The organism is Pandoraea fibrosis, assembly GCF_000807775.2.
GTDB lineage: Bacteria > Pseudomonadota > Gammaproteobacteria > Burkholderiales > Burkholderiaceae > Pandoraea > Pandoraea fibrosis.
On sequence record NZ_CP047385.1, the window covers coordinates 3,626,489 to 3,684,159 of the forward strand.

Consider the following 57,671-nt stretch of genomic DNA (forward strand, 5'->3'; position numbering starts at 1 on the left):
GCCCGGGCAAGTCGCTTGCGCGTCCCTTCGTTGGCCGCCGGCCCCGCCATCGGAATGTGACGCGTCGGGTCCAGCCGCGCGCCCGTCACCGCGTCGATCACGACCGGCTCGACAACTTCACCCGTCTCCCGATCGATCAGTTGAGCCGAAATACCCTCCGGTGCAAAGTGCCGGTTCCCCCACGCGAGCAGCGCCCACAGCACTGGCCGGAAATCTCTGCCGGCATCGGTGAGCACATATTCGAAGCGTGGCGGGCGGTCGCAATACTGCCGTCGCGCCAGCAACCCTTCTTCGACCAGCGCGTTCAACCGGCGGGTCAGCATGTTCGGCGCAATGTCGAGGCGTCGCTGAAAATCGTCGAAGCGGGTCGTGCCGTAGCCGGCCTCGCGCAGAATCAGAATGCTCCACCACTCGCCCACGCGCTCAAGGCTGCGGGCGATAGGGCATTGCATGTCGCGGAATGTCTTTCGTTGCATAAGGACTCCTCGCGTTCGGAGACGGCCGACGCTGCCTATTACCATGCAAGTGAGCATAAGCGCGTCGACACCGGCAGGCAAGCCGGCCAGTGTCGCGACAGCACGATTTCCCACACACAGGGCAAGCGCCGAACCATCGACCAAATAAAAATCAATGATTTACCGATCAATCATCACGTAAATTATCTGAAGTGAATTCTGCTGCCGCCGCCTTAATGTGCGTCGGCGCTCGGGGCTTTGGGAGGTGCAACCCGGCGCATCAGGGGCACCATGAGTGTCACGCAAAGAAAGATCAGGCCCAATCCACCGTAAATGTCGCCGAACGTGATCGTTTGCGCCTCACGCAGCGTCAACAACCAAAGCTGACGCAGCGCCGCCGTTTGCGCATCGAGAGCATCGAGGCCCGCAGCACCCATGCGCGCCCCGACGCCCGCCAGCCACGCCCCGACCGCCGGACTCCCCTCGCCCATGCGCTCGGCCAGCCGGAAGAAATGCAGATTCGTCCGGTCGTTCAACACGGTCGTGCACACCGCGATACCGATGGCGCCACCGAGGTTTCGCATCAGATTGAACAGGCCCGACGCCAGACGCAGCCGCGCCGGCGGAAGGCTCCCCAATGTCAGCGTGACGATTGGCGCGACGGCGAACTGCTGCGCCGCACCGCGCAATGCTTGCGGCAACATGAGTTGCCAGGTGCCCCAGTCGTGGGTAATCGGTGCGAACTGCCACATCGACAAGGCGAAGCCCCCCAGCCCGAGCATCATCAGTACGCGCAAATCGATGCGATTGGCCAGTGCCGCGTAGATCGGGATGGACATCAGTTGGAACACGCCCGTCGAAAAGACGGCCATGCCGATCTCGAACGCCGAAAATCCGCGCACTCGTCCAAGAAATAGGGGGGTGAGATAGATCGTCGCGAAGATACCGATACCGGTCGCGAACGAGAAAAAGCAGCCTAACGCGAAGTTGCGCTCTTTCAGCGCCCGGAGATCCACGATGGGCCTTGCGAACGTGAGACTGCGCCAGAGGAACGCGATCATGCAGAGCCCGGCGAGCCATGCCGTCGTGCGAATCGTGCTGTCGCCGAACCAATCCCAGCGCGGCCCTTCTTCCAGTGTGTATTCGAGGCAGCCAAGACTGACTGCCATGAGAACGATGCCCAGATAGTCGGCACCGCGCAGCAGCGACCAGTCGGCACGGTCGATGCGCACCAGCAGCGGCACTGTGACCGTCACGAAAATGCCCGGCACGAGGTTGACGAAGAACAGCCAGTGCCACGAGTAGTTATCGGTAATCCATCCGCCAATGGTCGGCCCCAGAGTCGGCGCGAGCGACGACAGACCGCCGACCACTGCGGCGGCCAGCACACGTTGCGGCCCGGTGAAAAAGGCGAAGGCCGTCGTGAATACCAGCGGAATCATCGAACCGCCGAGGAATCCCTGCAACGCGCGAAACGCGATCATGCTCTGGATGTTCCACGCGGCACCGCACAGCAGGCTCGCCACCGTAAAGCCCGCCGCAGACGCCGCGAAGATCCAGCGGGTCGACATCACCCGCGAGAGCCAACCCGAGAGCGGAATCACGATGATCTCGGCGATCAGGTAGCTCGTCTGGACCCACGCCGTTTCATCGGCACCGGCCGACAGCCCGCCACCGATGTCTCTTAGCGACGCCGACACGATCTGAATATCGAGCAATGCGATGAACATGCCGACCACCATCGTCGCAAAGGCGATGACCTTCGCTTGCGTCGACATGGCGTCGGCAGAGTAGCCACCGCCAGGCGCGGGCGGCGCGATGGGCGCTCGCTCATCGTTAGCGGATTGGGCTGGCCTCGCACCGCCCGCCTCGCCCGCAGGCAGCGGCTGCACCGCCCCCGTTTGCGCGGCGCTCATCGCGCAGCAACCTTTGCCGCCCCGGGCGCCGGAGACGTGTCGCTACCGTCGCCACGCGCATCGACTTCTGCCGTCACCGACAGTCCGGGACGCAACGTGCCCAGGCGGCCATCGGCGGCGTCGAGTTGCACCCGAACCGGCACACGCTGGACGATCTTGGTGAAGTTGCCCGTGGCGTTCTCTGGTGGCAGCACGCTGAACTGTGCCCCGGTAGCCGGCGCGAGGCTCGCCACTCGCCCATGAAATACCCGGCCCGGCAATACGTCAGCTTCAATCTTCACCGGCATGCCGGGGCGCAAATGCGCGACCTGCCCTTCCTTGAAGTTCGCATCGACCCACAGACCATGCGCAGGCACGATGGCGAGCAACTGCGTGCCCGCCTGCGCATAAGCCCCCGTCCGCGCACGTCGGTTGCCGACGGTGCCATCCACCGGCGCCCGCAACACCGTGTCTTCGAGGTTGAGCCTGGCGATATCGCGCTCGGCCACTGCCTGTGCCAACGCGGCTTGCGCCTGCTGCTTCTGCGTGGCGATGACGTCAAGCTGACGCTCTGCCGCGACGGCCCCCGCCTCGGCACGATCACGGTTCGCCGCGATCTGCTTGTAATCCGCGTCCGCCTTCTGCGCGCTTTGCACCGACACGGCCGACTTGGCGACCAGGTCCTGATAACGCACCTGATCGTCGTGCGCACGACGCGCCTCCGCAGCGACCGCCACCACGCTGGCACGCGCTTGCGCGATGACCGCCGTCTGCAACCGGGCAGTGGCGTCCAGATTGGCCAGCAACGCCTGCTGCGCGGCGACCGCCCCCTCGGCCTTCGCCAGCGCTGCGCGGTAATCGCGATCGTCGAGACGCACCAGCACATCGCCCGCGTGCACCGACTGATTGTCGGTCACCAGCACTTGCGCGATGTACCCGGGCACCTTCGGCCCAAGCACCGTGACGTCGCCGCCGACGTATGCATCGTCCGTCGATTCAAGATAGCGCGCTGTCGTCCACCAGTACGTGCCATAACCCAATGCCGCGAGCGCCACGGCGACCAACGCGCCGCGCACGGCAAGGCGTCGCGGAAATGCACGCTTCTCGGAATGGCCGCCCGTCTGGCTGGCGTTCTGGGCGGGAGTGCTCGGGGATGTCATCGGTCGATCCTTCTTCGCTCTAAGGGGAGAAATAAGACGCGCAACGAGGGGTTGCTTTCATAATGGAAGTGAGTATAGAGTTGCGACTATCAACTTGCAAGTCACCAATTCAATTCCATGAACGCCCCTCTGCTGACGATGCCCGGAATCACCTCCCCGATCCTGCGCCATGCCTTGCTGGCGCTATGTGTCAGCGCCATGGCGGGCTGCGCCGTCGGCCCCAACTATGTGACGCCAAAGGCCGATTTGCCCGGGCAGTTCGCGGGCAGCGACCGGTTAGCGCAACGCGACGCCACGCATCACGCCGCAGTCGGCGACGCCGCCCAGGCCGTGCAACTCGATAAATGGTGGACAAGCTTTGATGACCCGGTGCTGACCCGCATCGTCGAGCAGGCGTTGGCGCAGAATCTCGATCTGCAGGCTGCGGTAGCGCGCGTGGCACAAGCCCGGGCACAGGCCCGTGCGGCAGGAGCACAGCGATTGCCGTCGCTGACACTGAACGGCAGCGTCACGCGCGAGCATCAGTCGCTGGAGAGTCCCCTGGGCGCGGTGGCGCGCACAGTACCCGGCTACAACCGCAACTTCACGGACTACGACATCGGGGCAGGCGCGAGTTGGGAGCTGGATCTGTTCGGTGGATTACAACGCTCGGCACAGGCAGCGGGCGCTTTGGCGCAAGCCGCACAGGCGCAACACGATGGGGTTCGTGTGAGCGTCGTCGCGGAAGCGGCCGATGCGTATTTCCGGGGGCGGGCAGCACAGCGGCGGTTGGCGATCGCCCAGGACCAGATCGAGACCGACGCCCGGCTGATGGAGATCGTCCGTCTGCGCTTCAAGGATGGTCTGGCAACGGCCCGCGAAGTGGCGCAGTCCGAGGCCCTGCTCGCACAGGCACGCACCACATTGCCGCCGCTGCGTATCGAACGCGAGACACAACTCAATCGACTTGATGTGCTGATGGGCGTCGCCCCCGGCACCTATGCGCGCCGCATGAGCGCCACCACGCAGGACGACGATCTGAAAGCCCGGCCGCTGACGATCCCCGCCATCGGTGACGCAAGCGCGCCGGCCGATCTGCTGCGTCGCCGACCCGACGTCATCGCGGCCGAACGGCGACTGGCTGCGTCGAACGAACGCATCGGTGCTTCGCTGGCGGAGTATTACCCCAAGCTGTCGTTGTCAGGCGTGTTGGGCTTCGAAACACTGGCCGGCGGACGCGTGCCGAGTGTGGCAACGTTCCAGCCGCTGGCCGCGCTGGGATTGCGCTGGCGATTGTTCGACTTCGGCCGGATCGATGCCGAGGTGGCACAGGCACGCGGCGCGAACGCACAAGCGCTTGCGGAATATCGTCTGTCGATGCTGCGCGCGACGGAGGATGTGGAAAACGCGATCGTCACGCTCGTCGAACTCGAGCAGCAACGCAAGGATCTGGCGAGTGCCGTTGACGCACAGACGCGCGCCCGCGACAGCGCCCAAGAGGCCTACACCGGCGGCGCCGTCAGCCTCTACGAGGTGCTTGACGCGGACCGTCAGCTACTGTCGGTGCGCGACGCCGACGCGCTCGCGCAGGCCGATAACGCCCGCGCCGCCGTCGCCACCTTCCGCGCATTGGGCGGTGGATGGCAATCGGATAGCCCGGCGTTGGCGCTGACGAAGTGAGAGAGAGGCGCGGTCGACGCGATGAATTCGTGCGAGGGTCAATGCCAGCGCGACGGGGAAGTCCGGCAAGCAGGCCGAACCGCTCTCGCTGCGAAATTCCGAACCCTCACGTACGCCGTGCCCGGCGCAACACCGAAGTTGCCGGCATGGCGGCACTGCTCACGCGACGTTTGCGGCCCGGCGACGTGGCTCGTCCGGCGACGCCGCCGGGCGCAGGCGGCGCAGCCAGCATTGCCTGATAAGTCGCCGTCAGTGACGCCTGCGCAGTGACTTGCTCCCGCAGCCGCGCAATCACCGCGTCCTGCAACGACTTGGCCGCACGCATCTCGTGTTGCGCTTCACTCATCGCTGCCAACCCCGCCTCTGCTTCCTGCAACTGACGTTGCGATTGCTTGCGCTCCTGCTGCAACGATTTGATGGACTCGCGAGCAGCGTCAAGCTCAAGCATCAAACGACGCTCGTTCGCCTCCGCTCGCTCTCCAAGTTTTGCGCGCTCTACGTCCCAATTGGCACGGTGTGTGGCGTGCTCGTCCTGAAGCGCTTGCATGGCGTCTCGTGCCGAAGCCACAGCCTGTCGAGACGCGACGGCGTCCGCTTGCGCATCGATCAGCAACGCCTCCGCGCGGCGCGCCTGCGCCTGAGCTTCGTCCCTTGCCTGACGCGCATCGGCAGCCGCCGTTTCCGCCGACGCAATCCGCTCATGGAGTACGGCGCGTGCCTGCTCCAATGCTTCGCGATCCGCTGCCAACTCGGCCTCACGCGCGTCCAGTACTGCGCGACGAGTGGCGGCTTCTTCCGCCAATGCCGCACGCCCTTCCTCTAGCGCCAGCGCCCACAAATCGAGCGCCGCACGCGCCACCGGCGCCGGCATCGTCACGCCCTCAGGCAATCCTGCAACCGCATTGGCACCACCCTGCAAGCGCGCGCCCAATCCGGCGAACCAGCCGTCGAGATACGGGCTGACGGTATTCGGCGACCCTCGGCCCAATTGCTGACGAATGCGCTCGATCGTCGGTCGCTGCCCTGCCATCAACAACGCATCGGCCGCCATCCAGACGTCTTGCTCGGAGATCCCGCGCCCACCTTGCCGAGGCAACGCCGAGGGCATGGCGGATTTCGGTGTTTGTGACGTAGTCATCGCGGGACACTCCTGAAGATTGACGGCATTGCCAAATAACTCACGATAATGGAAGATTATCGAGCCTTATTTATCGCATACGTTATATTTACTACATATTACATATGAAATCATATGTCTGGTAAAAAAATTACCTCTGCCGGCATACCGTCGCCGGATTCGACGTCCCGCGCCATCACCAGAAAACCGCCCGCCGCCGGACTCCCCGCGCCGCTGAATCCGGCGGCGTTGGACACCGATGCCCGAGAAGCCGCACAAGCCCTCGCCCGGGAAGGCGATTCGGCCAATACGCGCCAGAGCTACCAATCCGCCATGCGCTACTGGATGGGTTGGTACCAGCTACGTTATGGCCAGGCGCTCGTTGCGCCGCTCTCGCCCGCCGTCATCGTGCAGTTCGTTGTCGATCACGCGCAGCACCAAGGCAAACGCGGGCTGAGGACCGAGATGCCGGAAGCGATTGAGGCAGTGCTGGTCGCACAAGGTCTCAAAGCGCGTCCCGGGCCACCCGCGCTCGCCACACTGCTCCATCGGCTGAGTGTCATCGCCAAGCTGCATACGACGCAGGACTTGCCGAATCCGTGCGCGGAACCAGCGGTGCGCGAACTGCTCGCGAAAACGCGTCGTGCCTATGCGAAGCGTGGTGTTCGCACCTCGAAAAAAGAGGCCCTGACGCGCGAGCCATTGCGCGCCTTGCTGGCAACCTGCGACGATTCGATGCGAGGCAAGCGCGATAGGGCGTTGCTGCTGTTCGCCTGGGCCAGCGGCGGGCGCCGGCGCTCCGAAGTGGTTCGCGCGACGTGTGAGAACGTGCGCCGCACGGGCCCGGAGCACTACGCGTACACGCTCAGTTGGTCGAAAACCAACCAGCAGGGCGCCGACCTCCCCGAAAATGAAAAGCCCGTCGTCGGCGCGGCGGCGGTGGCGCTGACGGATTGGCTGACGTCGGCGGGCATTACCGACGGGCCGATCTTCCGGCGCGTGCGCCGAGGCGGACATGTGGGTGAGCCGCTTTCGGAGGCGGCCGTGCGCGACATCGTGCGCGAGCGTTGTGCACTCGCCGGTCTGGAGGGCGACTTCTCGGCGCACTCGCTTCGTGCCGGTTTCGTGACCGAGGCAGCGCTACAGCAGGTGCCGCTGGCCGAGACCATGACGATGACAGGACACACCAGCGTGGCGACCGTCATCGGCTACTTCCGGCGCGCGGAGATGCAGCGCTCACGCGCGGCCGACCTGATGGGGAACGACGATACCGTCCAAGCCGACGGAACAGACACCGCCAAAGAACACAACGAGACCACCCGAGCGGGCAACAGCCCCGACGATCGGGCCTGACACCTCACCGCCGACGCGATGTCCCTGTCAGTTTCGGGGGCTGTCGACATAAAGATGCATTTAAGTGGTATCTTTTATCGCGCTAAGCGTATGCCATAGTGAACCTACCGCTTGCTGTGACCGTCGCTGTCCCCCTCACCGAACCCTCCAAGGTGCAGATCGTCATGCCTAGCTCTACCGCTTCTCAATTCCGCAATCGCGCGCTCATCGAACGACTCGGCATGCTCACGCCGATCATTCAGGCGCCGATGGCCGGCACATCCACGCCAGCGCTCGCCGCTGCGGTGTCCAACGCCGGTGGCCTCGGCTCGATCGGCGTTGCCGCGATGCATGTCGAGGCCGCACGCCAGTCGATCCACGACACGCGTGCGCTGACCCGCAAGCCGTTCAACGTCAACGTGTTCTGTCATGCGCCCGCCAGGCTGGACACTGCGCGCGACGCCGCGTGGCTCGCGTATCTCGCACCGGAGTTCGCCCGCTTCGACGCCACGCCGCCCGCCACGTTGAGCGAGATCTATACAAGCTTCGTCGCCAACGACGCCATGCTCGCCATGCTGCTCGATGAGCGCCCTGCGGTCGTCAGCTTCCATTTCGGGTTGCCGTCGCAAGACAAGATCGATGCACTTCACGCGGCCGGGATCACCCTGTTCGCGTCCGCGACGAACCTCGCGGAGGCCCGGGCCATCGAGGCTGCCGGTGTCGACGCCATCGTCGCCCAAGGCTATGAGGCAGGTGGCCATCGCGGCCGCTTCGAAGACCTCGGCGACCGCGTACCGACCGACGACGAACAACTCGGCACGCTGGCGCTCGTGCGGCTGATCGTCACGCACACGTCGGTGCCGGTCATTGCTGCCGGCGGCATCATGGACGGCGCAGGTATCGCTGCCGTACTCGCCCTTGGCGCGCAAGCCGCGCAACTCGGCACGGCCTTCGTTGCCTGTCCGGAGTCGTCGGCCGACGCGGCATACCGCGCACGGCTGACCGGCGAGAATCCGCCGCGCACCGCGCTGATCCGCGCCATCTCGGGACGTCCGGCACGCGGCTTCGTGAACCGGCTGTATGCACTTGAGCAAACGGCCGATCGCCCCGACCTGCCCGCGTACCCTGTGACGTATGACGCCGGCAAGTCCCTCAATGCCGCCGCTAAGGCCAAGGGCAACAGCGATTACGCAGCGCAGTGGGCGGGTCAGGCCGCGCCCCTCGCCCGCGCCATGCCCGCTGCCGAACTCGTGGGTGTGCTCCGCGCGGAACTGCATGAGACGTTCGACGCACTGCGCGATCTCGCAGCAACGTTCTGATCGAGGCGCCGCCCATGACATCGACGGTACGCATCACCCAACGGCTGGGTATGACCACGCCGATCATTCAGGCGCCCATGGCCGTCGCCTCGACACCAGCCCTGGTCGCGGCAGTCTCCAACGCGGGCGGCCTCGGCTCGCTCGCCGTCGGCCACATGAATGCCGACGCGGCGCGCGAGGCCATTCGTCAGACGCGCGCCCTGACGGACCGGCCATTCAACGTGAACGTCTTTACGCACGTGCCGCCGCAGGCCGACGCCGCACGCGAAGCGGCCTGGCTCGCTTACCTCGCCCCGGCGTTCACGCGCTTCGACGCCAAGCCGCCCGAGGCGTTACGCGAGATCTACCTGAGCTTCGTCGAAGACGTGGCGATGTATGAGATGTTTCTCGAAACACGTCCAGCCGTCGTCAGTTTCCATTTCGGCCTGCCGTCGCAGGCATGGATCGATGCGTTGAAGGCGGCCGGCATCCTGCTGTTCGCCTCCGCGACCAACGAAGCGGAGGCCAATGCCATCGAGGCGGCAGGCATCGACGCGATTGTGGCGCAAGGCTGGGAGGCCGGCGGGCATCGCGGACGCTTCAACGACGAAGGCGACCGCCAGCCGAGCGAGGACGAACAACTGGGCACCTTCGCGCTGGTACGGCGACTGGTCGCCCGCACGTCGCTGCCGGTCATCGCGGCGGGTGGAATCATGGACGGCGCGGGCATCGCCGCCGTGCTGGCACTTGGCGCACAGGCGGCGCAAATGGGAACCGCCTTCGTACCTTGCCCGGAGTCTGGCGCCGATGCGGCCTACCGTGAGGCGCTGCTGAGCGAACCGCCTCCGCCCACCGCCCTCATTCGTGCCATTTCCGGCCGCCCGGCACGCGGGCTGGCGAATCGCTTCTGGGCTTTGGAGCAAGCGCCGGAGCGCCCCGCCATCCCCGACTATCCGATGACCTACGATGCCGGCAAGTCGCTCAACGCCGCGGCGAAGGCCCACAACGATAGCGGCTATGCGGCACAATGGGCCGGTCAGGCGGCCCCGCTTGCCCGCGCCCTCCCGGCCGCGCAATTGATCGACGTTCTCACGCAAGAGACGCGTGAGGCCATCGCCGCCGCAGCCGCCTTCCGGCCGTGAAGGCGGCCAGTTCTCAACCGCTCTTTCGCATCGGAGACCTCACCGCATGTTCAACGCCATTCTGCTGACGCAGACCGACGGCACCACGCACGCTGCCGTCACCGCGCTGCAAGACGATGCACTGCCGGCCGACGGCGATGTCGTTGTCGCCATCGACTACTCGACCATCAATTACAAGGATGGTCTGGCGATCACCGGCAAAGCGCCGGTCGTGCGCACCTGGCCGATGGTGGCGGGCATCGACGGTGCGGGCACCGTGCTCGAGTCGTCGCATCCCGCGTGGAAAGAAGGCGACCGAGTCGTGCTCAATGGCTACGGCGTAGGCGAAACACACTGGGGATGTCTCGCGCAAAAGGCGCGCCTGAAAGGCGACTGGCTGGTGCGCCTGCCGGAGCGCTTCACCCCCCGTGACGCCATGGTCATCGGCACCGCCGGTTACACCGCCATGCTCAGCGTCATGGCGCTCGAGCGAAGCGGCGTGACGCCGCGTCATGGGGATGTGCTCGTCACAGGCGCGTCAGGGGGTGTCGGTTCAGTCACCATCGCGCTGCTCAGTTCCCTCGGCTACCGCGTCGTGGCGTCGACGGGCAAGCTGCACGAAGCGGAGTATCTGCAAGCGCTGGGCGCGGCAGAGGTCATCGACCGCAACCTGCTGTCCGAACCGGGCAAGCCGCTACAGAAAGAGCGCTGGGCAGCCGTCGTCGATTCCGTCGGATCGCACACGCTCGTCAATGCCTTGGCGCAACTGCGTTACGGCGGCGTTGCGACGGCATGCGGACTCGCGCAAGGCATGGACTTTCCGGCCAACATGGCGCCCTTCATCTTGCGCGGCGTCACGCTGCACGGCATCGACAGTGTCATGGCCCCGCACGCCTTGCGCGAAACGGCATGGGCACGTCTCGCCCGCGATCTCGAACCGCAGAAGCTGGGGGGAATTTCACATGACGTCGGACTTGGCGATGCCATCGGCATAGGTCAGCGCATCGTGAAAGGCGAGATTCACGGCCGCGTGGTAGTGAACGTGAACCGCTGAATCACTGAAATCGCCGGAAAGCGGCAAGAAAAACACAACGGGCAGCCGCACAGGCTGCCCGTTGTCGTTCAAGCGTCGGATGTGAGGTCAGTGACTGCCACCCAGATAGGCAGCGCGCACCTTGTCGTCGTTGCGCAGACTTTCCGCCGGGCCGTGCACGGAAATGTTGCCGTTCTCCAGTACATAACCGTAGTCGGCAACCGCCAGCGCGGCGGCCGCAAACTGCTCCACCAGCAGCATCGTCACCCCTTCCGACTTCAGATTGCTGATGATGCGAAAGACTTCGTCGACCAGAATCGGCGCGAGTCCCATCGATGGCTCGTCGAGCAGCACGATGTCCGGGCGCAGCATGACTGCGCGCGCCATCGCCAGCATTTGCTGCTCGCCGCCCGAGAGCGTGCCTGCCAACTGGTGGCGTCGCTCCTTGAGACGCGGGAACAGATCCATCGCGCGGTCAAGATCGGCGGCAACATCGCCGCGCGGACGACTCCCCGTCAGACGCGGGAAAGCGCCCAGCCGCAGGTTGTCCGTCACCGACATGGTGGCGAACACACGGCGCCCCTCAGGGGAGTGCGCCAGCCCCAGCTTGGCGATGCGATGCGAGTCGAGCCCGTCGATACGCTTCTCGCCCAGCGTGATTTCACCGGAGGTCGGCTTGATCATGCCGGACACCGCGCGCATGGTCGTCGTCTTGCCTGCGCCGTTCGATCCGATGAGCGTGACGACCTGACCGCTCGGCACATCGATGTCGATGCCGTGCAGCACCTGCACCTTGCCGTAGCCGGCTTGCAGATTACGAATGGAAAGCATAGTGGTTCCGTTTATCCGTCGTGGCCGCGGCGCATGCACCGGGGTCTCCCGGCGACACGCACCGCATGCGCGAATGTCGTCAGTGCGTCGTCGTTGCGCCGCCCAGATACGCCTCGATCACCTTCGGATCCGCCTGAATCTGCGCCGGCAGTCCCTCGGCAATCTTCTGGCCGAAATCGAGCACGGAAACCGTCTGGCACGTGCTCATCACCACGTCCATGTGGTGCTCGATCAGAATGACCGTGATGCCATGGTCGCGAATCTTGCGAATGATCGCGAGCAACTCACGAATGTCGGGCGCCGTCAGCCCCGCGGCCGGCTCGTCGAGCAACAACAGACGCGGATCGAGCGCCAGCGCACGGGCGATCTCCAGCAGACGCTGCTTGCCATACGGCAGGTTGCGCGCCTCTTCGTCGGCGAGCGACGCCAAGCCCACAAAGTCGAGCAGCCGCATCGCGCGCGCACGTGCCCCGCCCTCCTCGCGCTTGTATCGCGGCAGGCGCAGCGACACATCCACCAGCGTCGAATCGAACGTGTGATGCAAACCGACCAGCACGTTTTCGAGCGCGGTCATTTCACCGAACAGTTGCACGTTCTGGAACGTTCGCGCGACCCCCGAGAGTGCAATGTCCGACGACGTCCGCCCGGCCAACGACTGCCCGGCGAACTCGATGCTGCCCGCCGTCGGGACGTAAATGCCCGTCAGCACGTTCATCATCGTGCTCTTGCCCGACCCGTTCGGCCCGATCAACCCGTGAATCGTGCCGCGCTTGACGGTCAGGTCCACCTGATTGAGGGCTTTCAGGCCATCGAACTGCATCAGCAACTGACGCACCTTGAGCAATTCGTCCGGCCCGCTGCCGGCTGCCGCCAACACGGGGTCGGTATCGCTCGAGGCGGCCTCGTCTACCTGCGTGGCCGAGACGGTCAGCGTGCGGCGGCGATGCAAGACACGCGAACGCAGGAAGCCGACGATGCCGTCCGGCAGGTAATACACGACGAACAGAATCATCAGGCCGAAGATCGTCAGACGCCAGTCCGTGATGCTGTCGCGCCACCAGGTCACGCCGGCAAGCGCAATCGTGCCGACGATAGGCACGGCCGCCTTGGCGAGCGACGTGCGTCCGCGTGCGATAGCCGCCACGGCCACCACCGTCGTCACCGCGGCGATGACCGTGGCGACGATGCGAAAGATGCTGATGTCGTCGAGCAACTGCGGCAGCAACACAATGATCGCCGCACCCAGCAAAGAACCGCTGCGCGTCTTGCGCCCGCCCATGATCACGGCGAGCAGGAACAGAATCGTCAGCTCGAAGTTGTAAGTGTTCGGCGAGATGTACTGCTCGGAATATGCGTAGAGACTGCCCGCCAGGCCGGCAAAACCGGCGCTGATGACGAACGCATACACCTTGTAGCGATACACCGACACCCCCATACAGTCGGATGCCACCGGCGAATCGCGCAACGCTTCGAAGGCGCGACCGAGGTGCGACTTCAGAATCCGGTGGGCGACGAGCATGCTCAGCAGCAGCAAGACGGCAACTAGCCAGTAGTACTCCGTTTCGTCGATCGGATGACCGCCAATGACCGGCTTCGTGAGCTTGATGCCGAGCGGGCCTGCCGTGAGGAAGTCCATCTCGTTGATGAGAATCTGGATGATGGTGCCGAAGGCAAGCGTCACCATGGCCAGATACGGTCCGATCACGCGCAGCGCGGGTAGCGCCAGCACGGCGCCGAACGCCGCCGTGACCAGAATTGCGGCAGGCAGCGCGAGCCAGAGCGAGAGCCCTAGCTTGGCGAAGAACACCCCCGCCACATAGGCACCGATGCCGAACAGGCCTGCATGCCCAAGCGACACCTGCCCGGTGTAACCCACGACGATATCCAGCCCGAAGAGCAGGATCGCGTAGATCATGATCGTCTCGATCATGTGGATGTAATACGGATTGCCGACGGCCAACGGAAAGCCGAACAGCGCGACGATGCCCACGATCGCCGCTAGCTTCGTGGTCACGCGCAGGCCGCCGAGATCGCCGGCCCCACGAGTGGTTGAGGTCTGTGCGGTCATGGTTACACCTTCTTGATGGCGGTCTTGCCGAACAGGCCCGCCGGCTTCACGGCCAGCACAAGCAGCAGCAGCACGAGACCCGGCACGTCTTTGTAGCCGGTCGAAATGTAGAACGCAGTCGTCGTCTCGGCCACGCCGAGGATCAGACCGCCCACCAGCACGCCCATACCGCTCGAGAGCCCGCCGATGATCGCCACCGCGAACGCCTTGAGCCCGAGCACCGCGCCCATCGTGGCGCCGGTCAACGTCAGCGGTGCGACAAGCACGCCCGCGAACGCGGCGGCCATCGACGACAGCGCATACGAGAACGTGATCACGAGACTGGTGTTGATGCCCATGAGGCCGGCAGCGTCACGGTCGTTGGCCGTGGCCACAACGGCCTTGCCGTAGATCGAGCGACGATTGAAGAATTCGACGGCCGCCATCATGAGCAACGCGCCCACCACGACCAGCAATTCCATCGGCAGCACGTTCGCCCCCATCAGTTTGATGGGGGATTCGGGCAGCGGCGACGGGAATTTCAGATCGTCGCGTCCCCAGACGTTTTCCGCGACGTTACGGAAGATGATGCCCAGCGCAATGGTGGACATGATCCAGCCGAACTCGGATTTGATGCGTAATGCAGGCTTCACGCCGATGCGTTCGACGAAGGCGCCTTGCACGAGGCCGAACAGGCACACGATGGGGATCATCAGCCAGTAATTCAGACCCAGAGTGTCGACCAGGGTAAGGCCGACCAGTGCGCCAAGCATCAGCGCTTCGCCTTGGCCGAAGTTCAGGGTGCCGGAGGTCGCAAATGTCAGTTGGTAACCGAAGGCGATCACGGCGTAGATCATCCCCAGCGCGATACCGCTGTAGATGAGTTGAATCAGGATGGTCATGCGGTCCTCTCTCGCGAGTGCGAGCCTACGAGCGATGCACGGGAGGCATGCGATGTGGATTGCCTCGCGCCGGTCCCGAGTGCCGGCGTCTGGCCCGGGTGTGGCGACGGCGCGCGTGCCGTGCCCGGACACCCCGTTGCCGGGGGCCGGGTCACGAGCGACGCGCGCCGTCGTTCACCTGTCATGGCTGCAAAGCGCAACCGGAATGCTGCGTTGTGAGGAGGTCCGGCTTACTTTGCAGGGGCTTTTTCGCGAACCTTGCTGCCGGCCTTCAGATCGGTGTCGTAGGCATACACGACGCGTCCGCCCTTCACTTCGCCGAACACCGGAATGTTGGCAGTGATGGCGTCGTGATCGTCATGCGTGAACGGGCGATCGTAGGTCGTGACCACGCCTTCCACCGGCGTCTTCAGATCTTCGAGTGCTGCGCGCACCTTCGGGCCGTCCGTGCTGCCTGCCTGCTTGATGGCCGCAGCCAGCAGGTAAACCGAGTCATAGCCCTGGGCTGCCGAGACCGCCGAGTCGATGCGGTTGTTCTTCGGCTTGAACATGGCCAGATAGGCGTCGATGAAGGCCTTGCGCTTGGGCGTGTTCGGTTCCTGAATGAAGGTCTGCGGCATGCGGGCGCCTTCGCCGTTGGCACCCGAGTTGTCGATGTAGTTGGCCATCGCGAGCGTCCAGCTACCGATGATCGGCAGCTTCCAGCCGAGTTTGCCCATGCCGTTGGCGATCTGCGCCAGTTCCGGGCCGATACCATACGTGAGGATCACGTCGGCGCCGGCTTGTTTGGCCTTGAGCAACTGGGCCGTCATGTCGACGTCCTTGATGTTGAACTTCTCGACCGCGACCGGCGTGATGCCCTTCGCCTTGAGTGCCTTCTCCAGATCCTCGCGGCCAAGCTGACCGTAGTTAGTCGAATCGGCGAGAATCGCGGGCTTCTTGAAGCCGCGACGCGTAATGGCTTCTTCCACGATCATCGGCGCCTGAATGCTGTCCTTGGCGGCGTTGCGGAAGACATAGTTATCGGGATACTGAGGCGGCTTGAACTGATCGGTAATGATCGTGCCCGTCGCCACGTTGTTGAACACCGGGATCTTGGCGTCCTGGTAGAAGCGTTGCGAAGCGAGTGCCACGCCCGTGTTGATGTAGCCCACGGTGGCGACCACCTTCTCCTTGTTGATCAGTTCCTGCGCCACTTGCACGCCGCGTTCGTTCTTGGCTTCTTCGTCGCGCTCCACCAGCAAGATCTGACGGCCCAGCACGCCGCCCGACTTGTTGATTTCCGACGCCGCGAGACGCACGCCATCACGCATGGAAACGCCCATCGACGACGAGCCGCCGGTGAACGGGCCGGACACGCCAATCTTGATCGGATCGGCCGCAATGGCCATCGAGGCGGACAGGGCGAACGCGACAGCGCCAGCCATGAGCTTGAATCGGAATTGCATAAGGGTCTCCTTCGGTGCGATGCGTTTCGATATGACGCTTTTTTGCTGCGATTTCCTGGTGTCGCAGGCCCTGCCGTGGAATACGCGATTCACGGGTTGTCTCTCCCCGTCGCACCGCCCCGGTCTTGTAATTCGTGTCAGGGCGATACCGTAAAGCACGCTTCGAACGACCAACCTAGCGCGCCGATTATGTGATCGCTGAGTTTCGCCCGCAAAGGCGGGAATACCCCTACGGGGACGCGGGTTTGCGCCCCGTTATCGCCATTTGGCGCGGGTTTCCAAGGAGTTTTGCAGCACGCGCCATGTACGGCGCGTGTCGGGACATCAGCACGGAGTGCGAAAGAGTTCGACTTGCGTGGCGGGTCGTAAGGCAGATGTAAGCGATGGCGATTAGTCGCCCGGCGCAATCACTTCGCGGGTACCGTTTCGCCCCATCGGGCTGACCAGTCCGGACGCCTCCATCTGCTCGATGAGGCGTGCGGCGCGGTTGTAGCCGATGCGCAGTTGCCGCTGCACGGCAGAGATCGACGCTCGACGCGAGCTCAGCACATAGGCGGCCGCCTCGTCGTAGAGCGGGTCGGCTTCGGCGTCGCCTGTCGACTCACCAAACAGGTCGGCGGACGCGGCATCGGCCGGATCGCCGGCGAGAATCGCCTCGTCGTACTCCGGTTCGCCGTACTGCTGCCAATGCTGAACGACACGATGCACTTCGTCGTCGGCGACAAATGCGCCGTGCACACGCTGCGGATAACCCGTACCCGGCGGCAGGAACAGCATGTCGCCCTGCCCCAGCAGCGATTCCGCCCCCATCTGATCGAGAATCGTGCGCGAATCGATTTTCGACGACACCTGAAACGCGACACGCGTGGGAATGTTCGCTTTGATGAGGCCGGTGATGACATCGACCGAGGGGCGCTGCGTCGCGAGAATCAGGTGAATGCCTGCCGCGCGCGCCTTCTGCGCCATACGAGCAATCAACTCTTCGATCTTCTTGCCCGCCACCATCATGAGATCCGCAAGCTCGTCGATGACCACCACGATGAGCGGCAGCCGATCCAGCGGCTCCGGCGCGTCGGGCGTGAGCGAGAACGGATTGCTGACCTTCGTGCCTGCCGCTTGGGCGGCGTCGATCTTCTCGTTGTATCCGGCCAGATTGCGCACACCGAGGGCGGACATCAGTCGATAGCGCTTCTCCATCTCGCCTACGCACCAGTTCAGGGCATGTGCGGCCTGCCTCATGTCGGTGACGACCGGGGCCAACAGATGCGGAATGCCACCGTAGACCGACAGTTCGAGCATCTTCGGATCGATCATGATGAGCCGCACGTCGTCCGGTGTCGCCTTGTAGAGCAGCGACAGAATCATCGCGTTGACGGCCACCGATTTGCCCGAGCCCGTGGTGCCGGCTACCAGCAAGTGCGGTGCGCGTGCGAGATCGGCCACGACAGGCTCGCCGGTGATGTCCTTGCCCATGGCAAGCGCGAGGTACGAGCGATGCGCGTCGAACCCCGGCGCCGTCAGGATCTCCGACAGACGAATCATCTGCCGCTTCGCATTCGGTAGCTCAAGCCCCATGCAGGTCTTGCCGGGAATCGTCTCGACCACGCGAATCGACGTCACGCCCAGTGCACGCGCCAGATCCTTCATCAGCCCCACGACCTGCGCGCCGCGCACGCCCACCGCCGGTTCGACTTCGAAACGCGTGATGACCGGCCCTGCCGATGCCCCCACGACCGTCACCGGCACCTTGAATTCCGCCAGACGCTGCTCAATCAACTGCCCTACCGCCGCAAGCGCTTCGTCGGAGACGACGTTCGCTACGTCCTGCGCCGTCGCTGGCGACAGAAGATCGAGCGGCGGCAGATCGTAATCGATGGCAACGCGCGGCGCCGGCAGTTCATATGGCGTATCGGCCGAGAAGCTCGCGGTTTGCGGCTCGCTCGAACGCGTCACACCGCTTGCGTCGAACGGTGCCGAGGCAGCGAACGTCGGGATAGCCGGCACTGCGGGAGCCGGTGTCACCGGCGCGGTCGATGCGGACGGAGGCACTGGCCGTGGCGTTGCATCCGCGTGCGTCTCGCGGACTTCGTGTACCTCATCATCGGTGCGTGCCCATGTGCCGTCGGCACGTAAAACGTAATGCGGCTTCGGCGACGACTCCGCCGGCTGTACGGTATCTGGCGCATCCACAAACGCGGAGGCGTCGACGGATTCGAATGGCGCTTCCGATGGTTCGGCAACGGGTGTGCTCAACGGCACATGCACGGGCGTATCGGAAGTCGCTGATGTTTCGGAGGTATTGGATACCTCGACACTGGCCAGCACATCGGCGAACACGAACGGACGCGGCGCGACGGCAGGCATGGCTGCAGGCGTCGGCATTGACATGACCGGTATCGCAACGGGGGCGTCAGCGGGTGTCGCCGCCGCTGGGAGTACTTCCTCGACATCCCACCCAGGCTGCGTTTGCGCGACGACCGCAGGCGAATCCGCGTGCACCGTGACGTCCATTGGATCACTCGCGACATGCGCATCGTGAACGGTTTCACTTTCCTGACGATCGATAGCGAGGGCAGACGCCTTCGGCAACTGCGGGGCCGCATCGACGGTCTGCACCGAATCCGAGACGGTCCACTCACGCAGATCGCGAAGCAGTGCCTGCGCCTCGTCGCGCAACGCCGCGAGGGCCGCGACGCGCGCCCGCTCGGCGGCACGTGCAGCCTCCTGCTGTGCGAGCATTTCCGGCGTCGGGTCGGCCGGCATCACATTCTCCGATGCGATTTCGGCATCTTTCGTCGACAGATCGACAGGCGAAAACTCGGAAAGTCCTGACGACAACGGCGTGGCGGCATCGGTCGCAGACCACCCCGCAGCGCCACGGATCATCGGCGCGGCAGGACTTGCCGCCATCGCTGACGACGCGACCGTCGCAGCAGGCGGGTTCATCGCGGCGATGGCATCGGCAGGTGCAGGAGCGGCATCAGATGCATGGGAAGCTGCCGAAGACGACACGATAGGCGGCGCGCCGCGCGGTGGAATATCTTCGAGTCCGAGCTGCGGTTTGCGAAACGGGCTGTGTACGATCGTGCCACGCAGATGCGCGGGCGCCATGCCGACCGGACGGCGATAGCCCGTCACGCCGGGAATCGATGTCGAGTGCAGAGGGTCGGCAGGCGCAGACGACGATGTCGTCGGCTCGGGCGTGATAGCGGCTTTGGCTGCTGTCGGCGCAGGTCGCGGACTGGTCGACGCTACCCCGCGTGCGCCGCGCGATGGCAGCCCCGGTTCGGCTCGCACGAACTCCGTCATGCGTAGCGTATCGCCCCGGCTGGGGCCTGATGTATAAGCACCGTGCGGCGGAACAGGTCGTACCCCGGCCGCCGCGCTCGCGGATGCCGTAGCGGGCACACCGGCGCCCGCACGCCCTGTCGCGGCGCCCTTGCCTGCCGAACGGCTTCCCGTACCGCTCGCGAACAATGGCTCCGTGCGCGGTGCACCGCGAGCCGTCAACGGTGGCGGTTGCATGGCATCGAGACGTGCGCGTTCTTCGTCGGACAACTTCCAGCGTGGTTGCGCGGCAAGGCCACGGCGACGCGGCACGGGCTCTTCGGTCAGACGCCCCACGTTGTGATGTCCTTGCCCGAGCGTCGGCGTGAAGCGCTCGCCACGCTCACTCGTATCGAACGACATTTGCGACCGGCCACGCACCGGCTCACGCGCGCTGCTATCGAAGCGCGATTCATAAGTCGGTTCATCGGCGTCGTCATCGGCAGGTTTGCCACGCGCAAACATCCCCCACCAGGTGGTGCCGAAGACCATCGGGAGAGAAAAAAGAAGGACACCGCCTGCAACGCCCATCGCGAGCGTGCTACCCAGCGCGACGTGCAAGCCGTGAGAGAGGAATTGGCCGACGCTGCCGCCAGCAGTGTTGCCGTCGCCACCGGTGAGTGCGGCGAGCGTGGCGCTCGACACCATGGCGAGCGGTACGCCGAGCAACATGCGGAGTGTGCCGTGGCCGAAGATTCGTATCTCACCGCCAAGCAGACCCCGTACGCCAGGCCAGCACAATGCCAGCAACCAAAACGTCGACAGTCCGAACCAGCCAAACCCCATAATCGCTCATGCTTCAGGAAAACCCGGAGTGCGATTGTATCAGGTAGACCACCGTGTGGCGGGCCTGTCGGCAGGGTCTTTCATGCGCCGGCGAACCCCGGCGCCCACGAATCAGGCGTGACCGTGGGTGCCTGTCGGGCGCGCCGACAAGGTCGCCTCGATCGCCGCGCTCCCGGCAGACATGGCCGGCACAGCCTCGTCCGGCACCACCAGGCTCAGGTTCCGGCGACGCAGCGAACGCCAGTCGACCTTCTCGAAGATGTCTTCGCCCAGCGCACTGACTTGCGACAGATTCTCGACACGCACGCCGCGCGCGCGCAAAACCTCGGCCGCGTGACGGAACGAAGGCTCGATCAGGCCGGCAAACTCTGCGTCGAGCCGCGTCGGTGCGCGGGTCTGCATCGTTTCATAGAAACGCGGCGTCTGGGCCGCGTCGCGCAGATCCACACCGTGCAGATACATCTCGGTGAAGCCCAGCCACGTGGCGACCTGGAGCGCAAAATACGCCACCGTGCCCCCGTGGAAAAAACCGTTGTCAATGTCGAAGCTGAACCCCAGCCGACCGCGTTCGCCCGCAAATGCAGCGCTCGAGGCAACGCGCGGATTCGCCCGCAATACCTCCGGTGTGCTGGCCGCTTCCATGCCGCGCTTGAAGATGTCGTCCACGAGGTAGAACCGGCAACCGAAGGCCGACGACGGGAACATTTCCAGCAAACGCGCGAGCACCACCGGCGTGACGAACAACACAAGATCGCGCGCCACGATGCGTCGCGCAAGATCCGGACGCTGACGCACGAACCCGGCGTCGAGGATGCAGTAGAAATTGAATTTGACCGGCGCCCGGTCGGCCAACGCAATGGCGCCGTTCACCCCCATGACGTGATGCATCGGCAGCGCTTCGTAATCGATATCGGCGATCGAAGGACCACTGGCGATGATGTGGCAAGGCAGGCGGCGCAGGCGCTGCAATTCGGCGCGCCGGGCGAGAGGCACATGCCGCCCTCGCCATGTGAAGCGCTCGATAACGCCCATCGCGTCGCGCTCGATCCGCGCGTGCGGCCACAGCCGTTCGTTGTGCCGCCACTTCGCCGTATGGCTGAGGCGGTACACGAGTTTGAGAAGTGTCGAAATCATTATCGTTGTTCTGGTTAGGTCATCTGGTTGCGCCGTGCGCATCTCGTGGATACGTGCGGTCCTAACCCCGTTCATGTCGCGTGTCTGATTTTTACCGTGCTTAACAAGCGCAGCGGGCGTCGTCGAATTCCGCGATTCTCCCCCAATGCGGAAGCAGCCCGCCGGCGCATGGAGCGTTGACTCCATCACGTCGACGTACAAATTCTGCCACCCGGACTTTGTTCCGGACAACATTTATTCCAAGTGGAAATCTTACGTCAGGTTACGCCCTGATGTCTTGGCAGAAGAAAGTGCTTGACGTGCAAACCCCCGATTCATGCGGGTTTGCGGCACATCGTGTACGGTCGAAGAGGGAGTGAAAGGAAATCTGACGAGAAATACAGCATTGCACCAAATGCAGATAATCCGCAGCGCCGATCAGCGATTGATGCAGGTTTTGCCGGGGGCATTCGCGTCACGCCGACGCCCCGGCGGACGATTCAGTGCAGGGCCGAATTACGACTTGGGTGCGGATAAAAGGACTGTCCCAACTCTGCCAGCAACGATGCCAATTGCGGATCGCGAACGAAGCTGGCGGCGGAATCGGCGGCCAGAATCGCTTCGGGGGTCTGTGGGCGCGCAATCAGAAAACCCTGCACGTAATCGACGCCAAGTTCCGAGAGCGCCTCAAGCGTAGCGGCATCTTCCACCCACTCCGCCACGCTGCGAATGCCCAGATTCTTCGCGAGCGCCACAATCGCTTCGACAATCGCCAGATTGGCCGGATGTGCCGCCATGCTCTTGACGAATGCACCATCGATCTTGATGGCGTCGACGGCGAGATCCTTCAGATAGGAAAACGAACTGAACCCCGCACCGAAATCGTCGAGCGCGATGCGCCCGCCCAATTGATGAATCCGGTCGACGAACCGGCGCGTATTGTCGAGATCGTGAAGCGCCACGGTTTCCGTGATTTCGATACAGAGCAATCCGACGGCACGCTCATGGGCCGCCAGCGTCGCAAAAATGTCTCGCACGAAATGCTCATCGTTGAGCGACGCCCCTGACAAATTCACGCAAACGAACTTGGTCTTCGAGAGCCGATCGCGGTGCTGATCGATCCAGGTGAGCGTGTTCGTCAGTACCCATTTGTCGATCATGCCGATGCTGCCGTTCTCCTCGGCCGCACTGATGATGCGCGAAGCCGGCACGATATTGCCGTCCGAATCGCGCATGCGCAGCAGCACCTCGAAGTTGAGCGACTCGCCGGGCGACGCCATCTCCATGATCGGCTGCATTTCGAGAAACAGTGTGTTCGGCGTGAGTCCGGCATCCAGCGCGTCGATCAGCCGCAATTCCGCAAGACGCTCGCGGAACGCCGCTGCACCGCGTTCGTAGACGACCAGTTCGCGGCGGCTCTTCTTGGCTTCGCGGCATGCGCGATCGGCAGAAGAAATCGCATCCGGCACCCGCATGTCCGCCGTCAGTTCGATCACCCCGGCCGACGCACGCACCTGAAATGCGCGATCCCCGATCTGATAGGGCTCGCCGGCAATCGCGTCGACCAGCCGGCGCGCCACTGCCGCCGCCTCCTTGATCGTCGCGTCGCGGAAGACCACGATGAATTCATCGCCACCGGTGCGGCCCACGCTCTGATCCGTCGACAAGCGCGCCCGCATGCGATCGCACGCCTGACGCAATACCTCGTCTCCCGACGCATGGCCGAAGAGGTCGTTGACGAGCTTGAAGCGATCCAGATCCAGATAGGCAAGCGCCGCCGGCCGGGCGTCGGACAATGTCCGAATGGCCTCGCCAAGCGACTTCTCGATGCCGCGTCGGTTCGATACCCCCGTCAGCGGGTCGTTCTCCGCCAGATAGCGCAGTTGCTCCATCGTGCGGGCGCGTTCGGTGATGTCTTGCAGCGACCCTTCGATTCGTCCATCGGCGAAGATCGCCTTGACGAGGTAGCGGCTCGTGCGGCCATCGTCGCGTGGCAGCGAAAGGATTTCCAGCTCCGACTCTTCGCTGTGCTGCGCAACGTCGAGCAACATGCGCCAGGTGTTCTGTCCGAAGAACTGATCCCAGCGGAACGCCCGCCCCTCGGTATTGGGAATGCCCAACATCGTGTGCAACGCGGCATTCCCGCGGACGAACACTCCCTGATCGTTGAGCGTGAACAGCCCCACCGGCGTCACGTCGTAGGCATTGCGAAGTTCGGTCTGCGCTTCGAGCTTGCCCTTGTGCTCGGCCCGCATCTGCTCGGCGATGGCCAGCGCCGCCATGAGGCTCGAGAACAGCGCAGCGGTGACGCTGTTCAGCGCCGACGACAACGCCCGCGCATTGAACGCCGCGGCGATCACTTCGGAAAACGTGGCGAACAGCACAATGGCCAGCGAGGCGCTATACCAGATCGCAACACGCGAGCGCGTCATCACGAGAATGCGGGCGAGCAGCACCAGCACGATCACGATACCGAGCGCAGCCACCGCCCAGAGCACCGGAATGAAGTGCGCATACGGCAGCGCAATGGCGGCACAGCACAGCACCACACCGGCCCATTGCAGCGCCATCACCATCCATCGCAAGCCGATCAGCCGCAGCTCCCGCTTGAAGAGCTGGGTGAACAACGAATAGGTCAGTACGTAGTAAATGGCGAACGTCGCCTTGCGAACCAGGGCATCCCACTCGGTCGGAATGGCGCGCTCCAGCCACTGCGTGTCTGCACCGAGCGAGTTCGCTGCCAGTCGCAGATTGCCGATCAGCCACGCCGCAAACAGCACGTACAGCCATTCCTTGTTGATGATGGCGGTCACGAGCACGAATGCGGAAAGCGTGAGCAGACCGCCTTCGAGCAGACCGTTGCTGCGGTGGAATTCCTTCTCCGAAACACGCAACTGAGACGCCGGCCATGCCACCAGCGAGAGATGGGCCGGCCCGGAGAACGTGCCTTCGCAAAGCAGCGTCACGGGCGCGACGAGATGACCGAGGTCAATCGCAAAGCCCGCCTTCGACAAGCGGATAGCGCCGCTCACGCCGTTGCGATCTGCGCGGCCAATGGCGGGGGCATCGGGATTGCGCCAGCACGCAAGCGTTTGCGCGTGACGCGAAGGGAATTCGATGACAGTGTTCTGCTCGTCGCCCACCGCCGGAACCGTGACACGAAACCAGACGGGCGCTTCGGACAGATGCGTGCTGAATTGCTGAACGACCGGTGCGCGCTCCAGCGAGCCCTGCACCAGGGGTGGCCCGAACGTCGCGGGAAGATCGCCTTGCGCCTGAAAGCTCAACGGCGTGGCCCCCCGCACAGCGTACTGACTCTCCTGAAACATGAGCACGATGCCCGAGAGCAGCATGATCGCTGCGGGCACGGCATACAGCGAAATACTACGAAACAGTTCGTCGAGCCGTGCGGTAATACGCCAACGACGCCGCGTGCCAGTGAGTTCGGCCAGTTCATCGGCGAAATCGTTCGTATTGCGGCCGTGATCGTCACGCTCGTTGCCGAGTTCCCCCGCCATATGACTCTTATGCCCTTATCTCGTTGGTCGCCCCCGCGTTGGTCTTGCGGGCAAGGCGCATCTCTCGCCCTGCCGGCCGGGCCGGCCCTGTCCCGCGCAGCCGGTATTCCGGCCTGCACGGTCAGGTGTCTCTCGCCCGTCCTGCCCGTTACCGCCGTCGCCGCAAAAATCACGGTTTGCGCACGACGGGATAACGATAGTTCGAATAACGGCATTACACCGCCAGGCTGAAGCCTGATGCTACGCATCGTACCTCGTCGGCACCAAAAGATAAATCCCGGAGATGCGCGTCAATACTGGCTTCACCCGACGATGCGCCCCGCACATCCTCCCCGTCGCCCGGCACCCCCAGTCGCAAGTCCGGGTGATGTGTCAGGCACATGTAGGCAAACAACGGATGCTCCGCGGCCTGCCAGCGTGAACGGGCCTGCGCCACGTCCAGTGCCAGCACGCGATGCCCGATACCGCCCACATGCGCCATCGGAATCAACGCTTGCGAGGGGAACACGTCGACAAACATCAGCGCTTCGTACTGCCGATGCAAAGGCGGACGCGCAGTAATCACCATCCAGTCGATGCCGGAGAGCAGGCAATACTGGTAGAACGCCTTGAACAGCGCCGTCTTGACGACGCGCCCGACCGGCCCGGCCACCACGCCCAGACGGGTCGCCTCGGCCAGTGCCGCATTCCCCAGCCACTCTGGCAACGGTGCCGAGTCCTCCAGATGCAATGACTGATAGCGGTTGGTCTGGATGCGCATCGTGCCGAGCACAGCACCATCGAGCCTCGCGCGCGCGACGAGCACGATGGAACCCGCCTCACGATCGCTGGCCTCCGGCTCGCTCAAGGTGGCAGCGAGTTCGGGGAGATGGCGTCCATAGGCGGCCTGACGCATGGCGACCGCATCGCGCAACGCCGCTTCATCGCTCGCAATGGTCACGGTAAAGGGCAGCCGCTCTTCGCGCATGGCATGGAGATCGGAAACCGGAGAGCGAGCCGCCGGCGACAACGCCTGACGACGATGGCCGGCCGACCGGTCGGTTTCAGTGATGGAAAGGACATCCGAGGCTTGTGAAAGGTCAAACATGATTGACACTCCTTAAGGTCAAAAGTGGGCTGGTGCCATGCTCGGGCGATCTCGCCGATGCATCGCACCATTCCTTTCTTGATCCGCCGGGGCGAAGTGTCAAGTGCTTATTTCTCTTGGTTTTTTCATCGTTTCGGGAGCGCCTCACGCCCGCCCCACCTCGCGCCGCACCCATCGCCCGGGAACCCGCGTCGCGTCGAGTCAAACCGCCCCTACCCCGTTCGACCCACGGGGCGATGCGGCGGGCAGTGTCACCTATTTGCGACAGTTGCCGTTCGATGAAAGACTCTGGCAAAATGCTAAACGTGTTTACTATTCAATGACGGTGCCGCCGGATGGCTGCGCCGTCTTTTTTGCGGCGCAATGTCGAAAATCGATTGGTCTTCCCGCTTCGGCACGCTGGTGCATGACACCGCACGCGTCTACTCGCGGCTGTTCGACCGGCGCGCTCGCGGAAATTTCGATCTCACCCGGGCGCAGTGCAGCGTGCTGGTGATGCTGCATCGCTACGGCGTGCAGACGCAGGCCGAATTGGCCGAACGCATGGAGTTGACGCCAATGGCGCTCGTCAGGTTGTTGGACCGGCTCAGGGAAAAGGGTCTCGTGCGCCGCGAGCGCGACCCGAACGACAAACGTGCTCACCTGCTGTACCTGACCGAGGCCTCGGAGGCGAAGATCGACACGATCGTCGCCTTCGCCAACGTGACCGAGCGCGAGGCGCTGGCCGACCTCACCCCGACTGAGCGTGCCGAGTTGTCGCGTTTGCTGGGCAAGGTGCTAGCGAATCTCACGCGCGCTGAAGCGCAATGCCCGGCCCCGGCGCGCCGGGCCGGGGCCGGGCCGGGATAAGCCACAGTACCCCGCACGTGCAGGAGACAACGCGGACGAAGGCCTCTCCTTCGCTTCGCCATCACGACAAGAACAACGAACGACCAGAGGAATTACCGTGGCATCCCCGCAAAAAGTTGGCGATCCGGGCAAACACCGCGCGCTCGTCAGCATGTCCGTCATGCTCGCGACGGTGTTGCAGACGCTCGACAGCACCATCGCCAACGTTGCCCTGCCCCATATGCAAGGCAGCCTTTCCGCCTCGCAGGACTCGATTACCTGGGTACTGACGTCCTATATCGTGGCGGCCGCCATTGCGACACCGCTCACCGGTACGCTGTGCGCCCGCTTCGGACGCCGGCGCGTCTTCCTGTGGTCGGTCGCCGGCTTCACGATGGCATCTGCCCTGTGCGGCATGGCGCAATCGCTTACGGAAATTGTCGCGGCACGTCTGCTTCAGGGGATTTGCGGTGCGGCGCTCGTGCCGCTCTCGCAGGCGACCATGCTCGACATCAACCCGCCGCACAAGCATGGCTCGGCGATGGCGGTCTTCGGCATGGGGGTGATGGTAGGCCCCATTCTCGGGCCATCGCTGGGTGGCTGGCTGACCGACAGCTACAACTGGCGCTGGGTGTTCTACATCAACCTGCCCATCGGGCTGATCGCCTTTCTCGGCATTGCCGCTTATCTGAAAGAGCCCCCTGAGCAAAAAGCCGGGAAGTTCGATGTATTGGGCTTCGTTACCCTGAGTCTGGCCATCGGCCTGCTGCAATTGCTGCTTGACCGGGGCGAACAACAGGACTGGCTGAATTCCACGGAAATCTGGCTGGAGATGCTCGGCGCGATCATCTGCTTCGCTTACTTCATCGTTCATACCTGGACAGCCGGCGAGCACTCGTTCTTCGACCGGGCATTGCTGCGCGACCGAAATTTCAACACGGGGGTGGTCTATATCTTCGTGGTCGGCATCATTCTCTACGCCACGCGCGCCCTGCTTCCACCGATGCTGCAAAGCCTGTTCGGCTATCCCGCCATTCTGACGGGGTGGGTGACTGCGCCGTCCGGGGCGGGCACCATGGCAGCGATGCTGATCGTCGGACGCCTGGTCGGCAAGGTCGACGTTCGCTACCTGCTTGGCTTCGGCTTCGCGTTGACCGCCTATTCGCTCTACTTGATGGCCGGATACTCGCTCACGCTGCGTCCATCGGACATTGTCTGGCCGGGGGTCATACAGGGCTTCGGACTTGGCTTCGTCTTCGTGCCGCTCACCACCGTCACGTTCGCGACGCTGCCCGGAACATTGCGCGCCGATGGGGCGGCGATCTATAGCCTGTCACGCAACATCGGCAGCAGCATTGGCATCTCGGTCGTACAGACGCTGCTCACACAGAACACGCAGGTCAATCACGCTGTGCTCTCCGAGTACATCACACCGTTCACGCAAGGCATCGAGGCCTATGTACAGACGTACGGTGCCGCCGCGATGGCCGCCCTCAATGCCGAAGTGACCCGACAGGCGACCATGATTGCCTATCTGGATGACTTCAGACTCATGATGGCGCTCACGCTCGCGGTCATGCCACTGCTGCTCTTTATTCGCATGAAGAAGAAGGCGCCCGGCGAAGTGGACGAGATAGTGCACGTGGCGGCGGACTGACCCTAAGATTTGACGCGGCGCGCTGGCGCCGCGCGCTTTCCCTCCCCGCGTGGCTGACGAGGCTTGCGTGGCTTCGGCTCCACGCCGATGCGCGGGTCGCCGGCCAGGACTCGCGCCGTCAAATGTCGCGCGACGGATTCGAACTCGACCTCGCTCTGCGGCAAATACAACCATTTCCCCAACACCGGATGCGGGCGCAATGCCGGCATTTCGGCGATGAGCGATGCATGGTGTTCCCGCGAGGTACATACGAGCAACCCATCCCATGGGGCGTCGCGATCGATGACCGCCAGACATTGCAAGCCGTGGACGTAAGCGGCATCCGCCCCGAACATTTTTCGCGGGAGATAGGTCTCCTCGTTTTCGAACGGCTCAAAGATCCAGAGTAGCGAATTACGAATAGTCGATGGCACGGCGTCACTTTCTTAATAAGAACAGGGGATGACAACTCAAAAAACCAGACTCATGGCATGGCATTACGAAACGCAAAGTGCACAAATCACACCAATACTTTCATTGCGTTTCAAAAAAGCAACATCCTATGGATATCAAACAGCTACCCATTGAACATTTGGAGATATCAATCTACTTTAGCGCCACGGGGTATTTCAAACGAATTCAATAGCCACGGGAGTGTGCCATGCACGCCTCACCGCCGTTGTCGTCTGATTCCCGCCCCATTCGTCGCTGCCCGCATCGTTTGCGGCCACTGATTTTAGCCGTATCCCTCTGCCTTCCCGGCCTGGCAAAAGCCGCGTGTGACAACACCGCACCTGCGAGCGGCACGACCGTCACCTGTACGGGCACCGACACAAGCGTGACTGCACAACCCGGCAGCACCAACGTCACCGTCAACGTGACCAGCGGCAGCACCATATCGTTCACACAGACGCTGCCGAACACCGCCGCCCTCTCCGTCGACACCTCCAGCACGATCACCAATGCCGGCACCGTCAAGTTCACCGGCACCCCGACAGGCGGTCGCGGTGCGGGCATGCTCGGCACCGGCAATGGCAATACGCTGGTGAACACGTCCACCGGTGTCATTACGACTACCGGCGACCGAAACGACGGCATGGCGATCGACGGCAACAACAGCTCGCTCACGAACAACGGCACCATCACGGTTTCCGGCCCCACCTCCTATGGCATGACCGCCGCGTGGGGACAAGCGTCCGGCCGGGGCCAGAACAACACCTTCGTGAACACCGGCACAATAACCGCCAACGGATCCGGCAGCCGAGCCATCAGCGTCGTCGGCGGCCAGAGCACGGTGACAAACTCGGGCACGCTGATCACAACGGGAGGCGTCGCATCGAACCGTTCGTTCACCGTCTTCATGCAAGGGAATAACAATACGCTGACTAACAGCGGCTACATCGAAGCCCGCGGGGTCAACAGCGACGCCGTTGTCTCGAACACCGGTCAGGGATTCACTTCGTCCATCGTGAATCAGGCGGGCGGTCAAATCATCAGCCGTCAGGGCTTCGGTGTGCGCACCGTGAACGGCACGATCTCGATCACCAATGCCGGGTTGATCCAAAGCGATGCGGGCACTGCCATCGCGATGAACTCGGCGGCAAGCGCCAACACGCTCACATTGCAGACCGGCTCGCAAATTATCGGCACCGCCGATGGCGGCGCAAGCGCTGTGAGCCGGTTGATCCTGCAAGGCACCGGCACGGCAAGCAATGCGTTTGTCAACTTCGGCACCCTGCTCGCACAAGGCAGCAACTGGACGTGGAGCGGCAGCGGCAACTTCACGACCGCGCAGATCCAGAGTGGCATCTTCAATCTGACGAGCACCCTCGGCGGCGCCACGACGACCGTCGCCGCCGGCGCCACGCTGACCGGCACGGGCACGCTCACGGGCAACGTCACCAACCAGGGGACGATTCACCCGGGCGACGGGGCGGGCAACGGAACCCTCACACTCGTCGGCAACTACACCGGCCAGAACGGCACGCTCGCCATCGATACGGTGCTAGGCGACGACACCTCCCGCGTCGCGCCGCTCACGGTCAATGGCGGTGCAATGAGCGGCAACACGGCGATTGCCGTAAACAATCTGGGCGGACTCGGCGGATTGACCACGGGCAACGGCATCCCGATGGTGCTGGCCACCGGCGGCGCAACGTCGAGCGCGTCGGCCTTTGCCCTGAATGGCACCGTCAGCGCAGGCGCCTATACGTATTACCTGTACAAGGGCGGCACAACGCCGGGCAGCGAGCAAAGCTGGTATCTGCGCTCATCGGTACCCGTCGCTACGACGCTCACCACTGTCGATCCGGTGACCGGTGCGCCGGTCACCGTGGTCGAAGAGCCGATCCCCGCCACGGGCAGCCCCGCGGTAGCACCGCTGGGGAGCGATCCGGTACCGATCTACCGCGTCGAGGTGCCCGTGTACTCGATCATGCCGGAACTGTCCCGCACGGCGGGCTTCGCGCAATTGGGGACGTTTCACGAGCGCCAGGGACAGCAAGGACTGCTCGATGAGCACGGCTGGCTGACCGATGGCTGGGTACGTGTCTGGGGACAGACCGAACAACTGCGCAGCAAAGGCGATGTGACACCGCAATTCGACGGCAATATCGGTGGCGTACAGCTCGGACACGATGTCTTCGCTCGCCGCGCCGATAGCGGGCATAGCGATCACGTTGGTATTCTGGGTGGCTGGACCCGTGCAACGGGTGATGTGCAAGGTCTTGCGCTGGGCGCACCGAGCACGCCGGCCGGATCGCTCGGGCTCGACATGTACAGCGGCGGCCTGTACTGGACGCATGTGATGCCCGGCGGGGCCTATACCGATGCCGTACTGCTGGCGTCGGCGTTGCAGTTTCAGACACGCCCTGCCAGCGGACTGAATCGCGACGTCAACGGGAAAGCGCTGGCAGCATCGCTGGAAACCGGCTGGCCCATTCCCCTCACGTCGTCGCTCACGCTCGAGCCACAAGCGCAGATCATCTGGCAACATCAATCGATCAACGACTTCAACGACAGCATTTCCAGCGTGTCGTTCGGCAATACCAACAGTTGGCTCGCACGCCTGGGCGCGCGACTCGAAGGCAATTACGACGGCGCACGCGGCCTGCTGCGCCCTTACCTGTTATTCAACCTGCTGCACAGTTTCGGCAGCGAAGGCCGGGTCGTTTTCGGTGGCTCCACGCCCGTCGTGACCAACGCAAACAGCACCTCGGCGCAGTTCGGCATTGGCATGGCCGGACGCTTCAACAAGTCTGCCAGTGTCTATGCCACGCTCGCCTACCTCACGCAGCTCGACAATACGCGCCAGCAGAGTGTCTCCGCGACGCTCGGTCTGCGCTGGACCTGGTAGCGCAAGCGATATCCGTCATTTCGGTCATCTATCAATCGAAAACCGTCAAATTTCAAACGATCAATCATAGCTTTTGACGGATTATCAGTTTCGATTTTCGCCACTCGACGTTCGTGCACGCCTGTGAGGCAGCGATAAGTCCTGTCGTACCTCAGGACTTCGCAGGCGGCATGACGTCCGAGCACAGCGCGACGCTATCGCCGACCCAGGGGATCGGCCAAGTTCGCTTCGCGCTCGTTTGCGGCCCGACATCCCCTGCTGCGCCCCGCACTTTGGCGAAACGAACCCCACGATTTTTGATGACTCCCGGAGCCAGAATGACGATGCGCAATACCTCACCGAAGCAATCACTGCGACGTCTCGCCGCATGTGGGCTGCTGGCCTGTATGTCGACGGCGCATGCGCAAACGACAGTCGAAGAAGCGAACAAGAGCAACAACCCGCTCAATCTGGCGCCAGCGCTCACCCTGCAGAACTACTACACGCCGTCGATCTTCGGGACGAATACGCACACCAACGACTTCATGTTGCGACCGACGATACCGATTGGTCCGAGCCGCTTCATCCCCGTGCCGCAGATCTTTCGCGCGACGGTGCCGATCAGTACGCGACCGGACCCGAATGGCGGCTACCAGACCGGACTGGGCGACATCAACCTGTTCGACATCTTCCTGATGGATGTCGGCGGAGGCACGCAATTCGGCGTTGGCCCGTTGCTGACGATGCCGACGGCAACCGACAAATCGTTGGGAACGGGAAAATGGCAGGCGGGTCTTGCTGCCGTGGGCGTGCATTCGAACAAGGCCGGCGTGTTCGGCGCACTCGTGCAGTGGCAACATTCGTTTGCCGGTCAGGGAGATCGTCCGACGGTGGAGTCGCTCACCGCACAACCGTTCATCATCTACAACCTGACCGATGGCTGGTACCTGCGCTCCACGGCGACGTGGTCCTTCGATCTGCAACGCGGCAACTACTACATCCCGTTGGGGTTGGGTGCGGGCAAGACGTGGAAAATCGGCTCCACCATCGTCAACGCGTATGTCGAACCCCAATACTCGGTGATTCACTCGGGCAATGTGCCCCAATGGCAGGTGCTGGGCGGCGTGAGCTTCACGTTCGGGCACTAAACGGCGCGCCGGCCGGGACTGCGCCGCAGGCGCGAACACCGGCCCGGCCGCCGAACCGTTGGCGCGCGCGTCACCCGCCCGCCGCTGCGCGCAACGGCGTCACTTCGGGGCGGGGATCGGTGCTCACCGGCATCGCCGTCTCGGGCGTGTAACGGACACAGCGATTCCGGCCAGCCGCCTTGGCCTGATACAACGCACGATCCGCGCGCTGCACCAGCGACGACAACTCGCCACGCGAACGCTCGTCGCAGGCGATCCCGATACTCACGGTCGCCGCTACGGTTTCTCCCTGCACCATGCGAGCCGAGCGCTCGAAGGCCTCACGTACCCGCTCGGCGATCGCTTGCGCTTCCGTCGCCCCCACGCCGGGCAGGAACAGCGCGAACTCCTCGCCGCCGTAGCGTCCAAAAATATCGTCCGAGCGGAGCTGTTGCGACGCCGTGCGCGCAAACAGCAACAACACCGTGTCGCCGAACGGATGCCCATACGTATCGTTGATTCGCTTGAAGTGATCCAGATCGAGCAGCAACAACGCCACCGGCGTGCGCGCCGCGCTATGCCGCCGCATCTGCTCGCGCGCAAGCCGTGTGAACTCGGGCCGATTGAAGGCCTGTGTCAGGCCGTCGCGCGTAGCGGCGCGGTGCAGAGCGATTTCCGAGCGCTCCTTGCCTAGTGAGACCATCAAAAAACTCGCCACCACGATCAGCACCAGCATTTCTGTGGTCGCCACCTGCGGGCCGAACCACGTCAGAAACTGCGGGTCGGTAGGGCTGAGCCACACCAACGCCACCGCGCGCACTGCATAAAACGACCCATGCAGTACCGCAACCACCGCCAGCACGATGCTGCTCGGCAGCCGTAACCCCGACGCCTGCCAGAATTCCTTCCCCGCCATCAGGCTGTAGAACGCGAGCAACGAAAAAAACAGCACGCCGCCACTCCAGGCATCGAGCGGCCGGGCGAACAGCCACGTGCCCCATAGCAGCACTGCCGGGCCACCGAACACTGCAACCCATTGCACGCTACGTGCATAGAAGCGTCGCGCCCCGCTCCACACCATCGCGAACGCAAGCGTCGCCACCGCATTGCCCAGCGGATAGAGCACCGCGAGCTTCGAGCTTCGCGCGGCGAGCAGATAGAGGATGGGAGAGAAGGTCGCGAGCAGGAACGCCAGACTCCACCAGCGCGGAGACTCGGCTTCGTCGCGACGCAAGGCATCGAGCATGAACAGGATGCCTGTCGCGATACTCAACAGGAAAGTCACGAACTGTAGTGTCGGCAGGTCTAACGCCGGCAGCGACAAACCAAGAGCCATGGCTCCGTCCCCCGTGCTCGCCGCAAATCCTCGGGCATGACCGCCCGGAACGCGATGCGCAGTTTGAAGTACGGGGAAATGAAACCGGTCTGAGAGATCAGCGGTTCGTGAGTCGGGCTGGAATGTCTGGCAGTGGCTTGCGCACCGTATGCGGCGCACCGTCTGGCCGCCCCGGTTCGGCCATCGGTTTCTCGGAGGAATACCCGGCACATCGTGCCTGACCACGCGTCTTCCCTGCGGCACTTGGGTCGCGTGCCGCCACGCGCGATGCCGGAATTCCCGGAATTCAGCCCTGCTCCATACCCATGGGGCGGGATTCTAGCACGTCATTTTGAGAGGGCGACCGGCCTGCGGATCGCCTCACTCCCCGGCGCGTTCGCTTCCCTTACATTTCCTGTCGGCGCCGCGCCGAGAGCGCGCCTGCCGTCTGGATCACGAGATCGGCAAAGCGACGCTCGTCGCGCTCGGCATTCCAGCGCACGCGCGGCACCGCAATGTTGATCGCCCCGATGGCCCTGCCGTCCTGATTTACCACCGCCGCCGCCGTCGAAATATCCCCCATGAAGAACTCGTCTTCCGTGTGCGAATACCCTTGCTTGCGAATGCGCGCGAGCCGCTCCTTGATCTTGCGCGGCTGCGACACGGTGGCAGGTGTGAACTGTACGAGATTCGTGCGCGCCAGAATGTCGTCGATCTCGGCGTCGTCGAGCGTGGCGAGCATTGCCAGTCCCGGCGCGGTGCAATACGCCGGCAGGCGCGAGCCGACGATGACATTGGCGTTGAATACGCTACGGCTCACGATACGCAGCACGAACACAATGTCCGTGTCCAGACGCACCGTCAGATTCGTGGCCTCCTCCGTTTCTGCCGCCAGTTGCTGAAGATAGGGGGCCGCACGGCTCACCAGTTCGTTCGAGACCAGGTAGTGGTATGTGAAATCGAGCAACTTCGGCGAGAGTTCGTACTTTTTGCTCTGCGGGTCCTTGAGCAGATACCCGAGCGCCGACAGCGTGAAGGTAAAGCGCTGCGCCGCGCTGATGTCGAAGCCCGTGGCGACGGCAATTTCGGAGAGCGAAAGATGGCGCTTCGAACCGTCGAACGCGGTCAACACCTTCATCGCCTTTTCGACGGACTGAACGTAAAGGGTGGAGTCGGCCGATGGCGTAGTCGCCGCCGTCGCTTCAGGAACGGCGGCCGCTTTGGCGCGGGTACGAGGAGTTTTGGTGGTGGCCACGATCTTGATGGAATGGGGCAGACAGAGCAAAATTATCTCATGAAAATAACTTCATATCTTATGCCAATAACTGGTAAATCGCTGTCATTGGCATCCATGACGGCGCGCCATGCTGCCCTCCGGGATCATTTCGCCGCCGTCATCTCCCATGCCCCACCCGTCTCGCGGGAAAGCAGGTGCTTGCGAATGCGTTCCGACGGTGTGGTCTCGAAGCGAGCCGTCTCGCGATAGTAGCGTGGCCGCTGGTAGCTGGCGAGCTTGTCGGCAGCCCACTGCGAGAGCACCGGCCAGTCGACGGTCTCGCCGTCGCGGAACTGCACGTAGAGCATCACGTCCTGCTCGCCGATATCGCTCGCGATACCGATGGCGGCGCACGCAGCCACCGCCGGATGTCGTGCGAACACGCGCTCGATCTCCCAGGCGGACACGTTCTCGCCCCGCACACGCATGCTGTCCGTGCGACGGCCGATGAAGACCAGACTCCCGTCGGCACTGCGCCGTGCACTGTCCCCGGTAAAGAGCTTGCCGTCGCGCAACGCCTTCGACGTGGCTTCGGGATTGTCGAGGTAGCCCGGCAGGAACACCCCCTCCACCTCGCTCGAGAGCACGATCTCTCCCGGTTCCCCGTCGGCGACCGGTTGCCCGGCATCGTCGAGCAGCTCCAGCGTCAGCCAGGGTAACGCGTGGCCGATCGAGCCGGGCATGTCGGCGTCGTTGAGCGTAGCGAAGCTCGAACACTCCGTCATGCCGTAACACTCGCGCAACGTGCACTGCAAGCGCGCCTGCGTGGCCTGCCACGCGCTTGCGGAAACGCCCGCACCCCATGCCACGCGCAGGGAGTTCTGCGCCGGCTGCGCCTCGGGCGGCAATTGCATGAGGATGTCGAGAATACCGCCGAGGTAGTGCAGATGCGTCGCCTGCGCGGCCGCGCATTGCTGCCAGAAGCGGCTTGCGGAGAATCGCTCCACCACATGCATTTCGACATCGACGAGGAACGGAAGCAACAACATCTGTGCGCCACCGATATGGCACAACGGTTCCCACAGGAACAGCCGGTCACCATCGTGCGCATCGGCGACGCGCAGCGCAGCCTCGCTGGCAATACGCATCATACGGTGCGTGAACAGCACCCCTTTGGGCGCCCCCGTCGTGCCCGAGGTGTAGATGATGCACAGTATCGACGCGGGCGTGACGTCTGCCGCCACCGGCAAGCTGCCCGTATACGCGGCAGCTTGCGCCGTCACCTCGGATAGCAGGCAACGCACGACCTGCGTGCCGTGATGATCCGGTTGCTGCGCTGCCAGTGCCACGCCGGCGTCCAGCACTTCGGCGAAGGCAGGTTCCGAGATAAGCAACTTCGGCTTGGCATGGCCGAGGAGATATTCGATCCCATCGCCCTTCAGACGTGTGTTGACCGGCACCCACACCAGCCCGGAGAGCATGAGCGCATAGATCAGCGCCACCTGCGCCGCGCTGTTACCCAGCATGACGGCGACGCGGTCGCCGGGCACGAGGCCTTGCGCCGCGAACCACGCCTGAAAGGCGCCCACGCGCGCTGCCATCCGGGCACGGTCGATGGCCTCCCCCTCGAACACGACGACGGGTTTGGCCGACACCCCCCTCAGGCCCGCCATGAGCAAGGGCACGACATCGAGCCGGTCACCCTCGGCCCGCTGAGGAAAGTACTGCGTATAGGGATGAGAAGACAACTGCGCATTCACCGGCGCAACTCGGGCAACGTTCGACATGGACATACGGAAATCCGCGGATATCAATAACTCTTGCGTTTGAAGATCGAAGACAGCCAGACGATGAACACCATCAGGAACACCAGCGAGGTCGCAACAGCCGCCAGCGTCGGTGTGACGGCCAACTGGATGTCGTCCCACATCTGCTTGGGCAGCGTGGTGTTGATACCGCCGGAGACGAAGATGGCGATCGTCAGGTCGTCGAACGACACGATGAAAGCGAACAGGAAGGCCGACCCCAGACTCGCGGCCATCAAGGGCAGCAGCACGGTGCGCACGCGGGTGAAGGCCGACGCGCCGAGCATCTTGGCGGCGTCGTCGAGCCGCCAGTCGAAGCGCTTGAAGCTCGCCGACAGCGTCACCACGACATACGGAATCGCGAGCACGGTGTGACCAATGACGAGGCCGGCATTCGTGCCCGCCAGTTCCCAGCGCGCGAACAGATACAGCAGGCCCACCGCCACCACGATGCGCGGCACGATCAGCGGCGCAATGAACACCGCGAACAGCGGCTTGCGCCAGCGCGACGGCAACCGCACCAGCGCCAGACTGGCGCCGAAACCGAGCGCAAGAGCCAGTGCCGCCGTGGCGAAGCCCACACCGAGCGAGCGCAGCAACGCCGCCTGCCACACGCTCGATTCGAGGAACGCCACGAACCATTTCATCGTGAAAAGCTCGGGCGGAAACGCCACGAACGACTGCTTGGTGAAGGCAAGCGGCACGACGAAGGCAATCGGCAGCACCAACGCGAGCACCACCGCCCACGTATAAGCCTTCAGGCCAAAGCCGCCGTCCACACGCGCTCGCCCCGGCGACAGCGAGAACTTACCGGCGAGCCGTCCGATGGCCATGAGCACGGGTAACAGGCGGCCGCCCGACCCTACGCGGCGCTCCGGCGCCTCGCCGGCTAGTGATGACAACCCCACGACCCGGTCGTACACATAGAACACAACAATCGAACACAGCAGCAGCACGGTCGAGAGCGCCCCCGCGAAACGCAGGTCGAACAGCTCCAATACCGACGAGATCACGAGTTGCGCAACCATCGACTCGCGTGGCGAACCGAGCAGCGCAGGTACGATGAAGAAGCCCAGACTCGAGATGAACACCAGCAATCCGGCGGCCGCCGCCCCCGCGCCCGAGAGTGGCAGGAAGACGGTGAAGAACCCCGTCGCCCGATCCGCGCCAAGCGTTTGCGCGGCTTGTACCAGTTGCATATTGATGCCACGCATGATCGGCAGCATGGTCATGACGGCGAGCGGCAACATGGCGTGCACCATGCCGATCAGCACGCCCGTCATCGACGGGGCCAGCGTGCTCGTGCTGTCGATCAGACCGAGATGCGTCGCCACGACCGTCAGCAGACCGGTCTTGGAGAGCAGCAGCATCCACGCATACGTCTTGACGAGGTAACTGGTCCAGAACGGCAGCACGATCCACAGCAGCCAGCGCTCGCGCGAGCGTGCCGGCAGACGTGCCAGCAGATAGGCCACCGGATAGCCGAGCAGGACGGAAAGCGCAGCGGTGAGAAAGGCGATCCAGAACGTGGAGGCCAGTACTTTGACGTACACGGCCGAGTGCGTCATGCGCGCGAACTGCGCGATCGACAACACGCCATCGCCGTCGTAAAGGCCGCCTTGCAGAATCTCGACGACCGGTACGATGAAGAACACTGCGAGGAACAACAACGCAGGCACGGCCGGCAACCACCGGGCCAGATGCTGCGGCCAGGCAATACGGGGCCCCGCCTGAGGCAGGCGTTGAACAAGCCACATGACAAATACTCCTGAAGCGGATGACTCGGACGTCGGGTGAAAGGCTCAGCGCGTGAGCAACGTTGCACGGCCGTGATCCCACGCCAGTCCGACGCGCTCGCCGACGCGCGGCGTAAGATCGCGCCCGCAGCGCACGGTGAAGTCGGCGCCGTCGTCGTGCGCGCCCCCCTGCCCCAGCGACACGATGGCGCGCGTGTCGGCACCCAGAAAGACAACTTCCCGAATCGTGCCGGCGAGCGCGCCGTCTTCCGGCGCCGTGAGGCGCGCTGCTTCCGGGCGCACCAGCAGACTTGCCGCCCCCGCTGCCGGCAAGTCAGGACTCGGGCCGATCGGCACGAGACGATCCCCCACGCGCAGCGCCACGCGACCGTCGGCCACGCGCTCGACTACGCCATCGAGCAAGTTGGAGTGGCCGAGAAAATCTGCCGCAAAACGCGTTGCCGGACGGTCGTACAACTGCGCCGGCGTGCCGATCTGCTCGATGCGCGCCTGATTCATCAGACAGATCCGGTCGGACAGCGTGAGCGCTTCGTCCTGATCGTGGGTCACGTAGATGAACGTCGCCCCCAGTTCCTGATGCAGACGCCGGATTTCCATCTGCATGTGTTCACGCAACTTCTTGTCGAGCGCGCCGAGCGGCTCGTCGAGCAGAATGATCGAGGGACGGAAGGCGAAACAGCGCGCAAGCGCAATGCGCTGCTGCTGCCCGCCCGACAACTCCGACGGCAGGCGCTGCGCGAAAGCCTGCATCTTGACCATCGCGAGGGCGGCGTCCACCGCTGGCGCCAGCTCGGCGCGCGGCAGGCGACGCATACGCAGGCCATACGCCACGTTGTCCCAGACGGTCATGTGCGGAAAGAGCGCGTAGCTCTGGAACACCATCCCGATGCCGCGTTTGCCCGGCGCGTCGTGCGTGGCATCGCGCCCGTCGATGAGAAGTTGCCCGGCGCTGGGTTCGACCAGCCCCGAAATCATCTGCAACAGCGTGGTCTTGCCTGAGCCCGAGGGCCCGAGCAAGGTAAGAAATTCTCCTGCCGCGACCCTCAGGTCGGTCGGCAGAAGCGCGGGGGTCTCGCGATACGTCTTGGCAAGCCCGATGGTTTCCAGTTTGGTACTCATGTTCGTCTCATCCTGCTCCGCGGCCCTTCACCACTTACGACAACAGCCATGCATTGAAACGCTCGGTGGCCTTCGTGCGGTTCTCCGCCCACCATTGCGGACTCGGCAGACGCATCCCCTTCAGGTTGGCCGGGGCCGTGGGCAACAGCGGTGCGCGATCTTTCGGAATCGCGTCGAAGGCCTTGAGGTTGGTCGGGCCATACGCAAGATCCTGCGTAATCAGCGCTTGACGGGCCGGATCGCCGCAGAACCTCACGAACTGCTTTGCGAACTCGGCACGCGGGGTGCCCTTCGGAATGCCCCACCCTTCGATCGAGTACAGCCCCTGATTCCAGACGATCTTCACCGGCGCCTTGTTGTCGATGGCCGCCTGCGCACGACCGTTCCACGTCGACATCATGTCCACATCGCCACTCTGAATCGCCTGCATGGCCTGTGCGCCCGACGTCCACCACAGATTGATGTGCGGCTTGATCTTGTCGAGCGACTTGAAAGCGCGATCGAGATCGAGCGGATAGAGCTTGTCGATGGGCACACCATCGGCCAGAAGCGCCTGCTCAAGGGTGTCGAGCGGGCTGCGGCGCAGCGAGCGGCGTCCCGGGAAGCGCTTCACGTCCCAGAAGTCTGCCCACGTCTGCGGCGCTTCCTTCTGAAACTTGTCGGTGCGATAGGCCAGCACGGTCGAGTACACGTCGACCCCTAGCCAGTCTGCCGTGACAGCCTCGGGCATGATGCCGGGGAAGTCGCCGACCTTCATGCCGATAGGCTCGAGAAAACCCTTCGACTCAAGGTAAGGAATGTCGGCCGACAGCGTGAGCGTTGTCACATCCCACACGAAGTTCTTCGTCTGCACCATGGCCGCGAACTGTGCGACCGGCTGCGAATCGCGCGCCACGCTCACGACCTTGATACCGGTCGCTTTCTCGAACGGGTCGTAGAACGCGCGGCGGTAGGCGGCGGTGTACGGGCCGCCCGGATCGGAGACGATCAACTGACGTGCCTGTGCAAACACGGTACGCGACGCAGCCAACGGTAGCGCGCTTGCCAGCGCGGCAGTACCGGCCATTTTCATGACGCGGCGACGGGACGGGTTTTGCGGGTCGTGCGAGTAAGACATGGGAAACTCCGCTAGCGTGTGGACAGACGCGACGCGCATGTCCTGTGAGAGTCGCCGCCCGGCAACACTGTGCGTGACACCGGGCGGCGGGACGTCATTCGACGGCGGCCGGTATCGTTCAGGCCTTTGCCGCCTCGGCCTTGGCAGCGCGCTTGGCAAAGAACGCCGCCATCATGCGTGCCGGCTCGCCCGACTCGTATGACTCGCGCTGAATGCGCATGCCGGCTTCGATGGCGTCCTGGAAGGTGCCCTCGGTCATCTCGCGGAAGCGCTGCTTGTCCAGACGCATCGCCACCGGTGGCTTCTCGGCCAGATCGGACGCGATCTCCAGCGCCTTCTCAAACACTTTCTCTTCCGGCACGAGGTGATGGATCAGGCCCAGACGATGGCATTCGTCAGCTTCCATCAGGCGGCCGGTGAGCGTAAGTTCGATGGTGCGCGACAGGCCCAGCATGTGATTCATGATCCACGGGCCGGTCGTGCTCGCAATGCCGGCGTTGATCTCCGGCTGCCCCATGCGCACGCCCGGATGTCCGACGCGGATATCGCCCAGCAGCGACACCTGGAAGGCCGAACCTGCCGCCGTGCCGTTCAGTGCCATGACCAGCGGCTTCTTCAGGCTGCGAATCACGTCGTAGTAATGCTCCCAGCCCTTGATCCACTCGATGGCGGTGTCGCCGTCGAAGTGCTTCGCTTCGGCCAGATCCTGCCCGGCCGAGAAGGCGCGACCGGCGCCGGTCATGATCACGGCCGCCACGTTCTCGTCGGCATTGAAGCGCTCGAGCGCATCGATGATCAGTTCGCGCATGGCGATGGTCCAGGCGTTGAGCGCCTGCGGGCGGTTCAACGTAATCACCGCAACGCGGCCGACCTGCGTGAAGAGAACTTCCTGTTCCGTTTGCTTTGCTGTCTCGCTCATTTGAACTCCAAGGACACCGACGCGTGACATCACGCGTGCATTGAGATGGCGACAAGGCGACCATCGCATTTCTCATAAACAGTTATCTCACTGCAATAACTGTTATTTGAAAGAAATATAGTGAGTTCAAAAAGATGGCGCAAGTCGAATCGACTCGGGGTTTACCTCAGGCGGTTGCACCTCATGCCTGTTTTCCCGAGGACGAAAAAAACGGGCAGCCCGTGAGGACTGCCCGTTTTGCCTGAGATTGTCTGACCGCTAAGGCGTGGCGCCGGCGGCGCGAGATCCGGTTTGACCGGTGCGCTTCCGGCTCAGCGCGTTTCCTTCTGCTTGCGCATACGCCGGATCGCCTGTAACTGCGCGACGGCCTCGGTCAGTTCCGCCTGCGCCTTGGCGTAATCGATATCGCTCGCTTGCGTCTCGAGCAGCGCCTTGGCTTCTTCGCGCGCACGCTGGGCGCGCGCCTCGTCAAGGCTTTCGGCACGCATGGCGGTGTCGGCGAGAATCGTCACCCGGTCGGGTTGAATCTCCACGAATCCTCCGGCGATGTACAGAAACGTATCGGCCCCGTCGCCCGCCTCGATCCGAACGGTGCCTGGGCGCACCGCCGTCAGCAATGGCGTGTGCCCGGGAAGCACACCCAATTCCCCTGAGGTGCCCGGCACCGCGACGAAACGTGCCTCGCCCGAAAATATCGCCCGCTCGGTGCTCACTACGTCGACCTTGAGTAATGCCATGCCTTTCTTTTCTCCCTGCAATGCCACAGGCATCGCCCAAATCCATGCATCTTCGTCTTGCCATCGTCGCACAAAGGGAGCTGCGCGCGCACTCCCTTCGTCCGGTCACAACGTTCGCGGTGGCGCCACGCCAAGCTCGGCGGCCATCTTCATCAACGACTCCCAGATCGGAGGCGTCAGATCGATGTGATCGTGATGCTTCTTGCGATTCTCCGCCTCGTACTCGCCCGGATACTGTACGCGGTCGAAACCGGGCTGTGGCGGGCACGACGTCAGATAGTCGATAAATGCCTCGACCTCATGCGAGCGCCATGTCGCCGAGAAATCGACCTGCGGATTGAGCACGATGGCGAACATGTTGTTCGTGGCCACGCCTGCACGCGGATGTTCCGGCTGAATCGTGCCGCCGCCCGACAACACTCCGGCAAGCAATTCCGTCACGATGCCCAGCGCGTAGCCCTTGTGACCGCCGAACGGCAGCAACGCACCGAACGGTTCGGTAAACAGCGCATTCGGATCCGTTGACGGATTCCCGTGACCATCGATCAGCGAGCCCGGTGGCGCCTGCTTACCCTCGGCCGCCAGCACCCGCGCCTTGTTGATCGCGATGGCGCTGGTCGCCATATCCACCACCAGTGGCGGACGGTTATTCGGCAGCGGTCCGGCAAAGCACAGCGGGTTGGTCGTCAGGCGCGGCTCGCTACCGCCATACGGTGCGACCATCGGCTGGCGATTCGTGACGTTGGTGAACGCCATGAACACCAGCCCCTGATGTGCCGCCATCTCGCCGTACTGGCCCATCCGGCCCAGATGGTGACTGTTGCGCAGCGTGAGGATGGAGACGCCCTTGTCGAACGCACGCGCAATGGCATGCTCGACCACGAACTTGCCCACGTGCTGACCGAAGCCGCGATTGCCTTCGTACAGCAACAGGTTGCCGTGATCGGTGAGCACGCTCGGACGTCCGGTCGGATTCACCTGCCCGTCTTCGAGCACCTTGCGGTAGGTCGGCAGAATCGAGAGCCCGTGGCTCGCATAACCGACGCGGTCCGACTCGACCAGATGCTGTGCGACGTCCAACGCAATATCGTCGGGCACACCTTGGGCGAGCAGCAGTTGCTTGCCGAAGTCGGTAGCGTCATGCAGGGGGATTCGCATATTGACTCCTTGTTCGATCGGCGCGGATTACAGCCAGCCCAGCCAGCGCCAGTACGTCGCGGCGAAGAGCAGCAGCAACGCATAACCCACGAGGGTGATCACGATGCCCACGCGCGCGAACTGCTTCGCGGTGAAGGTATCGGTGCCCAGACACACCATGTTCTGCGGCGCGTTGATCGGCAGGATAAAGCCGAAGCTCACCGTGAAACCGAGCAGCATGGTCATACCCAGCCGGTTGAAGTCACCCGGCAACGTCTGCAACACAGCAATCAGAATCGGTAGCATGGCCGACGTGAGCGCCGTCGCGCTGGCGAAGCCCAGGTGAATGAGGATCAGGAATGCCGCCAGAATCGCGAAGACCCACAGTGTCGGAAGCGAATCCAGACCGGTCGCGGCGACCACGTGATTCCCCAGCCATTGGCCGGCCTGCGTCGTCAGTAGTGCAGTGCCGAGACTGATACCGACACCGAACACGATCACCGTGCCCCAGGGAATGCGCGACTGCACATCCTTCCAGGTCATCACGCCGAAGCGCGGCAGCATCAGCACGACCAGACCGACGTAGGTCACCGAGGTCGTGTCGAAACGGTGCAGCTTGCCCTCCGTCGCCCAGAACAGCAGCAGGCCGATCGACACGGCGAGCAGGCGCTTCTGCGCGCTCGTCATCGGGCCCATTTCACGCAATTGCGCTTCCACGGCTTCCTTGCCGCCCGCGATGGCATCGGCCTCGGGCGGCATCAGCTTGAGCACGAGCACCACGAGGACCACCGACATGATGATGGCCCACGGCGCCCCCGCGACCAGCCACTCGGCCCACGTAATCCGGTCGCCGAGCATCTTGTCCATGAAGCCCACGGTCAGCAGGTTCTGCGCGGCGGCCGTCTGAATACCGACGTTCCAGATACTCGTCGCCTGCGCCACGATGATCATGACCCCGGCCGCAATATTCGAACGCTTGTCGACACCGAAGGCGGCGATCACGCCCATCATGATCGGCACCACGCAGGCGCTGCGCGCCGTCGCGCTCGGCACCACGAGCGAGAGCAGGATGGTCACCGCGATCGCCCCCACCATCACGCGACGCGTGCTGGTGCCGATCTTGGAGAGTGTGACGAGTGCGATGCGCCGGTCGAGCCCGGTCAACGTCATGGCTGCCGCGATGAACAACGCCCCGGCCACGAGCGCCAGCGCGGAGTTCGAGAAGCCGGCGAGCGCCATGCTGATGGCCCGCGAGGTGCCGTATTCGACGCTGGGGTCCTGCACCGTGGGTGCGGTCCCCACGAGGAAAGCCATCAACGAGGTAATGATGATGGCACTGGCCTCATACGACACGGCTTCGGTAATCCACACAACGACAGCGAAGGCGAGAATCGCCAACATGCGGTGCCCGGCGACCGGAAGATCGTCGGGCATGGGAATCAGGAGCACGGCGATCATGACGATCACACCGGCAATCAATCCGATGGGAACCGCTTTCTTCTGGGGAGGACTTTGCACAGAGACTTCAGGCGTGCTCATAAGGGGGCTCCAGAACGGAATGGCATGCCGGCAGTCGGCATGTCTTGAGAAAATGCCACGCTTGAACTGCGGGTTAATCCTACCCGCATTGATCTTGGCGAGGCAAGCGTGAGAGACAGGTCCATGCCGCAGGCGCCGCGCTCGGAAAAGCGAGGGAACGCGGGCCGTGCCGACGTGAGGGATAGCGGGTGGCGATCCAACCGACGCGCACAACGCATCGGAAGGCGATCAACGCCGCGGTGAATGGGGCATGCGCTTTGAATGGATCGAACGAGACACGCGAGGGTGTCCCTCCGCCATGCGGGCCGACTTAGAAATGCAGTCCGAAGTATTCCGGTGCGCCGGCAAAGAGCTGTGTGCTCAGTGCAGGATTGGAAAGCGCACGATGCCAGACGGATTGATACAGCCCGGTAAGCCCGGCGCGAGGCCCGGTCACCGGCGTGTCCAGCGCCGTCGTCAGCCCGGCATTGCCGAGCGTGTGGCCCAACGTCCGGCCGCTCACGATGATCGGATCGGATGCCCAGGCACCCGCCTCCGTGAACACGTCGTGCCAGGGGGCTGGTGCGACGCCGGCAAGGGCGGGCGGAGGGGAACCCGGCGGCGGGAAAGCCGGCGCTCGGGCCGCACGCTTCGCGCGCGCGGCCCGAGTCGGCCGGACGCCATGCCGGGCGCTGGCGGTTGCGGTCTTCTCGCTTGCCGAGGCTCCCGAAAACATTGCGGGGCCCGGCGGACTCGCGGCATGTGCCGATGCCGGTATCCAGAAGCAACACAACAACGCCAGCGCCATCGTGGCGCCCGTGAGGCGGGGGAGCGACTTCGTCATGACATCCTCGCGTGCCGGCGGTCAGTCCCGCCTGTCGTGACAGAGTCACAGCAACTTTCGCGCCATGAAAAATAACCTGTTGATTCTTATGCACTTCCATTCCCACCATTGGCGTGACACCAGGACGAGCCTGAAGAAATGTTTCACTTCAGAAACATCCGGCTGCCGCGCTTGAATCCTCGGTGAAACGTCTGCGACGCCTTGTGAGCCAGTCGCCACGCACCGTTGAAGCATTGATCGACTCTCGACGCCTTCGATTGTCGACCTGCGTTTCGCCTGGCGCATTGATGTGCGTCAAGAGAAATGCACGACCGTGCGAAAACCCGAATTGACGGACGATCCACCTTATGACGTTCGGGCATGGGGAGGTATCCGATGTCGGGTTCGGATGAGTCCGGATTCGCGCGTGCAACGCCGACGTCATGGGCATGTCTCTGGCACAATCGCTCAACGCGAGAAGCGATGGCCGTCGCGATGCTGTCCGAATCATTCCGGTGGCACGACGCGCCGCATGACATATAGGAGTCAGCAATGCCCCAGTTCGATGTGGATCTTTTCGTGATCGGCGCCGGTTCCGGCGGCGTGCGTGCAGCACGCGTCGCGGCGCAATATGGCGCGCGCGTGAAAGTGGCTGAGGAGTTTCGGGTCGGCGGCACCTGCGTCATTCGCGGATGCGTTCCGAAAAAGCTGCTCGTCTACGCGAGCCGTTTTGCCGACGAGTTTGAAGATGCCGCCGGTTTCGGGTGGCAAGTGCCCGCCCCAACGTTCGACTGGAAGACCCTCATCGCGCGCAAAGACACGGAAATCGCCCGCCTCGAAGGCATCTACCGAACCAATCTCGAACGTGCGGGCGCCGAACTGGTCGCCGCGCGTGCCGTCGTCGAAGGACCGCACACGGTAGTTCTGCCTGCCACGGGTGAACGCATCACGGCCCGCAACATTCTGATTGCCACGGGTGGCAAACCGGCGGACCAGCCCCACTTCGTCGGCCGCGAACATGCGATCTCGTCAAACGAAGTGTTTCATCTCGAATCGCTCCCCGAACGCATCACGATCATTGGCGGCGGTTACATCGCGCTGGAGTTCGCCGGCGTATTCGCCGGACTCGGCTCGCAGGTCACGCTCGTGCATCGCGGCCCGCATCTGCTGCGTGGTTTTGACGAAGAGGTACGCACCACGCTGGAGGCCGCCTATCGCGAGCGCGGTATCGAGGTGCTGCTGGAGCGCAAAGTGGAGCGTGCGGACAAGGTTGAGGACCGCTTGCGCATCACGCTGTCCGATGGCAGCACGCACGATGCGGACGTGCTGCTGAGTGCCGCCGGGCGCGTGCCGTACACGCAGGGCCTCGGACTTGCCGCAAGCGGCGTGGCGCTCAACGACAAGGGTGCCGTGATCGTGGACGAATTCTCTCGCACCAACGTGCCATCGATCTTTGCTGTGGGCGACGTCACCGACCGTGTCAATCTCACGCCGATGGCGATTCGTGAGGGGCAGGCCTTTGCCGATACGGTGTTCGGCGAGCGCACAACGCGTGTCGACCACAAACTGATCCCGACGGCTGTGTTCAGCACGCCCGAGATTGGCGTGGTCGGCCTGACCGAAAGCGAAGCGCGCGCGCAATATTCGCAGCTCAAGGTGTATAAGGCGTCGTTCCGCCCGCTCAAGGCAACGCTGTCGGGCCGTCAGGAAAAGATTCTGATGAAGCTGCTCGTGGATGGCGCGACCGACAAGATCGTCGGCGCGCACATGGTGGGCGATCACGCGGGCGAGCAGGTCCAATTGCTCGGCGTGGCGCTATCGATGGGTGCGACGAAGGCCGACTTCGACCGCACCCTCGCGGTACACCCGACGGCCGCCGAAGAGTGGGTGACGATGAGAACGCCTGTGGCGTAATGGCTCGTCTCGTCGCGCGTCAGAGGCTCTGATACCAGACACCGAAGATCGCGACGGGCGTGAGCACAAGCAGCAAGACACGCCACACCCGCACAAACCACTGCCAGCGCGTGCCCTCGAGGACAGTGCGTGCCGACGGCCAGATGCACACACCGACGAAGAACGCTACGCAAAGCCCGCCTGCCGGCATCAACAAGTTGACGGTCACATAGTCCATCAGATCGAAGATCGTCCGATCGAACAGGCGGATATCCGACCACACGCCAAACGACAGCGCAGCCGGTGCGCCAAAGAGAAATGTCGCCACAAGCACGGCGACGACAGCAGGCCCGCGACGCCATTGGTACTCATCGATCAGAAACGCGGTGACCGGTTCGAACAGCGAGACGGCGGACGTCAACGCCGCAAACAGGAGTAGAAGGAAGAACGCCACCGCCACGACATGACCGAGCGGCATCTGCGCAAAGATCGCGGGCATCGTAATGAAGGTCAGCCCCGGCCCTGCATTAGGGGCAACGCCGAAAGCAAAGACCGCAGGCAGAATCATCAGCCCGGCGAGAAAGCAGGCAAGCGTGGCGAGTGTTGCCACCCACACGGCGGCGCCGGCCAGCCTGGCGTTCTTGGGCAAGTACGAGCCGTAGACCACAATCATGCCGGCACCCAGCGACAGCGAAAAGAACGCGAGTCCCAGCGCTTCCAGCAACGTGCTACCGGAAATGAGCGAGAAGTCCGGCGTGAGATACCACGCCACCCCAGCCATGGCGCCCGGCAAGGTCAGCGCGCGGGCGATGACCAGCAGCATCAGGACGAACAGCGCGGGCATGAGCCACTTGCCCGCCCGCTCGATGCCCTTCTGCACCCCGGCGGCCACGATGACGCACGTGAGCCCCAGAAACACCCCCATGCTCACGAGCGAGGCTACCGGGTCCGCGATGAACGACGAAAATTCGCTAACGAGACGTTCCGTGTCGGCAGCCAGCACCTTGCCCGTGATCGCTCGCTGGAGATACGCCACCGTCCAGCCACCGACCACCACGTAAAACGACAGAATCGCGAAGGCGTTGAAGGTCGCGATACGTCCGACCCATGCCCAGCGGCGTCCACCCAGCTCACGCAGCGCTGTCGTGATGGACTTGCCCGTCAACCGTCCGATGGTCATTTCGGCGAGCAATAGCGCAACGCCGAGCGACAGCACACAGCCCAGATACACCATGAGAAACGCGCCGCCGCCATGCTGACCGACCACGTAGGGAAATTTCCAGACGGCGCCGAGCCCCACGGCAGACCCCGCCGCGGCCAGAACGAAGCCCAGCCGTGACCCCCAGGTGGCGCGCCCTGCGGCGGTGGACGCACCGGGTGCCGCCGATGCAGCGGCGGGCGGTGCTGAGGGCGAAATGGGTAAATGGGACACGTAATTTCTCCGGAAACGACCGCTCGCGCCTCGCCGATCGACATCGGCAGGCGCGACACGACACTTGTGATGGAATGGCGTCAGCCAGAGTACTGGCGCAACACGGCGTCGCCTTCCCGGCGACCGGGGGCGCGTGGGCCAGCGTGTGACGCCACAAGGGTGGTCGAAGAGTCTACGCGGGAAAAGGTCCCCTTCGCTTTAGGAAAGCGCCCAAATTGAAGGGGCGCCGGCGTGGTCACCCCCGGCAGCCGCGCTAGGTCAGTGGCCGAGGGGGACTTCGCCAGCAGACGCCGAACGCGTACCCGGTGTTGGAGGATTGCTCTCGCCGCGATACGCAAACACCACAGAGAATTTCGTGGTATCGCCTTCGTTGCGGCCCGCCGCATGGAACAGGCCACTATGGAACAGCACCACGTCGCCCTGTGCCAGCTCCACCTGTTGGCCGCGGGCAACGAGCGGCTGGTTGTCCGGTTCGTCAGGACGCAGGAAATCGAGCGAGTCGAGTTGGTTCGGCTTGAGTTGCTCGCGATGCGAGCCCGGGATGAAACGCAGCGCGCCATTGGCGCGCGTTTCCGGCCCGAGCGCAAGCCAAACGGAAACTAGCGAATTCTCCGGAAACGACCAGTAACGGATATCGCGATGCCAACCCGTGGCTGTGCCAAAGTGCGGATGCTTGGTCATTACGCAATTGTGGTGCGCCAGCGTCAGCACGACGTCTTCACCGAAGATCTGCGCGAGCGACTCGATCAGGTCCGGGCGGGTCGCCCATCGGCGCAGCGCATCGCCGCGATCGTAAGCCTTGAGCAGACGGCGCACGGTCTGCCCGCCTTCCGCGTCTCGCGACTGCGGCGCGCCCTCATATCCCACATCGGCTTCGAACTCGAGCGGCGGCGTAGCTGCCGCCAACTGCGCTCGCACGTCAGCCAGAATCGCCTCGCAGTCGGCCTGCGCCACATAGCGCGGAAGGATCAGATAACCGTCGTCACGGAAGGTTTCGAGTTGCGATGCGGTAAGCGCCATGATGGTCGGCGAAGCAAACAGAAAGCTGACTGTTGAGGGGAGTTTCGGTAACGTTACAGGGCAAATCGGCAGGACTGGAGCGACATGAGCGAGGTGTCGCTGTGGCGGCGACCGACCTTCAGGCGGCGCGTTTGCGTCGTCGTGGCGGTAACTCGGCGGCGGGATTGTCGAGCTTGGGCTCGGGCTGCGGCACGTCGGTGCCGGGCAGCGACGCTTGCGGATTCCCCGTGGGGCGCGGCGTATCGACCACACTGCGCAAACGATCGAGTTCGCGCGTGAGCTTCGCCAATTGATACTCAAGCTGGCAATTACGGCGGTACAACGTGCGCATTTTCTGGCTAAGCGCCTGCGTCTGTGTCCAGTATTCCGGATACATGACGAAACGCCCATCGGGGCGCTCGACGACGCCAAGCCCGCTCTGCCCCATCACATCGATGGTTTCCAGCGCGTAGCGTCGAACTTTTTTTACCGTACCTGCCGCCATTTATTTCCTACAGTCTCAGCCTGAGAGAGTCAGGCGCGGCATTTTGCCACGAATTCGCCCCGGCCGGGCGTCAAACCCCTACCGGAGCGGACATTTATTTTTGGCCGACGGCCCCATCTGGCGGGGCTATGCGCCGAACCTTCCGGATTGGTACGCCATCCACCGGCATTGCGCCGCAAACCGACTGGAAACGTGCCGTGAACCACCGCCTCGATTACGGCTTCGGTGTCTTGCCGGTATCGATCGACACCGGGTCGCTCGCGGGAAAGGTCTCTTCCAACCCTTTGTCGAGACGCTTCGCCTCGGCAGATTTCGACGCCGGTGCACGTTTCGGCTTGTCGATCTCGATAGAAACGGGATCGCTCGCCGGAAACGTCTCCTCGAGCGCTTCATCGAGGTCGCGTTCCACGTCATCCTCCTTGTGAGGCTGCTGTGGGCTGGGCTTGCGCGTGGGGGTATCGCTCATCAAGTCCTCCGCTGGTGAGGTCGCATCGCTACGCGACCGTTGCCCCTACTATACCGCGAGCAGCGTATGCTCGCGTCAAGGCCAGCCGCTCCTCGACCAGGTCGTCCCGACCGGATCAGCTCGACGGCGTCAGTTCGACGGAGTCAGCCGCGCCCGATGACGCGCCAGCGCTTCGCGCACGAGCAAATGCATCTCGGCCGCCTCGGGGGTGTCGGCCAGCGCGAGAATTTGCGCACGCATGCGCGGATCCCAGAATTTGTGCAGATGCGTGGCGACTTCGCCCAGCGCTTCCTCCCGATCGGGCAACGATTCGAAGAAGTCCGCGATGCGATTGGCCATGCGCACGAGGTTGTTACCGTCCATCAAAAGTCTCCTGCTCCGCCGCTGCCGTCAGACGCTCTCGTCGAGCGCCGCCCCACCCGTATAGATGACGCATTGTTCGCCACGCACGAATCCCACCAACGCGACGCCTGCCGCCTCTGCCGTTCGCACTGCCAGCGCCGTGGCCGCCGAGACGGCCGCCACCATGGGAATGCCGACCTGCGCCGCCTTTTGCACGATTTCAACGCTTGCACGGCTCGTCATCAGCACAAAGCCTCGGTCGAACGCCTGTCCGTCACGTGCGAGTGCACCAATCAGCTTGTCGAGGGCATTGTGCCGGCCAACGTCCTCACGCAAACCAAGGATCTCGCCCTGCGCAGAACACCAGGCCGCCCCATGCACCGCTCCCGTCACGCCGTTCAACGGTTGATGCGCTGCCAGTCCGGCGTGCGCTGCGGCCAGTGCCGCGTGCGACACACGCAGCGCCTCACCCGCCGCCGGCAACGGCCGCAGCACCTGATCGAGGCTTTCCGTGCCGCACAGTCCGCAGCCGGTGCGTCCCGTGAGATTACGGCGACGCTCCTTGAGCCCGGCAAATGCCCGCGACGAGACTTCGAGATGCGCAGTAATGCCCAGTGCCGTCGCGCTCACGTCGATGCCATAGCACTCGCGGCGGTCGTTCAGAATGCCCTCGGACAACGCAAAGCCCAACGCAAAATCTTCGATGTCGGCCGGGGTCGCGAGCATCACCACATGCGAGATGCCATTGAACTCCAGCGCGACGGGCACTTCCTCGGCCAACGCATCGCTCGCCTGTTGCCACTCGCCCTGGCGAAAGCGCCGCACGGCGAACGTTGCGTGCGGCGTCAGCGCCTGCGGATCGATGGCCGCAGGCGCAACATCGCACACGGGCGCGGCAATCGCTTGCGCGTCTTCTTCGCGCGCTGCGCGTGTGGACGGCGTGTCGTTGCGGTCACGCAAAAGGTTGGACATCGTCAAACGTTGACTCCACTTCAATTCACAAGGTCGCCGCCTACTTCGCCGGCACCGGCTCGGAAGACGTGCGGGCCGCATCGAGCAATTCGAGCTGCGTGCGGTTGAACGTCGAGTATTTGGCCTGCCATGCCGAGGGCTGCACCACGGGCAGCACCTGCACGGCCGTCACCTTGTACTCGGGACAATTGGTCGCCCAGTCCGAGTTGTCAGTCGTAATCACGTTCGCCCCCGACTCGGGGAAATGGAACGTCGTGTACACCACACCCGGCTGCATGCGCTCGCTGAGCACCGCGCGCAGTACCGTCTCGCCCGCCCGGCTCCGGATGCCGACCCAGTCGTTATCCTTGATTCCCCGCTCCTGCGCATCGTGCGGGTGGATTTCGAGCCGGTCTTCGTCGTGCCAGTGAACGTTGTGCGTGCGACGCGTCTGCGCGCCCACATTGTATTGCGAGAGGATACGCCCCGTGGTGAGCAACAGCGGATAGCGCGGCGTGACCTTCTCGTCGGTCGGCACGTAGCGCGTGATGATGAAGCGCCCCTTGCCGCGCACGAACGCGTCCACGTGCATGATCGGCGTGCCATCGGGCGCGTCGTCGTTACACGGCCATTGCAGGCTGCCCGCCTCGTCGAGACGTGCGTAGCTCACACCGTGGAACGTCGGCGTGAGCCGAGCGATCTCGTCCATGATCTGCGAGGGGTGTGAGTACGGCATGTCGTACCCCAGCCGTTTCGCAAGCGCAATCGTCACTTCCCAATCGGCCATGCCCGGCAGCGGCGCCATGACACGGCGTACACGGGAGATCCGCCGTTCGGCGTTGGTGAAGGTGCCGTCCTTTTCGAGGAACGTCGTGCCCGGCAGCAGGACGTGCGCGTACTTGGCGGTCTCGTTCAGGAAGATGTCCTGCACGACAATGCACTCCATCGCCTCCATGGCCGCCGCCACGTGCTGCGTGTTCGGGTCGGACTGCACGATGTCCTCGCCCTGGCAGTAAAGCCCCTTGAAACTACCGTGAATCGCCGCGTCGAACATATTCGGGATGCGCAAGCCCGGCTCCGCCTGCAGCGTGACGCCCCACGCCGCTTCGAATTGCTCCCGCACCAACGTATCGGAGACATGCCGGTAGCCGGGCAACTCGTGAGGGAACGACCCCATGTCGCACGACCCCTGCACGTTGTTCTGCCCGCGTAGCGGGTTCACGCCCACGCCCTCGCGCCCGACGTTGCCCGTAGCCATCGCCAGATTCGCAATGCCCATCACGGTCGTGGAGCCTTGCGAGTGCTCCGTCACCCCCAGCCCGTAATAGATCGCTGCATTGCCACCCGTCGCGTACAACCGGGCCGCGCCACGAATCCGTTCGGCGGGCACCCCGGTGACGACCGACACCGCCTCGGGTGAATTTTCCGGCAACGCCACGAACTCGCGCCACTGAGCAAATGCGCGGTCTTCGCATCGCTCGGCGATGAAAGCCTCGGCCAACAACCCTTCCGTGACGATGACATGAGCGAGTGCATTCACCATCGCGACATTGGTGCCGGGACGCAGCGGCAGGTGATACGCCGCCTTCACATGCGGCCCGTCGACGATATCGATGCGGCGCGGATCGATCACGATCAGCTTCGCGCCTTCGCGCACCCGCCGCTTGAGCCGCGACGCGAAGACCGGATGCCCGTCCGATGGGTTGGCGCCCATCACCAGAATGACGTCGGTGTGCTCGATGGACTTGAAGGTCTGCGTGCCGGCCGACTCGCCCAGCGTCTGCTTCAGGCCATAGCCCGTCGGCGAATGGCATACCCGCGCGCAGGTATCGACGTTGTTATTGCCGAACGCCGCGCGCACGAGCTTCTGCACGAGGTACGTCTCTTCATTCGTGCAACGCGACGAGGTGATGCCACCGATGGCGTCACGCCCGTGCTTTGCCTGAATGCGCCGGAACTCCGACGCGGCATAATCCAGCGCCTCGTCCCACGACACTTCTCGCCAAGGGTCTGTGATCTTGCTGCGGATCATCGGCTTGGTGATGCGCTCCTTGTGCGTGGCATAGCCCCACGCAAAGCGTCCCTTCACGCAGGCGTGCCCCTCGTTGGCGAGGCCGTCCTTGTAAGGCGTCATGCGCACGACTTCGCCACCCTTCATTTCCGCCTTGAACGCGCAGCCAACGCCGCAGTACGCGCACGTCGTCACGACCGCGTGCTCCGGCTGGCCCATCTCGATGACGCTCTTCTCCTGAAGCGTTGCCGTCGGGCAGGCCGCCACGCACGCGCCGCACGACACACACTCCGATTCCATGAACGGCTGATCCTGCCCGGCCGAGACCCGCGCCTCGAAGCCACGGCCGGAAATCGTCAGCGCAAAGGTGCCCTGGGTCTCTTCACACGCCCGCACACAGCGATTGCAGACGATGCATTTCGACGGGTCATACGTGAAGTACGGATTTGACTCGTCCTTGGCGCTCTTGATGTGGTTGTCGCCTTCGAAGCCATAACGCACCTCGCGCAACCCGGTCACGCCCGCCATGTCCTGCAACTCGCAGTCCCCGTTGGCCGCGCAGGTCAGGCAATCGAGCGGGTGATCGGAGATGTAAAGCTCCATCACGTTGCGTCGCAAATCCTGCAATTTGGGCGACTGCGTGCGCACCTTCATGCCCGGTTCGACAGGGGTCGTGCACGACGCGGGAAAACCGCGCCGCCCCTCGATCTCGACAAGGCAGAGCCGGCAGGAACCAAAGGGCTCCAGCGAGTCCGTCGCGCAGAGCTTCGGGATGTTGACGTCGTGACCGGCGGCGGCGCGCATGATCGACGTGCCGGCCGGCACTGTTACGCGCTGACCGTCGATTTCCAGCGTGACGTCGACTTCGCTCTCGCGCAGCGGCGTGCCCATGTCCGGGCCGTGGCCCGGCGTGACGTGTGCGTTCGAATGGATCATGTGTTCTCCTCCCTCCCCGGCGCTCGCGCGTCAGGCGGCTTCGGCGCACCCGGCGCCATCGGGCAGACCGAAATCCGCCGGAAAATGTTCTAGCGCGGAGCGCACCGGAAACGGCGTCATGCCGCCCATCGCGCATAGCGACCCCGCCACCATCGTGTCGCAAAGATCGTGCAGCAGTTGCACTTGCCGCACCGACGCGTCTCCCCGCCGGATACGTTCGATCACTTCGACGCCGCGTGTCGACCCGATGCGGCACGGCGTGCACTTTCCGCATGACTCATGCGCGCAGAACTGCATCGCGTAACTGGCCAGCGCCGCCAGATCCGCCGTGTCGTCGTGCACGACCACGCCGCCATGGCCGACGACCGCCCCAAGTGCGGCATACGCTTCGTAATCCATCGGCACGTCCCACTGTGCACTCGGCAAATAGGCACCCAGCGGGCCACCGACCTGAATCGCCTTGGCAGGACGCCCACTCGCCGTGCCACCGCCAAAGTCGTCGAGCAGCGTGCGCAATGTCACGCCGAACGCCAGTTCCACCAACCCGCCGCGGCGAATGTTGCCGGCAAGCTGCACCGGCAGCGTCCCCTGCGAGCGGCCCATGCCGTACTCGCGATACACCGCCGCGCCATGCGCAAAGATGAACGGCACGCTGGCCAGCGTAATGACGTTGTTGATGAGTGTCGGTTGTCCGAAAAGGCCGGCGAGCGCAGGAATCGGCGGCTTCGCCCGCACCACGCCACGCTTGCCCTCGAGGCTTTCGAGCAGCGCGGTTTCCTCGCCGCATATGTAGGCCCCGGCGGCCTTGGCGACGCGCAACTCGCACGCCCGCCCGGAACCCAGCACATTCGTGCCTAGCCAGCCTTCCCGGCGTGCCACCTCGATGGCGGCTTCGAGCGTTGCAATGGCGTGCGGATACTCGCTGCGCACGTAGACGATGCCCTCGCTCGCCCCGACCGCCAGCGCAGCAATGAGCATCCCCTCGATGAGCACGAACGGATCGCTCTCCATGATGAGCCGGTCGGCAAACGTGCCCGAGTCGCCTTCGTCTGCATTGCATACGACGTACTTGCGCGGCGATTCGGCACGGCTCACGGTGCGCCACTTGATGCCCGCCGGAAAGGCCGCGCCGCCGCGACCGCGCAATCCCGAGTCGAGCACGGTCTGGCAGGCGGATTCGGCATCGAGCGCCAGGCACGCGCGCAGTCCTGCCAGACCGCCATGTGCCTCGTAGTCCGCCGGGTCGAGGGGATCGGTCACGCCCACCCGTGCGAACGTCAAACGCTGTTGACGCGCGAGATACGGAATCGCATCCACCAACCCGACACAAGCCGGCATCGCCGCCTCCCAACTGCCGTCGGGGGTTGCCGTGGACGATTCCTGTCCGGCGTCTTGCGCTGCGCGCGCCGGCCATCCGCTGTCGAACAGCGCGGACACTTGCGACGCCTGCATGTTGCTGTACCCAACCCGCCCGGCCGGTGTCGCCACTTCGACAAGCGGCTCAAGCCAGAACAAGCCGCGCGAACCATTGCGGATAATCTCGACGTTCACGCCGCGCCGGGAAGCTTCCTTTGCCACAGCGGCCGCCAGTGGGTCAGCCCCCAAGGCGAGGGCAGCAG

At 63.8% G+C, this 57,671-nt stretch carries 42 protein-coding genes (2 of these 42 running past the window's edge); 10 read left to right on the top strand and 32 right to left on the bottom strand.

Annotated elements, in window-relative coordinates; translation table 11 throughout:
* The 3 genes from PI93_RS15950 to PI93_RS15960 all read right to left on the bottom strand — a co-directional run.
* Positions 1-476, bottom strand: partial view of a winged helix-turn-helix transcriptional regulator gene (locus PI93_RS15950; RefSeq protein ID WP_039374445.1) — the 5' portion only. It extends 97 nt beyond the left edge of the window; 476 of the gene's 573 nt are visible here — the first part of the coding sequence; the start codon lies at positions 474-476; the stop codon falls past the left edge of the window.
* Between the two features lie 212 nt (positions 477-688).
* Positions 689-2,233, bottom strand: coding sequence for a DHA2 family efflux MFS transporter permease subunit (locus tag PI93_RS15955; protein WP_052241015.1), 1,545 nt, complete (start codon positions 2,231-2,233; stop codon positions 689-691).
* Between the two features lie 134 nt (positions 2,234-2,367).
* Positions 2,368-3,510, bottom strand: a complete 1,143-nt coding sequence (locus tag PI93_RS15960; protein ID WP_052241003.1) for an HlyD family secretion protein — start codon at positions 3,508-3,510, stop codon at positions 2,368-2,370.
* Positions 3,511-3,627: 117 nt separating this feature from the next.
* Between PI93_RS15960 and PI93_RS15965 the strand changes: the two genes are divergently transcribed.
* Positions 3,628-5,169 carry an efflux transporter outer membrane subunit gene (locus PI93_RS15965; RefSeq protein ID WP_144400449.1) on the top strand — a complete coding sequence of 514 codons (1,542 nt, stop codon included), beginning with the start codon at positions 3,628-3,630 and terminating at the stop codon, positions 5,167-5,169.
* Positions 5,170-5,275: 106 nt separating this feature from the next.
* Here PI93_RS15965 and PI93_RS15970 read toward each other — a convergent pair whose 3' ends face one another.
* Positions 5,276-6,307 carry a DNA-binding protein gene (locus tag PI93_RS15970; protein ID WP_080759420.1) on the bottom strand — a complete coding sequence of 344 codons (1,032 nt, stop codon included), beginning with the start codon at positions 6,305-6,307 and terminating at the stop codon, positions 5,276-5,278.
* Positions 6,308-6,421: 114 nt separating this feature from the next.
* On the opposite strand from PI93_RS15970, the gene PI93_RS15975 reads away from it, so the two are divergent.
* The 4 genes from PI93_RS15975 (at position 6,422) to acuI (ending at position 11,091) form a co-directional block, all read left to right on the top strand.
* Entirely contained in the window at positions 6,422-7,639 is a 1,218-nt protein-coding gene (locus tag PI93_RS15975) for a site-specific integrase (protein WP_080759419.1), read from the top strand.
* Positions 7,640-7,803: 164 nt separating this feature from the next.
* Positions 7,804-8,937: an NAD(P)H-dependent flavin oxidoreductase gene (locus tag PI93_RS15980; protein WP_039374493.1), complete on the top strand. Its 1,134-nt coding sequence runs from the start codon at positions 7,804-7,806 to the stop codon at positions 8,935-8,937.
* Between the two features lie 14 nt (positions 8,938-8,951).
* Entirely contained in the window at positions 8,952-10,058 is a 1,107-nt protein-coding gene (locus tag PI93_RS15985; RefSeq protein WP_039374444.1) for an NAD(P)H-dependent flavin oxidoreductase, read from the top strand.
* A 46-nt stretch (positions 10,059-10,104) separates the two neighbouring features.
* Entirely contained in the window at positions 10,105-11,091 is a 987-nt protein-coding gene (acuI, locus tag PI93_RS15990; protein WP_039374443.1) for an acrylyl-CoA reductase (NADPH), read from the top strand.
* An 87-nt stretch (positions 11,092-11,178) separates the two neighbouring features.
* Here the strand turns inward: acuI and PI93_RS15995 are convergent, their stop codons facing one another.
* From PI93_RS15995 to PI93_RS16030, 8 genes are all read right to left on the bottom strand, one after another.
* Positions 11,179-11,901 carry an ABC transporter ATP-binding protein gene (locus tag PI93_RS15995; protein WP_039374442.1) on the bottom strand — a complete coding sequence of 241 codons (723 nt, stop codon included), beginning with the start codon at positions 11,899-11,901 and terminating at the stop codon, positions 11,179-11,181.
* 79 nt (positions 11,902-11,980) lie between these two features.
* Positions 11,981-13,969, bottom strand: a complete 1,989-nt coding sequence (locus PI93_RS16000) for a branched-chain amino acid ABC transporter ATP-binding protein/permease (RefSeq protein WP_236105807.1) — start codon at positions 13,967-13,969, stop codon at positions 11,981-11,983.
* A 2-nt stretch (positions 13,970-13,971) separates the two neighbouring features.
* Positions 13,972-14,850, bottom strand: coding sequence for a branched-chain amino acid ABC transporter permease (locus tag PI93_RS16005; RefSeq protein ID WP_039374441.1), 879 nt, complete (start codon positions 14,848-14,850; stop codon positions 13,972-13,974).
* Between the two features lie 230 nt (positions 14,851-15,080).
* On the bottom strand, positions 15,081-16,298 hold the full coding sequence (locus tag PI93_RS16010) for an ABC transporter substrate-binding protein (protein WP_039374440.1): 1,218 nt from the start codon (positions 16,296-16,298) through the stop codon (positions 15,081-15,083).
* Between the two features lie 390 nt (positions 16,299-16,688).
* The gene (locus PI93_RS16015) at positions 16,689-20,297 is read right to left on the bottom strand and encodes a DNA translocase FtsK (protein WP_236109267.1); all 3,609 of its coding nucleotides are present in this window, start codon (positions 20,295-20,297) and stop codon (positions 16,689-16,691) included.
* 225 nt (positions 20,298-20,522) lie between these two features.
* The gene (locus PI93_RS16020) at positions 20,523-21,545 is read right to left on the bottom strand and encodes a hypothetical protein (protein ID WP_052241001.1); all 1,023 of its coding nucleotides are present in this window, start codon (positions 21,543-21,545) and stop codon (positions 20,523-20,525) included.
* Between the two features lie 479 nt (positions 21,546-22,024).
* Entirely contained in the window at positions 22,025-25,042 is a 3,018-nt protein-coding gene (locus PI93_RS16025; RefSeq protein ID WP_052241000.1) for a putative bifunctional diguanylate cyclase/phosphodiesterase, read from the bottom strand.
* Positions 25,043-25,256: 214 nt separating this feature from the next.
* Entirely contained in the window at positions 25,257-26,129 is an 873-nt protein-coding gene (locus tag PI93_RS16030; protein WP_080759418.1) for a hypothetical protein, read from the bottom strand.
* A gap of 363 nt (positions 26,130-26,492) precedes the next feature.
* Here PI93_RS16030 and PI93_RS16035 point away from each other — a divergent pair, with 363 nt between their 5' ends.
* The gene (locus PI93_RS16035) at positions 26,493-26,978 is read left to right on the top strand and encodes a MarR family winged helix-turn-helix transcriptional regulator (RefSeq protein ID WP_039374438.1); all 486 of its coding nucleotides are present in this window, start codon (positions 26,493-26,495) and stop codon (positions 26,976-26,978) included.
* 151 nt (positions 26,979-27,129) lie between these two features.
* Positions 27,130-28,614, top strand: a complete 1,485-nt coding sequence (locus PI93_RS16040) for an MDR family MFS transporter (protein WP_052241013.1) — start codon at positions 27,130-27,132, stop codon at positions 28,612-28,614.
* Between the two features lie 2 nt (positions 28,615-28,616).
* Here the strand turns inward: PI93_RS16040 and PI93_RS24860 are convergent, their stop codons facing one another.
* Complete coding sequence (locus PI93_RS24860; RefSeq protein WP_052240999.1) at positions 28,617-29,027, bottom strand: hypothetical protein; 411 nt, start codon at positions 29,025-29,027, stop codon at positions 28,617-28,619.
* 404 nt (positions 29,028-29,431) lie between these two features.
* On the opposite strand from PI93_RS24860, the gene PI93_RS16045 reads away from it, so the two are divergent.
* Together PI93_RS16045 and PI93_RS16050 are read left to right on the top strand one after the other, a co-directional pair.
* The gene (locus PI93_RS16045) at positions 29,432-31,948 is read left to right on the top strand and encodes an autotransporter family protein (RefSeq protein WP_052240998.1); all 2,517 of its coding nucleotides are present in this window, start codon (positions 29,432-29,434) and stop codon (positions 31,946-31,948) included.
* Positions 31,949-32,265: 317 nt separating this feature from the next.
* Positions 32,266-33,075: a hypothetical protein gene (locus tag PI93_RS16050; protein WP_224785768.1), complete on the top strand. Its 810-nt coding sequence runs from the start codon at positions 32,266-32,268 to the stop codon at positions 33,073-33,075.
* Between the two features lie 70 nt (positions 33,076-33,145).
* On the opposite strand, the gene PI93_RS16055 is transcribed toward PI93_RS16050, so the two are convergent.
* From PI93_RS16055 to PI93_RS16105, 11 genes are all read right to left on the bottom strand, one after another.
* Complete coding sequence (locus tag PI93_RS16055) at positions 33,146-34,390, bottom strand: GGDEF domain-containing protein (RefSeq protein ID WP_052240997.1); 1,245 nt, start codon at positions 34,388-34,390, stop codon at positions 33,146-33,148.
* A 385-nt stretch (positions 34,391-34,775) separates the two neighbouring features.
* Complete coding sequence (locus tag PI93_RS16060) at positions 34,776-35,507, bottom strand: IclR family transcriptional regulator (RefSeq protein ID WP_094067705.1); 732 nt, start codon at positions 35,505-35,507, stop codon at positions 34,776-34,778.
* 242 nt (positions 35,508-35,749) lie between these two features.
* Complete coding sequence (locus tag PI93_RS16065; RefSeq protein WP_052240996.1) at positions 35,750-37,378, bottom strand: AMP-binding protein; 1,629 nt, start codon at positions 37,376-37,378, stop codon at positions 35,750-35,752.
* Positions 37,379-37,395: 17 nt separating this feature from the next.
* Positions 37,396-39,147: an ABC transporter permease subunit gene (locus PI93_RS16070; protein WP_039374436.1), complete on the bottom strand. Its 1,752-nt coding sequence runs from the start codon at positions 39,145-39,147 to the stop codon at positions 37,396-37,398.
* Between the two features lie 45 nt (positions 39,148-39,192).
* The gene (locus PI93_RS16075) at positions 39,193-40,266 is read right to left on the bottom strand and encodes an ABC transporter ATP-binding protein (RefSeq protein ID WP_039374435.1); all 1,074 of its coding nucleotides are present in this window, start codon (positions 40,264-40,266) and stop codon (positions 39,193-39,195) included.
* 34 nt (positions 40,267-40,300) lie between these two features.
* The gene (locus tag PI93_RS16080) at positions 40,301-41,383 is read right to left on the bottom strand and encodes an ABC transporter substrate-binding protein (RefSeq protein WP_039374434.1); all 1,083 of its coding nucleotides are present in this window, start codon (positions 41,381-41,383) and stop codon (positions 40,301-40,303) included.
* A 118-nt stretch (positions 41,384-41,501) separates the two neighbouring features.
* Positions 41,502-42,302, bottom strand: coding sequence for an enoyl-CoA hydratase/isomerase family protein (locus PI93_RS16085; RefSeq protein ID WP_039374433.1), 801 nt, complete (start codon positions 42,300-42,302; stop codon positions 41,502-41,504).
* 311 nt (positions 42,303-42,613) lie between these two features.
* Complete coding sequence (locus tag PI93_RS16090; protein ID WP_039374482.1) at positions 42,614-43,039, bottom strand: F0F1 ATP synthase subunit epsilon; 426 nt, start codon at positions 43,037-43,039, stop codon at positions 42,614-42,616.
* A gap of 105 nt (positions 43,040-43,144) precedes the next feature.
* Positions 43,145-44,197 (bottom strand): Ldh family oxidoreductase, encoded by a 1,053-nt coding sequence (locus PI93_RS16095; protein ID WP_039374432.1) that lies wholly within the window; start codon positions 44,195-44,197, stop codon positions 43,145-43,147.
* Positions 44,198-44,224: 27 nt separating this feature from the next.
* Positions 44,225-45,715, bottom strand: coding sequence for a DASS family sodium-coupled anion symporter (locus PI93_RS16100; RefSeq protein ID WP_039374431.1), 1,491 nt, complete (start codon positions 45,713-45,715; stop codon positions 44,225-44,227).
* 310 nt (positions 45,716-46,025) lie between these two features.
* Positions 46,026-46,538: a hypothetical protein gene (locus tag PI93_RS16105; RefSeq protein WP_039374429.1), complete on the bottom strand. Its 513-nt coding sequence runs from the start codon at positions 46,536-46,538 to the stop codon at positions 46,026-46,028.
* A 531-nt stretch (positions 46,539-47,069) separates the two neighbouring features.
* Here PI93_RS16105 and gor point away from each other — a divergent pair.
* Complete coding sequence (gene gor / locus PI93_RS16110; protein ID WP_039374428.1) at positions 47,070-48,431, top strand: glutathione-disulfide reductase; 1,362 nt, start codon at positions 47,070-47,072, stop codon at positions 48,429-48,431.
* A 19-nt stretch (positions 48,432-48,450) separates the two neighbouring features.
* On the opposite strand, the gene PI93_RS16115 is transcribed toward gor, so the two are convergent.
* The 8 genes from PI93_RS16115 to PI93_RS16150 all read right to left on the bottom strand — a co-directional run.
* Positions 48,451-49,842, bottom strand: a complete 1,392-nt coding sequence (locus PI93_RS16115; protein ID WP_080759416.1) for a sodium-dependent transporter — start codon at positions 49,840-49,842, stop codon at positions 48,451-48,453.
* A gap of 258 nt (positions 49,843-50,100) precedes the next feature.
* Positions 50,101-50,862: a phytanoyl-CoA dioxygenase family protein gene (locus PI93_RS16120; RefSeq protein ID WP_039374426.1), complete on the bottom strand. Its 762-nt coding sequence runs from the start codon at positions 50,860-50,862 to the stop codon at positions 50,101-50,103.
* A 118-nt stretch (positions 50,863-50,980) separates the two neighbouring features.
* Positions 50,981-51,346, bottom strand: coding sequence for a hypothetical protein (locus PI93_RS16125; protein ID WP_039374425.1), 366 nt, complete (start codon positions 51,344-51,346; stop codon positions 50,981-50,983).
* A 214-nt stretch (positions 51,347-51,560) separates the two neighbouring features.
* Positions 51,561-51,812 (bottom strand): hypothetical protein, encoded by a 252-nt coding sequence (locus PI93_RS16130; protein ID WP_039374423.1) that lies wholly within the window; start codon positions 51,810-51,812, stop codon positions 51,561-51,563.
* A gap of 129 nt (positions 51,813-51,941) precedes the next feature.
* The gene (locus PI93_RS16135; RefSeq protein WP_039374421.1) at positions 51,942-52,175 is read right to left on the bottom strand and encodes a formate dehydrogenase subunit delta; all 234 of its coding nucleotides are present in this window, start codon (positions 52,173-52,175) and stop codon (positions 51,942-51,944) included.
* 27 nt (positions 52,176-52,202) lie between these two features.
* Entirely contained in the window at positions 52,203-53,126 is a 924-nt protein-coding gene (gene fdhD / locus PI93_RS16140; protein ID WP_201278398.1) for a formate dehydrogenase accessory sulfurtransferase FdhD, read from the bottom strand.
* A 40-nt stretch (positions 53,127-53,166) separates the two neighbouring features.
* Positions 53,167-56,052, bottom strand: a complete 2,886-nt coding sequence (gene fdhF, locus PI93_RS16145; protein ID WP_039374420.1) for a formate dehydrogenase subunit alpha — start codon at positions 56,050-56,052, stop codon at positions 53,167-53,169.
* Positions 56,053-56,082: 30 nt separating this feature from the next.
* Positions 56,083-57,671 carry the 3' portion of a formate dehydrogenase beta subunit gene (locus PI93_RS16150; RefSeq protein ID WP_052240995.1) on the bottom strand. Its footprint extends 64 nt past the window's final position, so the window shows 1,589 of its 1,653 coding nt (coding positions 65-1,653); its start codon lies off the right edge, out of view; the stop codon is at positions 56,083-56,085.

Coding starts and splice junctions, on each gene's coding strand:
- PI93_RS15985 (WP_039374444.1), top strand. CDS start 8,952: ATGACATCGACGGTACGCATCACCCAACGGCTGGGTATGACCACGCCG.
- gor (WP_039374428.1), top strand. CDS start 47,070: ATGCCCCAGTTCGATGTGGATCTTTTCGTGATCGGCGCCGGTTCCGGC.
- PI93_RS15980 (WP_039374493.1), top strand. CDS start 7,804: ATGCCTAGCTCTACCGCTTCTCAATTCCGCAATCGCGCGCTCATCGAA.
- PI93_RS16010 (WP_039374440.1), bottom strand. CDS start 16,298: ATGCAATTCCGATTCAAGCTCATGGCTGGCGCTGTCGCGTTCGCCCTG.
- PI93_RS16080 (WP_039374434.1), bottom strand. CDS start 41,383: ATGTCTTACTCGCACGACCCGCAAAACCCGTCCCGTCGCCGCGTCATG.
- PI93_RS15970 (WP_080759420.1), bottom strand. CDS start 6,307: ATGACTACGTCACAAACACCGAAATCCGCCATGCCCTCGGCGTTGCCT.
- PI93_RS16060 (WP_094067705.1), bottom strand. CDS start 35,507: ATGAAGGTGTTGACCGCGTTCGACGGTTCGAAGCGCCATCTTTCGCTC.
- fdhF (WP_039374420.1), bottom strand. CDS start 56,052: ATGATCCATTCGAACGCACACGTCACGCCGGGCCACGGCCCGGACATG.
- PI93_RS16030 (WP_080759418.1), bottom strand. CDS start 26,129: ATGTTTGACCTTTCACAAGCCTCGGATGTCCTTTCCATCACTGAAACC.
- PI93_RS16065 (WP_052240996.1), bottom strand. CDS start 37,378: ATGTCCATGTCGAACGTTGCCCGAGTTGCGCCGGTGAATGCGCAGTTG.
- PI93_RS16050 (WP_224785768.1), top strand. CDS start 32,266: ATGACGATGCGCAATACCTCACCGAAGCAATCACTGCGACGTCTCGCC.
- PI93_RS15955 (WP_052241015.1), bottom strand. CDS start 2,233: ATGTCGACGCAAGCGAAGGTCATCGCCTTTGCGACGATGGTGGTCGGC.
- PI93_RS16120 (WP_039374426.1), bottom strand. CDS start 50,862: ATGGCGCTTACCGCATCGCAACTCGAAACCTTCCGTGACGACGGTTAT.
- PI93_RS16025 (WP_052241000.1), bottom strand. CDS start 25,042: ATGGCGGGGGAACTCGGCAACGAGCGTGACGATCACGGCCGCAATACG.
- PI93_RS15975 (WP_080759419.1), top strand. CDS start 6,422: ATGTCTGGTAAAAAAATTACCTCTGCCGGCATACCGTCGCCGGATTCG.
- PI93_RS15995 (WP_039374442.1), bottom strand. CDS start 11,901: ATGCTTTCCATTCGTAATCTGCAAGCCGGCTACGGCAAGGTGCAGGTG.
- fdhD (WP_201278398.1), bottom strand. CDS start 53,126: ATGTCCAACCTTTTGCGTGACCGCAACGACACGCCGTCCACACGCGCA.
- PI93_RS16020 (WP_052241001.1), bottom strand. CDS start 21,545: ATGATTTCGACACTTCTCAAACTCGTGTACCGCCTCAGCCATACGGCG.
- PI93_RS16130 (WP_039374423.1), bottom strand. CDS start 51,812: ATGAGCGATACCCCCACGCGCAAGCCCAGCCCACAGCAGCCTCACAAG.
- PI93_RS16100 (WP_039374431.1), bottom strand. CDS start 45,715: ATGAGCACGCCTGAAGTCTCTGTGCAAAGTCCTCCCCAGAAGAAAGCG.
- PI93_RS16125 (WP_039374425.1), bottom strand. CDS start 51,346: ATGGCGGCAGGTACGGTAAAAAAAGTTCGACGCTACGCGCTGGAAACC.
- PI93_RS16090 (WP_039374482.1), bottom strand. CDS start 43,039: ATGGCATTACTCAAGGTCGACGTAGTGAGCACCGAGCGGGCGATATTT.
- PI93_RS15960 (WP_052241003.1), bottom strand. CDS start 3,510: ATGACATCCCCGAGCACTCCCGCCCAGAACGCCAGCCAGACGGGCGGC.
- PI93_RS16055 (WP_052240997.1), bottom strand. CDS start 34,390: ATGGCTCTTGGTTTGTCGCTGCCGGCGTTAGACCTGCCGACACTACAG.
- PI93_RS16135 (WP_039374421.1), bottom strand. CDS start 52,175: ATGGACGGTAACAACCTCGTGCGCATGGCCAATCGCATCGCGGACTTC.
- PI93_RS16085 (WP_039374433.1), bottom strand. CDS start 42,302: ATGAGCGAGACAGCAAAGCAAACGGAACAGGAAGTTCTCTTCACGCAG.
- PI93_RS16000 (WP_236105807.1), bottom strand. CDS start 13,969: ATGACCGCACAGACCTCAACCACTCGTGGGGCCGGCGATCTCGGCGGC.
- PI93_RS16035 (WP_039374438.1), top strand. CDS start 26,493: ATGTCGAAAATCGATTGGTCTTCCCGCTTCGGCACGCTGGTGCATGAC.
- PI93_RS16095 (WP_039374432.1), bottom strand. CDS start 44,197: ATGCGAATCCCCCTGCATGACGCTACCGACTTCGGCAAGCAACTGCTG.
- PI93_RS16015 (WP_236109267.1), bottom strand. CDS start 20,297: ATGTTGCTCGGCGTACCGCTCGCCATGGTGTCGAGCGCCACGCTCGCC.
- PI93_RS16105 (WP_039374429.1), bottom strand. CDS start 46,538: ATGACGAAGTCGCTCCCCCGCCTCACGGGCGCCACGATGGCGCTGGCG.
- acuI (WP_039374443.1), top strand. CDS start 10,105: ATGTTCAACGCCATTCTGCTGACGCAGACCGACGGCACCACGCACGCT.
- PI93_RS16075 (WP_039374435.1), bottom strand. CDS start 40,266: ATGAGTACCAAACTGGAAACCATCGGGCTTGCCAAGACGTATCGCGAG.
- PI93_RS16040 (WP_052241013.1), top strand. CDS start 27,130: ATGTCCGTCATGCTCGCGACGGTGTTGCAGACGCTCGACAGCACCATC.
- PI93_RS15965 (WP_144400449.1), top strand. CDS start 3,628: ATGAACGCCCCTCTGCTGACGATGCCCGGAATCACCTCCCCGATCCTG.
- PI93_RS16070 (WP_039374436.1), bottom strand. CDS start 39,147: ATGTGGCTTGTTCAACGCCTGCCTCAGGCGGGGCCCCGTATTGCCTGG.
- PI93_RS16005 (WP_039374441.1), bottom strand. CDS start 14,850: ATGACCATCCTGATTCAACTCATCTACAGCGGTATCGCGCTGGGGATG.